This window comes from Thiobacillus thiophilus (genome assembly GCF_055378705.1).
Window position 1 is genome coordinate 3203670 of sequence record NZ_AP042404.1, and the last position, 56475, is coordinate 3260144.

The 56475-nt window shown below is 61.4% G+C and carries 51 protein-coding genes, 3 tRNA genes and 1 pseudogene (1 of these 55 cut by a window edge); 29 read left to right on the forward strand and 26 right to left on the reverse strand.

The window, feature by feature from the left end; genetic code table 11:
• The 3 genes and pseudogenes from ACZ41T_RS16150 to ypfJ all read right to left on the reverse strand — a co-directional run.
• Window positions 1-745 carry the 5' portion of a putative RNA methyltransferase gene (locus tag ACZ41T_RS16150; protein ID WP_464922365.1) on the reverse strand. It extends 104 nt beyond the left edge of the window, so 745 of the gene's 849 nt are visible here — the first part of the coding sequence; it begins with the start codon at window positions 743-745; its stop codon lies off the left edge, out of view.
• 12 nt (window positions 746-757) lie between these two features.
• Window positions 758-1138: a hypothetical protein gene (locus tag ACZ41T_RS16155; RefSeq protein WP_464922366.1), complete on the reverse strand. Its 381-nt coding sequence runs from the start codon at window positions 1136-1138 to the stop codon at window positions 758-760.
• A 208-nt stretch (window positions 1139-1346) separates the two neighbouring features.
• Window positions 1347-2194, reverse strand: a pseudogene (ypfJ, locus tag ACZ41T_RS16160) (KPN_02809 family neutral zinc metallopeptidase).
• A gap of 278 nt (window positions 2195-2472) precedes the next feature.
• On the opposite strand from ypfJ, the gene ACZ41T_RS16165 reads away from it, so the two are divergent.
• Entirely contained in the window at window positions 2473-2829 is a 357-nt protein-coding gene (locus tag ACZ41T_RS16165; protein WP_464924027.1) for a hypothetical protein, read from the forward strand.
• A 51-nt stretch (window positions 2830-2880) separates the two neighbouring features.
• Here the strand turns inward: ACZ41T_RS16165 and ACZ41T_RS16170 are convergent.
• Window positions 2881-2957 (reverse strand) — tRNA-Arg (locus ACZ41T_RS16170).
• 215 nt (window positions 2958-3172) lie between these two features.
• On the opposite strand from ACZ41T_RS16170, the gene ACZ41T_RS16175 reads away from it, so the two are divergent.
• The 8 genes from ACZ41T_RS16175 (at window position 3173) to ACZ41T_RS16210 (ending at window position 10401) form a co-directional block, all read left to right on the forward strand.
• On the forward strand, window positions 3173-4432 hold the full coding sequence (locus tag ACZ41T_RS16175; RefSeq protein ID WP_464922367.1) for a tyrosine-type recombinase/integrase: 1260 nt from the start codon (window positions 3173-3175) through the stop codon (window positions 4430-4432).
• A complete protein-coding gene (locus ACZ41T_RS16180; RefSeq protein WP_464922368.1) occupies window positions 4425-4841 on the forward strand; it encodes a hypothetical protein in 417 nt (138 codons plus the stop codon). Before ACZ41T_RS16175 ends, ACZ41T_RS16180 begins: the two co-directional genes overlap by 8 nt.
• 182 nt (window positions 4842-5023) lie before the next feature.
• Complete coding sequence (locus ACZ41T_RS16185) at window positions 5024-5245, forward strand: helix-turn-helix transcriptional regulator (protein ID WP_464922369.1); 222 nt, start codon at window positions 5024-5026, stop codon at window positions 5243-5245.
• Complete coding sequence (locus ACZ41T_RS16190) at window positions 5245-5514, forward strand: hypothetical protein (protein WP_464922370.1); 270 nt, start codon at window positions 5245-5247, stop codon at window positions 5512-5514. Before ACZ41T_RS16185 ends, ACZ41T_RS16190 begins: the two co-directional genes overlap by 1 nt.
• Window positions 5507-7921: a DUF3987 domain-containing protein gene (locus ACZ41T_RS16195; protein ID WP_464922371.1), complete on the forward strand. Its 2415-nt coding sequence runs from the start codon at window positions 5507-5509 to the stop codon at window positions 7919-7921. The genes ACZ41T_RS16190 and ACZ41T_RS16195 overlap by 8 nt, the downstream gene beginning before the upstream one ends.
• Window positions 7922-8059: 138 nt before the next feature.
• The gene (locus ACZ41T_RS16200; RefSeq protein WP_464922372.1) at window positions 8060-8329 is read left to right on the forward strand and encodes a hypothetical protein; all 270 of its coding nucleotides are present in this window, start codon (window positions 8060-8062) and stop codon (window positions 8327-8329) included.
• Between the two features lie 226 nt (window positions 8330-8555).
• Window positions 8556-9632 (forward strand): putative four-helix membrane protein, encoded by a 1077-nt coding sequence (locus ACZ41T_RS16205; protein ID WP_464922373.1) that lies wholly within the window; start codon window positions 8556-8558, stop codon window positions 9630-9632.
• Complete coding sequence (locus ACZ41T_RS16210; RefSeq protein WP_464922374.1) at window positions 9619-10401, forward strand: DUF4124 domain-containing protein; 783 nt, start codon at window positions 9619-9621, stop codon at window positions 10399-10401. Before ACZ41T_RS16205 ends, ACZ41T_RS16210 begins: the two co-directional genes overlap by 14 nt.
• 681 nt (window positions 10402-11082) lie before the next feature.
• Here the strand turns inward: ACZ41T_RS16210 and ACZ41T_RS16215 are convergent.
• The 5 genes from ACZ41T_RS16215 to ACZ41T_RS16235 form a co-directional block, all read right to left on the reverse strand.
• Window positions 11083-11176: transfer RNA gene (locus tag ACZ41T_RS16215), tRNA-Ser, on the reverse strand.
• A 43-nt stretch (window positions 11177-11219) separates the two neighbouring features.
• Window positions 11220-12449, reverse strand: a complete 1230-nt coding sequence (locus ACZ41T_RS16220; protein WP_464922375.1) for an aspartate kinase — start codon at window positions 12447-12449, stop codon at window positions 11220-11222.
• 64 nt (window positions 12450-12513) lie between these two features.
• A complete protein-coding gene (gene rlmD / locus ACZ41T_RS16225; RefSeq protein ID WP_464922376.1) occupies window positions 12514-13812 on the reverse strand; it encodes a 23S rRNA (uracil(1939)-C(5))-methyltransferase RlmD in 1299 nt (432 codons plus the stop codon).
• A gap of 57 nt (window positions 13813-13869) precedes the next feature.
• Window positions 13870-14646 (reverse strand): 3'-5' exonuclease, encoded by a 777-nt coding sequence (locus tag ACZ41T_RS16230; RefSeq protein WP_464922377.1) that lies wholly within the window; start codon window positions 14644-14646, stop codon window positions 13870-13872.
• A 37-nt stretch (window positions 14647-14683) separates the two neighbouring features.
• Window positions 14684-15976 (reverse strand): EAL and HDOD domain-containing protein, encoded by a 1293-nt coding sequence (locus ACZ41T_RS16235; protein ID WP_464922378.1) that lies wholly within the window; start codon window positions 15974-15976, stop codon window positions 14684-14686.
• Window positions 15977-16080: 104 nt separating this feature from the next.
• On the opposite strand from ACZ41T_RS16235, the gene ACZ41T_RS16240 reads away from it, so the two are divergent.
• Together ACZ41T_RS16240 and ACZ41T_RS16245 are read left to right on the forward strand one after the other, a co-directional pair.
• Entirely contained in the window at window positions 16081-17520 is a 1440-nt protein-coding gene (locus tag ACZ41T_RS16240; RefSeq protein WP_464922379.1) for a DUF4139 domain-containing protein, read from the forward strand.
• A 195-nt stretch (window positions 17521-17715) separates the two neighbouring features.
• Entirely contained in the window at window positions 17716-18201 is a 486-nt protein-coding gene (locus ACZ41T_RS16245; protein WP_464922380.1) for an FKBP-type peptidyl-prolyl cis-trans isomerase, read from the forward strand.
• A 73-nt stretch (window positions 18202-18274) separates the two neighbouring features.
• Here ACZ41T_RS16245 and ACZ41T_RS16250 read toward each other — a convergent pair whose 3' ends face one another.
• From ACZ41T_RS16250 to ACZ41T_RS16270, 5 genes are all read right to left on the reverse strand, one after another.
• Window positions 18275-18784: an SCP2 sterol-binding domain-containing protein gene (locus ACZ41T_RS16250; RefSeq protein WP_464922381.1), complete on the reverse strand. Its 510-nt coding sequence runs from the start codon at window positions 18782-18784 to the stop codon at window positions 18275-18277.
• Window positions 18785-19087: 303 nt separating this feature from the next.
• Window positions 19088-19759: a hypothetical protein gene (locus ACZ41T_RS16255; RefSeq protein ID WP_464922382.1), complete on the reverse strand. Its 672-nt coding sequence runs from the start codon at window positions 19757-19759 to the stop codon at window positions 19088-19090.
• Entirely contained in the window at window positions 19756-20703 is a 948-nt protein-coding gene (locus tag ACZ41T_RS16260; protein ID WP_464922383.1) for an MlaD family protein, read from the reverse strand. The genes ACZ41T_RS16255 and ACZ41T_RS16260 overlap by 4 nt, the downstream gene beginning before the upstream one ends.
• A complete protein-coding gene (locus ACZ41T_RS16265) occupies window positions 20700-21131 on the reverse strand; it encodes a hypothetical protein (RefSeq protein ID WP_464922384.1) in 432 nt (143 codons plus the stop codon). The genes ACZ41T_RS16260 and ACZ41T_RS16265 overlap by 4 nt, the downstream gene beginning before the upstream one ends.
• Window positions 21132-21148: 17 nt before the next feature.
• Window positions 21149-21943, reverse strand: a complete 795-nt coding sequence (locus ACZ41T_RS16270) for an MlaE family ABC transporter permease (RefSeq protein WP_464922385.1) — start codon at window positions 21941-21943, stop codon at window positions 21149-21151.
• Between the two features lie 99 nt (window positions 21944-22042).
• On the opposite strand from ACZ41T_RS16270, the gene ACZ41T_RS16275 reads away from it, so the two are divergent.
• From ACZ41T_RS16275 to ACZ41T_RS16290, 4 genes are read left to right on the forward strand one after another with little or no spacing between them, the layout of a single operon-like run.
• Window positions 22043-22576 (forward strand): SH3 domain-containing protein, encoded by a 534-nt coding sequence (locus ACZ41T_RS16275; protein WP_464922386.1) that lies wholly within the window; start codon window positions 22043-22045, stop codon window positions 22574-22576.
• Window positions 22576-23517 (forward strand): M48 family metalloprotease, encoded by a 942-nt coding sequence (locus ACZ41T_RS16280; protein ID WP_464922387.1) that lies wholly within the window; start codon window positions 22576-22578, stop codon window positions 23515-23517. Before ACZ41T_RS16275 ends, ACZ41T_RS16280 begins: the two co-directional genes overlap by 1 nt.
• A 17-nt stretch (window positions 23518-23534) precedes the next feature.
• Window positions 23535-25730, forward strand: a complete 2196-nt coding sequence (locus ACZ41T_RS16285; RefSeq protein WP_464922388.1) for a CHASE2 domain-containing protein — start codon at window positions 23535-23537, stop codon at window positions 25728-25730.
• Between the two features lie 17 nt (window positions 25731-25747).
• The gene (locus ACZ41T_RS16290; protein ID WP_464922389.1) at window positions 25748-26512 is read left to right on the forward strand and encodes an MBL fold metallo-hydrolase; all 765 of its coding nucleotides are present in this window, start codon (window positions 25748-25750) and stop codon (window positions 26510-26512) included.
• A gap of 10 nt (window positions 26513-26522) precedes the next feature.
• Here ACZ41T_RS16290 and ACZ41T_RS16295 read toward each other — a convergent pair whose 3' ends face one another.
• From ACZ41T_RS16295 to ACZ41T_RS16325, 7 genes are all read right to left on the reverse strand, one after another.
• Window positions 26523-27557 carry a hypothetical protein gene (locus ACZ41T_RS16295; protein WP_464922390.1) on the reverse strand — a complete coding sequence of 345 codons (1035 nt, stop codon included), beginning with the start codon at window positions 27555-27557 and terminating at the stop codon, window positions 26523-26525.
• A 114-nt stretch (window positions 27558-27671) separates the two neighbouring features.
• Window positions 27672-28379, reverse strand: coding sequence for a DUF302 domain-containing protein (locus ACZ41T_RS16300; protein WP_464922391.1), 708 nt, complete (start codon window positions 28377-28379; stop codon window positions 27672-27674).
• A 63-nt stretch (window positions 28380-28442) separates the two neighbouring features.
• Complete coding sequence (locus ACZ41T_RS16305; RefSeq protein WP_464922392.1) at window positions 28443-30962, reverse strand: ATP-binding protein; 2520 nt, start codon at window positions 30960-30962, stop codon at window positions 28443-28445.
• Between the two features lie 5 nt (window positions 30963-30967).
• Complete coding sequence (locus ACZ41T_RS16310; protein WP_464922393.1) at window positions 30968-32035, reverse strand: ABC transporter ATP-binding protein; 1068 nt, start codon at window positions 32033-32035, stop codon at window positions 30968-30970.
• A 6-nt stretch (window positions 32036-32041) separates the two neighbouring features.
• Entirely contained in the window at window positions 32042-33631 is a 1590-nt protein-coding gene (locus tag ACZ41T_RS16315) for an ABC transporter permease (RefSeq protein ID WP_464924000.1), read from the reverse strand.
• Window positions 33632-33875: 244 nt separating this feature from the next.
• Window positions 33876-34883: an extracellular solute-binding protein gene (locus ACZ41T_RS16320; RefSeq protein ID WP_464922394.1), complete on the reverse strand. Its 1008-nt coding sequence runs from the start codon at window positions 34881-34883 to the stop codon at window positions 33876-33878.
• A gap of 160 nt (window positions 34884-35043) precedes the next feature.
• Window positions 35044-35538, reverse strand: coding sequence for a C40 family peptidase (locus ACZ41T_RS16325; protein ID WP_464922395.1), 495 nt, complete (start codon window positions 35536-35538; stop codon window positions 35044-35046).
• Between the two features lie 78 nt (window positions 35539-35616).
• Between ACZ41T_RS16325 and ACZ41T_RS16330 the strand changes: the two genes are divergently transcribed.
• Window positions 35617-36306: a DUF6781 family protein gene (locus ACZ41T_RS16330; protein WP_464922396.1), complete on the forward strand. Its 690-nt coding sequence runs from the start codon at window positions 35617-35619 to the stop codon at window positions 36304-36306.
• 250 nt (window positions 36307-36556) lie between these two features.
• The gene (locus ACZ41T_RS16335) at window positions 36557-38236 is read left to right on the forward strand and encodes an ABC1 kinase family protein (protein WP_464922397.1); all 1680 of its coding nucleotides are present in this window, start codon (window positions 36557-36559) and stop codon (window positions 38234-38236) included.
• Here the strand turns inward: ACZ41T_RS16335 and ACZ41T_RS16340 are convergent.
• Together ACZ41T_RS16340 and ACZ41T_RS16345 are read right to left on the reverse strand one after the other, a co-directional pair.
• On the reverse strand, window positions 38138-40504 hold the full coding sequence (locus ACZ41T_RS16340; protein WP_464922398.1) for a putative bifunctional diguanylate cyclase/phosphodiesterase: 2367 nt from the start codon (window positions 40502-40504) through the stop codon (window positions 38138-38140). The genes ACZ41T_RS16335 and ACZ41T_RS16340 overlap by 99 nt on opposite strands.
• Window positions 40501-41298: an alpha/beta hydrolase gene (locus ACZ41T_RS16345; RefSeq protein WP_464922399.1), complete on the reverse strand. Its 798-nt coding sequence runs from the start codon at window positions 41296-41298 to the stop codon at window positions 40501-40503. Before ACZ41T_RS16345 ends, ACZ41T_RS16340 begins: the two co-directional genes overlap by 4 nt.
• Before the next feature lie 190 nt (window positions 41299-41488).
• Between ACZ41T_RS16345 and ACZ41T_RS16350 the strand changes: the two genes are divergently transcribed.
• From ACZ41T_RS16350 to ACZ41T_RS16360, 3 genes are all read left to right on the forward strand, one after another.
• On the forward strand, window positions 41489-43495 hold the full coding sequence (locus tag ACZ41T_RS16350; RefSeq protein ID WP_464922400.1) for an ATP-dependent DNA helicase: 2007 nt from the start codon (window positions 41489-41491) through the stop codon (window positions 43493-43495).
• 434 nt (window positions 43496-43929) lie between these two features.
• Window positions 43930-44412, forward strand: a complete 483-nt coding sequence (locus ACZ41T_RS16355) for a GNAT family N-acetyltransferase (protein ID WP_464922401.1) — start codon at window positions 43930-43932, stop codon at window positions 44410-44412.
• Between the two features lie 420 nt (window positions 44413-44832).
• A complete protein-coding gene (locus ACZ41T_RS16360; RefSeq protein WP_464921300.1) occupies window positions 44833-46206 on the forward strand; it encodes an IS1182 family transposase in 1374 nt (457 codons plus the stop codon).
• Window positions 46207-46465: 259 nt separating this feature from the next.
• Here the strand turns inward: ACZ41T_RS16360 and ACZ41T_RS16365 are convergent, their stop codons facing one another.
• Genes ACZ41T_RS16365 through trxB form a run of 3 tightly spaced genes read right to left on the reverse strand, consistent with a single transcriptional unit; the run spans window position 46466 to window position 48582 of the window.
• Window positions 46466-46921, reverse strand: coding sequence for a peroxiredoxin (locus tag ACZ41T_RS16365; protein ID WP_464922402.1), 456 nt, complete (start codon window positions 46919-46921; stop codon window positions 46466-46468).
• Between the two features lie 12 nt (window positions 46922-46933).
• Window positions 46934-47596: a Smr/MutS family protein gene (locus tag ACZ41T_RS16370; RefSeq protein ID WP_464922403.1), complete on the reverse strand. Its 663-nt coding sequence runs from the start codon at window positions 47594-47596 to the stop codon at window positions 46934-46936.
• 29 nt (window positions 47597-47625) lie between these two features.
• A complete protein-coding gene (gene trxB, locus ACZ41T_RS16375) occupies window positions 47626-48582 on the reverse strand; it encodes a thioredoxin-disulfide reductase (protein ID WP_464922404.1) in 957 nt (318 codons plus the stop codon).
• Between the two features lie 110 nt (window positions 48583-48692).
• On the opposite strand from trxB, the gene ACZ41T_RS16380 reads away from it, so the two are divergent.
• The 9 genes from ACZ41T_RS16380 (at window position 48693) to rplT (ending at window position 56286) form a co-directional block, all read left to right on the forward strand.
• Entirely contained in the window at window positions 48693-50966 is a 2274-nt protein-coding gene (locus ACZ41T_RS16380; RefSeq protein ID WP_464922405.1) for a DNA translocase FtsK, read from the forward strand.
• Window positions 50963-51655 (forward strand): 2-C-methyl-D-erythritol 4-phosphate cytidylyltransferase, encoded by a 693-nt coding sequence (ispD, locus tag ACZ41T_RS16385; RefSeq protein ID WP_464922406.1) that lies wholly within the window; start codon window positions 50963-50965, stop codon window positions 51653-51655. Before ACZ41T_RS16380 ends, ispD begins: the two co-directional genes overlap by 4 nt.
• Window positions 51648-52130: a 2-C-methyl-D-erythritol 2,4-cyclodiphosphate synthase gene (gene ispF / locus ACZ41T_RS16390; protein ID WP_464922407.1), complete on the forward strand. Its 483-nt coding sequence runs from the start codon at window positions 51648-51650 to the stop codon at window positions 52128-52130. The genes ispD and ispF overlap by 8 nt, the downstream gene beginning before the upstream one ends.
• Window positions 52123-52677: an RNA 2',3'-cyclic phosphodiesterase gene (gene thpR / locus ACZ41T_RS16395; protein WP_464922408.1), complete on the forward strand. Its 555-nt coding sequence runs from the start codon at window positions 52123-52125 to the stop codon at window positions 52675-52677. The genes ispF and thpR overlap by 8 nt, the downstream gene beginning before the upstream one ends.
• A 77-nt stretch (window positions 52678-52754) precedes the next feature.
• Window positions 52755-52831 (forward strand) — tRNA-Val (locus ACZ41T_RS16400).
• Window positions 52832-53030: 199 nt separating this feature from the next.
• Window positions 53031-54938: a threonine--tRNA ligase gene (gene thrS, locus ACZ41T_RS16405; RefSeq protein ID WP_464922409.1), complete on the forward strand. Its 1908-nt coding sequence runs from the start codon at window positions 53031-53033 to the stop codon at window positions 54936-54938.
• Between the two features lie 189 nt (window positions 54939-55127).
• A complete protein-coding gene (gene infC / locus ACZ41T_RS16410) occupies window positions 55128-55583 on the forward strand; it encodes a translation initiation factor IF-3 (protein WP_464922410.1) in 456 nt (151 codons plus the stop codon).
• 133 nt (window positions 55584-55716) lie between these two features.
• Window positions 55717-55914, forward strand: a complete 198-nt coding sequence (gene rpmI / locus ACZ41T_RS16415; protein ID WP_464922411.1) for a 50S ribosomal protein L35 — start codon at window positions 55717-55719, stop codon at window positions 55912-55914.
• 12 nt (window positions 55915-55926) lie between these two features.
• Complete coding sequence (gene rplT, locus ACZ41T_RS16420) at window positions 55927-56286, forward strand: 50S ribosomal protein L20 (RefSeq protein WP_464922412.1); 360 nt, start codon at window positions 55927-55929, stop codon at window positions 56284-56286.
• The last annotated feature ends 189 nt before the right edge of the window (window positions 56287-56475 follow it).

A 56475-nucleotide genomic window follows, 5' to 3' on the forward strand; every position in this document is an offset into this window, starting at 1 on the left:
GATGCGGCGTCATCGCCAGCAGGTCGGCAACCTGCCCGGCATTGGTCAGATCGATCGAGAAGCACACCGTTTCCGTCGGCAAGCGGCGGAATCCTGTCGGAGTTTGCAGGTCGGTTGTGCGTTCCGGCTTCAGGCTGGGGTAGATGATTTTGCGCAGTTCGCGCAGATGATCGGGTCCGGCATCGACCTGAATGAGTCGACCGCCCGACTTCAGCACCCGCACAAACTCCGCATACACAGGGAAGCCGAACATGCACAGCACCCGGTCCAGCGTCCCCGGCAGCACCGGCAGCTTGGCGTTGCTGCCCACCACCCAGCTGGGGCGCTTGTCCTCTTTCGCGGCCGACAGCACCGCCCATTTGGAAATATCCAGCCCCAGCAGCGCCAGCGTTTGTTCATCTCCTGCCGCTGTCGCCAACTCGCGCAGGTAGTAGCCCTCGCCGCAGCCGGCATCGAGACAACTGAAGGTTGCGTCAGCCGGCAGTTCGGTCAGCACCGCCCAGCTTACAGCAGCGGCAATCGGCTGGTAGAAGCCGGCCGCGAGAAACCGCCGCCGCGCCGCGACCATCTCCTTGCTGTCGCCCGGATCGCGCGAGCGCTTGTTTTGCACCGGCAACAGATTCGTATAGCCCTGGCTGGCGATGTCGAAACTGTGGCCGGACGCGCAGGCCCAGGCGGAACCCGTGCAATGCAAGGGCGTACCGTCCAGCGGGCAGGCCAGTGCCTGGAATGGGGTGATGCTCATTGGCTAATGGGTTTACGTCCGGGGCTGCAACGCGTTCTGCATCGCTTGCCCGGTCACTGGGTAGGTCAACACGGCATGGACGGCAAACAGTTCCAGCAGTTTGCCGATATGGGGTTCTTCACGGGGATGCATGAACGCGATCGTCCTCGCCTGCGGCGCAAAGCGTTGCAGGGATCTGGTCGTGACGTCCAGGTTCGAGATGTTTGCGCCGGCGTAATTGTTGCCCCAGCCGTAAATGAATTTCCCCACAAAAAAATCCGGCGGCTGTTTCTGCAACACCCGGAGCAGATTACGGGCAGAGTCGAAATGCTGCGTCGCAATGCCGAGCTTCCGATACAAGGCGCTGAAATCGGGCTGGAAGGGGGACTCGATCAGGGAAAAAAGTGTTTGCATGCTGTTGCCGTTTACCTGTCGCTCATTGACTACGAAAACGGATCTTGCATTGATGCATTGGATTGCAAGACCCCGTTACTGTGCTTGCTCAGGCGAGTATGCGCAGCGCCTTGATCCTGGCCTTGATTTCCGCCAGCTTGGTGAGCGTGATTTGGCACTTGTCTGCCGACTGACGTATTTTCCAGTCGAAGTTTTTGACTTGACGTCCCTATTTTACGGCCTTGAAGGTGTCGCACTGCCCCGGATCGCCGCTTTGCAGGCCGCGGTTGAACCAGTGCATCCGCTGCGCCGACGAGCCGTGGGTGAAGGAATCCGGCACCACGACCCCACGCACCTGCTTCTGCAGGCGGTCGTCGCCCACGCCTGTCGCCGCTGCCAGGGCTTCCTCGACGTCGCCCGGCTCCAGCACCTGCCGCGCCTTGTGGGCGTGGTGCGCCCACACCCCGGCAAAACAGTCGGCCTGCAGCGCCATCCGCACCTGCAACGCGTTGTCCTCTCTTACCTGCCTGCTGGCGCGCAGCGTGCACCTGTTCCGAGATGCCCAGCAGCGTCTGCACATGGTGCCCAACCTCGTGCGCCACCACGTAGGCCTGCGCAAAGTCGCCCGGCGCGCCGTGCCGCTGCGCCAGATCGTTGAAGAAGCGCATGTCCAGGTACAGCTTCTGGTCGGTCGGGCAGTAGAACGGCCCCATCGCCGCCTCGGCGAAGCCGCACGCCGACTCCACCGCGCCAGAGAACAGCACCAGCTTCGGCGGCGAGTAGCGCTGGCCCGAACCCTGGAACAGTGCCCCCCACACGTCTTCCGTGTCCGCCAGCACCACCGACATGAACTCCTTCAGGCGTTCCTCCTCCGGGCTGAACGCGACCGTCTGTTCCTCCTGCGTCGGCACCGGATTACCCGCTTGGTTCAGCACCACCGCCGGATCCACGCCGAAATACAATGCCACCAGTGCCAGGATGATCGCCCCGATGCCGCCGCCGGCCAGACCTTTTCGCCCCACCCACATGCCGCGCCGGTCCTCGATAGTCGCTGCGTCGTCCGTGTTCCCACCGCATGGGGGGTCTCCTTCATTTTGAGGCTGATAACAAACATTCTAGCCCGTGGACACGGCGCCCGAGATCGCCGGCCATGCGCAGCTATGCCAGTCCAGAACTGCTGTTCTCCGAAATCAGCTCCAAGTGCTGGGGTGTGCTGGAAGCCATGAGCGGCGCCGGCGAAATGGGACTGCTTGAACTTGCCGCAGGCTGGTACGTGACTTCAAGTCCGTGCACCGCGATGTGCAGGCCCTGCTGGAGACCGGTCTGCTGGCGAAAACCGGGAGTGGAAAAATTGTGTGCCCATTCAACAAGGTGTGCGTCGATTTCACACTGGCGCAGGCGGCTTGGAATTTGGCTGTATTTTTTGGCGGCGGCGGCGCGGTCGGCGGTTTCGTTCTGCGGCCACGATCATTAATCCGTGGTGTGAGAATCATCTCTCTGGCCACGACACTATCGAGTGCGCGTATTATCTCGCGCCAGATTTGGGCTGGCAGCTCGATTACGCGCATCTGGCCGCCGAGAAAGATGCGCTCCGCCAATCAAAGCCCCGCAACCCTAAAGCAATCAAACTCGGCTGTGAAGAGTTCATGCTGGCTGGGCACGGTACCAAGAGCGGCTATGCGGCTTTGGCCGTAACGATGCTGGTAATGTAGAAAGAAAAAATGGGCAACTTGATTACCCAAGTGCCCACTCTTGATCATATATGGTGCGCCGGAAGAGATTCGAACTCCTGACCCCTTGGTTCGTAGCCAAGTACTCTATCCAGCTGAGCTACCGGCGCTTTGAAGGTTGCGCATTATACGCAGTTTTTACACTTTTTTGCATCGATGGCGGATGCAATGGTTCACCACTTGTTTATTTGGCGGAGACGGAGTCCGCTTCCGCCTAACCTCAAGTTGTCGCACTGTATCTCACAGGCCTTATCTTGTCTAGCATTCCGGCAAATTCATTGCATCATCGCGTCGCACCTTCTATCATCAAAACTCATCTTTATTGATGGGTACGATGATGGGACGAAAAGCCAAAGAATTATCCGCCCTGGAAGTAAATAGGCTGTCCAAGGCCGGTATGTACTTCGTCGGTGGCGTCGACGGCCTGGCCCTTCAGGTGTCCGGCGCAGGTGCGCGCTCGTGGATTCTGCGCAAGATGATCGCGGGCAAACGGCGGGACATGGGCCTGGGGGGCTTCCCGGATGTCACCCTGGCCGGGGCAAGAGAGAAGGCGCGCCAGATTCGCGAATTGGTGGACCAGGGTATTGACCCCATCGAGGACCGCCGCGCCAAGCGCGCCGCCCTGGCGGCAGAACGTGCCAAGGCGATGACATTCTCCCAATGCGTCACCGCTTATCTGGATGCCCATGGCGACAGCTGGAAAAACGCCAAGCATCGTCAGCAGTGGGCCAATACGCTTGATACCTACGCTAACCCCATCATCGGTAACTTGAACGTGGCCGCTGTAGACACCGGCTTGGTGCTGAAAGTGCTGGAGCCGATCTGGAAAACAAAGACCGAAACCGCCAGCCGCTTGCGCGGGCGTATTGAAAACATTTTGTCCTGGGCCGCGGTACGTGGCTACCGGCAAGTCGAGAATCCTGCCCGCTGGAAAGGACACTTGGACAAGCTTCTGGCCTCCCGCTCGAAAATCCAGCAGGTGGCGCACCATGCCGCCTTGCCTTACGCGGAACTGGGGAGCTTCATGGCCGATCTGGCGAAGATGGATGGCATGGGGGCGAGGGCACTTGAATTCGCCATCCTGTGCGCATCCCGCTCGGGTGAAGTGCGCGGCGCCACCTGGAACGAGATTGATCTGAGTGCGGGTGTTTGGAGCATTCCCGCCGAACGCATGAAGGCCAAGCGGGAACATCGTGTTCCCCTGTCCAGCAAGGCTGTTTCACTCCTGAACACGCTGCCGCGCCTAGACGGTACCGAACTGGTATTTCCCGGCACGAGCGGGCAGCTATCCAACATGAGCCTGACCGCTGTTCTGCGCCGCATGAGCCGTGGCGACCTCACCGCGCATGGCTTTCGCTCAACTTTCCGGGACTGGGCAGCTGAGCAAACCGCATATCCATCCGAAGTGGTGGAAATGGCCCTGGCCCACACCATCGGCAACAAGGTGGAAGCAGCATACCGGCGCGGTGACCTGTTCGATAAACGTCGTCGTTTGATGGACGACTGGGCTAAGTATTGCGGGACGGCACGCGGGGTTGTGGGTGAAGTGGTCGCGTTGCGTAAGCAGGGGGCAAGTAATGGATGATCTGGCCAAGCTTGCTAGAAGGATGGGTGGTTGGGAAAAGCTGGCTCGGGTGCTTTATAAAGGACTGCTCCCGCACCAGACGGGGCTGGCGATGCGTCGCACTGCCGCGCGCAAGCAAATAGAAATGGGAAAAATTTTTGAAGGTGTGAAGCGTGGTCGGCCGACCAAACACGATTTTTCCTGGGTGTGCCAGGTGCTTGATGCCTTGGAGCAGTCCAAAATGGAAAAACCGCACGAAAGCACAACTTACCATTGGCAAAAGGTGGCCAGGAAACTGAATCCAGGGCTTTCGCCAAAAAAAGAAGACGCCACAATCAAGACGCTCATGAACATCGTGTCAGAGCACAAAGCTCGAATTCGGCAGGTTGAAAAGTTTTTTCCTGAAGGCAATATCCCGCCTACGGACTGACTTTATCGGGGCCGAATGTTGCGCCTTCAAAACGTGTCAACCCCAACACGAAATAATTATTTACCCATGCGTGCGCCACTGGGCGCGCACTTTGATTCCTGCTAATTCCGGCGAGAAATTGACGGGAAAAACTCAGCTGTACCGTTCGCACTGTCTCAACTCATTGCGAAAGGTATCTAGCCATGTCGTTTCCCACTCAATGCAACACAACTCACCGCGTGCTTCGCGTGAGGCAGGCCTGCCAGGTCGCGCAGATATCAGCAGCCACGTTCTGGCGCCGCGTAAAAAACGATCCACTGTTTCCTAAGCCTTTCCCGCTTGGTATGAATGCCCGCGCTGTTGGCATTGATGCGGATGAGTTCGATACCTGGCTTGCGCAATGCAAGGCAAGGAGGGGCGTCTGATGCTTGTGAATTTGCAGCTTTGTCACATGCTCAATGAGTTCGCATCTAAGTTCATCGTGGCCGGCGTTCCTGGCATCGTGGCAAAACTCGTGATCGAAAACGGAATGCATGATTTCTACTTCGTGGCCGACACGGACACACCAGTCGGTGTCCTTTTCGTTCTCCTCGTATCAACTCGTGTTGATCTTGCCAATGAACCCGTACTCGAATACGCCGAGCAGCTTCTGGGGTTCTGTGATGTCGAATTCCCCAGGGGCGCCCATGTCTGAAGTGAATATTGACCGTGACCAAGCTCAGCGCTTTCTGAGCCTGCTTGATCCAACCGCTAGCGCCTTTACATTCCAAACCTTTGACGACAACAAAACGCGCAAGAAGGCACGTGATGAAGCATTGAAAGCCGAGCAGGTGGAGTTGCGCGCCACCTTGTCCGGTGACGAACTGAGCAACGCGCTTGCCGCTGCCGTGAAGCGGCATCGCGATCCCTATGCCCGAATTATCGAAGGCTCGCTTGATCAGATTTATCCCAAACTTAAAGCATTGAACGAGCAGAGCGCAGGGGTCTACGTCACCATCAACGCCACGGGGTTGAACGGGCGGCGCAACACGGCATCCGTGGAGCGAGTGAGGGCAGTCTTCGCCGATCTCGATGGCGCACCCCTTGAGCCTGCTGCAAATTGTGCCTTGCAGCCGCACGCCATCATTGAATCTAGCCCTGGGCGCTATCAGGTTTTCTGGTTGGTGGACGGGTTGGCGCGGGCTGAATTTACAGCCGTGCAGAAGTCCATCATCGCAAAGTTCAATGCCGACCCCAGCGTCCACGATCTCCCCCGAGTTATGCGCGTGCCGGGTTTCCTGCACTGCAAGGAAACGCCGGCGCTTTCAAGCATGATCAAAATTAACAACATCATTCCACCGTATTCTGCTGCGGAAGTTCGCGCAGCATTCCCTGCGGTCAGTGCTTCAGCCGGTGCAAATAAAGCTCCGGGGGTTACCGGCTTGGGGTCGAATATGGCCAACTCCAATGGCCCCATCCCTGAAGGCCAGCGCAATAGCACCCTGCTGGCCATGGCTAGCCGCTTGCGTGGCAAGGGACTGGACCAGGCGGATATCGAATCCCTGCTGCTGTCCTGGAATCAGTCCCATTGCACCCCGCCGCTCGACGATGCCGAGGTGTTGTCTGTCGCCCGACGCTATCAACAGCAACAAACCGGCAACGAACTGGCTTGGGAGCCGCCGCAACCTCTGCCTGAAGCGCTCCCCCCGGTTGAACCCTTCGACCCCGATGTGCTGTTGCCGGGCACGCTGGCCCCCTGGGTCAAGGACGTGGCCGAGCGCATGGATTGCCCGATCGATTTTCTGGGGGCGGCCATCATGGTGGCCTGCGGCTCGCTGATCGGCGCACGTTTGGGGGTGCGCCCCAAGCGGGTTGACGACTGGCACGAAGTCCCCAATTTGTGGGGTGTCATCATTGGCCGTTCAGGCGTCAAAAAAACCCCGGCTATCAATGAAATGCTCAAGCCGCTGCGCGATCTTGAAGCTGCTGCCGGTGCGCAACACGCGCATGACATGGGTCTGTATGGGCTTGGTCTGGCGCAGCATGAGCTTGAGTTGGCTGGCAAGAAAGCCAAGGCAAAAAGCGGCAAACACGTCCTGACGCTGGAGGACACCACCTCACCCCAGGCGCCGCCGGAAAGGCGCTATATCGTCAACGACACTACCGTCGAAGCCTTGGGCATCATCCTGCAAGATAACCCTACCGGAACCCTTGCCCTGCAAGATGAACTCGCCGGCCTCTTGAGTAAGCTAGACCAGGAAGAACGGCGCAGCGAACGCGCCTTCTACCTGGAAGCCTACAACGGCAAGAATCGTGTCACCGTCGATCGGATCACGCGTGGGCGCGTCACCATTCCATGTGCTTGCCTCTCGATCCTGGGCACCACCCAGCCCGATACCCTGAAAAACTATTTGCGCAGCACAGTGCGCGGCGGCGTCGGCAATGACGGCCTCATGCAACGCTTCCAACTCGCCGTTTACCCGGATCGCCAAACTGGCCCCGCCCGCTATGTTGATCGCGCACCCGATATGGCTGCGCAAGAGCAAGTCCGCAAAATCTTCCAACGCCTCGATACGCTCGACCCGCAGACTTTGGGTGCGGATTTTAGCGAGACGATTCCTACCCTGGGGTTCAGCGACGAAGCCGCGCCAGTGGTTCGGCACTTCCTTCTCGATCTGGCAACCATCATGCGCCAGCTCGACGCCCACTCAGCCTTGATCAGCCATTACAGTAAATATGGGAAAACCATCCCCACCTTGGCACTGATCATTCATCTGGCCGAGGGGGGCACCGGCCCGATCACCCTTGCCGCATTTGAAAAAGCGCTGGCCTGGATGCACTACCTGCGCAGCCACGCCAAGCGCATCTACAGCTCCGTTAGCCAGGGGCACCATGAAGCCGCTCGCATCCTCGCGGCCAAACTCCAGAAAAATCAGCTTGAGGATGGATTTACCTTCCGCGATGTCACCCGCAAAGGCTGGGCGCAACTGACTGAAAAGGAAGAAGTGAAGGAAGCCTTGGAACTCCTGACTGACTTGGGGTGGCTGCACGCCACCGAGGGACGCTTAGTGGGGCGACCCACGGTGCGGTATTTGATTAACCCACTCGTGCCCAGGAATTAGGGGGCGGCCATCTTTTGTCGGTTTTGTCAGCGGTGCGTAGTGTGTTCCAGGCGGCAGGATGCGTGATTCTGTATCCGAAAACTGCTTGTCATGCACTGACATAACCGACGAAACCCCACTAACCACCAGCGAGTTGCCATGAGTGCCTATATCCACAACCTCACCCAATCGCTTGCCCCTGCCCCTGCGCGGGATGACACCCCCAACCTTCAGGCTAGATTTCAGGCTTGGTTTGCCACCGTCCCGGAAATTGCACGGCAGCGCCCCTGGGGTATGATCGAATTTGAACGTGCCCTGGGTACACAGGGGCGCTATATCAGCCCGGTGCTGCTGGCGTTGGGTTGGCGCAGAAAACGTAAATGGGAAACAGCGGGTCAGTATTGCCGGTATTGGGTGCCGCCGGCTTGACCTGATCAAGTACAGGATAAACAAGGGAAATAGCCTGTACATATGGGCTGTTCGTGACGGCGACGGCGACGCGCTGAACAACGTACCTGAAGCCCCAACTATTGCTTTGCTGGGCGTTGGTATTCTCGCGCTTATCTCAGTATGCAAATAATTCAACATGGCGCTGGAAATTAATAATTTAAACAGATAACCAAACCTCTCCTTTTAACAAATTGGTACTTAAAAGATGAAGTTCAAACTACGCATAGTTTTGGTTGTGCTGTGTTTCATATCGAATTCTGTGCTGGGCAATCCCTTCGCGATCGAGCCGGAATACCTAAGACTGGACAGCCATGGTGGCGGTGTTGGCGATGATCCAATCATGGATATCATTTTCCTTATATGCGCCATCGCCGCTTATGCTTATTTATTTTCCTCATATAAACAGTGGAAGCAAAGAAAAATTACAAACGACGCGCCTAAGGCGATGAATGGAGCCTCTGAATGGGGGCCTGCCATCGTTGGCTACTTGGTGGTTGCTGTGTTTATTAGTTTCCCAATATTGCTCATTACAAAATGGATAGCCAGTTCAGCATTTGTACGTGATATTTGGTATTGGGTATATATCCCTTCGTTTTTGTTGTTAGTGTACTTTCGTAGAAGCGGTACTGTGAATGAATCGCGCAGTTCACCTCTCTCTTCTATAAACGTAAAAGATAGCCCAACGGCTAACGTCATTAATTCGAATCCAAAGTCTTATCCAGTAACAATATGGCATGGATTGGCAGGGCTCGTGGTGTTGGTCGTTTTAGCTTTAACGTTAAGCCCAAACAATACGCCACACGAAGCAGAATCAATCCCGCAGCCGCAGCCGCAGCCGCAGTTCCCTGAAGTCAGCACTCCAAGTAATGTATCGACATCGAATTTCAGTGAGTTAGCTGAGACACCCGTCGTTTCCGCTGTTTCTCCTCAAGATGCCACTAGCATTGCTTCGGGGTGGATGTTAGTCGAGAGGTTTTCGAACGCTGACGTTTATGCTGACTCATCAAGTATAAGTCGCACGGGTGATCGAGTTGATATGCGGTCTTTGGTCGACTACATGACTACAGTTGTGGATGAGCAGAGTGATCCATATAAGTCTTTTGTGGTTTTGAGTTCCTACGATTGCCGCACAAGTCAAATCAAGGTCCGGGGCTTTCGTGCTTACGCGCAAAACATGGGACGAGGCGGACAGGTAATGGCATATTCTGACCCTTCCTCTGGCTGGTCAGTAGTGACAAGCCAGGATGTGAATAGATGGAGATACGCCTGTGGCAAACGGTAGGCATGTTGCAGCAAAGCCCCATATTGCAATCGCCTTTATTGCGGCGATGTTAAGCATGGCGCTATCACCCCATGCCGCGTTGGCAGGAGTGTACAAATGCAAAGATGCAAAAGGGAAAATCACATACAGCGATAGCCCCTGCCAAACGCAGGCGGCTCAACTACCGGTGCATGGAAGTATCCAATATGAAAATAGTGCAGCCGGTAGGCAAGCTGCTGCGGCAAGCAGGTCAGAAGCAGAGATAAGGAAGATCCAGGAAGTAAGTAGCGGAGCGAGTGGCGAATGTAACAAGGCGGTCGACCGACTTAAAGATATGGCTGGTGGGCGATCAAATAGTGTCGCGTTCGCTAGGCAGAAAATGGCTGTGGACGCTTTATGCGGGACAAACGGGTTGGGTAATAGTGGGCGCAACAATGTCGAATGCGACAGGGCGGCCAACAAACTTGCGAATATGGCGAGCGGTGGATCGAACAGTGTCACATTTGCGCAGCAGAAAATGGTCGTGGACGCTGTTTGCGGGACGAATGGGATGGGTAATCGTGGGCATGGCGAGGATGCCGCAGGGTTAACCAATAACACGGGACCAAACCAAGGTGTTGATTCGTCCACTCGGGATTTTGACGTAAGAATGAACGCAAAACGGGATTATCAGAAACAGCAGATTCCTGGCTTTATTACGCACCAACCTACAGACGCACACGAACGGGGAGTCTACAAACAGGAAATGAGCCGTCAAAAAAATATAGACCCGAACACTTGGAATCGTTAACAAATAACATGAACGAAGCTCGGCCTGGTGGGTTGCACCGGATTATTTAGGTTGGAGCTGCAGTTGCATTGTAGGTTGACCGGTGCATCTCAATTGAAATCCCAGTTTTTTTTCAAAAAATCTGCGGGACAATACGGAGCTACCCCTCCTAACGCGGCTGTCATTCCCCCCTGGGGGGGTATGGAGCAAAAAGAATTCCTTGCGTCTTTCTCCCCCTGACCGCGCGGCCAGGTGCGCCTTGCTTCCGGCGTCGGCGCGGGCTCCCTGCACCTGGCCGCGGCGCCCGCCCACGCTGCACCTTTGCCGATTCAGCCACGCCAGCAGCTGCGCTCCTGACTTAGCGGGCCCCCGCACGGTTCGCGCACCCTCAGTGCCGCTGCAGCTTCACGCCGTCGCGCTTCATGGCTCCGTCAAAAGGCACGGCTCCACCATCAGGCGGTCGCCGTTCGCTGGCGGCTGCTCCGGTGGGGGTTTAGGGCTTGGTGTGGGTGGCGGGTGTGCATTGCTCGTCTGCCGCTTGCCTGCGCGCTTACTGTCCGCCCATTGGGGCTCTCAGAAAACGGCGCTGAGTGCTGCCCAAGGTCGCGCGTTCGCCAGTTCAATCCAAGGGTTTTGGAATTGATGGGTTTAATGATGGGTAATTTTTGATTCATCCACGCAGACCGCGTGAATGCTAGTGAATGGCGGAGACGGAGGGATTCGAACCCTCGATGCAGGTTTAAGCCCGCATGCTCCCTTAGCAGGGGAGTACCTTCAACCTCTCGGCCACGTCTCCGAACCGCCGCGAATTGTAGCGGAATGCGCGACGGAAAGCCACCTCAAACCATGGCTTTCTCGAGTTCGAAGGCTTGATGCAGTGCGCGTACGGCGAGTTCCAGATATTTGTCCTCGACCACCACCGAGATTTTGATTTCCGATGTGGAGATCATCTGCAGGTTGATGTTTTCCTTCGACAGGGTTTCGAACATTTTGCGCGCGATGCCGACGTGTGAGCGCATGCCGACGCCGACGATGGAGACCTTGGCAATCTTGTCGTCGCCGGTAACTTCGCGTGCGCCGATGCCGGTCGTCGTCGCCTTGACGATACCCATGGCCTTCTCAAAGTCATTGCGGTGCACGGTGAAGGTGAAGTCGGTGGTTTTTTCGTGGCCGACGTTCTGCACGATCATGTCGACATCGATGTTGGCGTCGGCGACCGGGCCGAGAATCTGGTAGGCGATACCGGGGTGGTCGGGCACGCCGACCACGGTGATTTTGGCTTCGTCGCGGTTGAAGGCGATGCCGGAGATGACGGCCTGTTCCATGGCGTTGTTTTCCTCGAAGGTGATGAGCGTGCCGTCGCCTTCGTCCTGAAAGCTGGATAGCACGCGGAGTTTGACTTTGTATTTGCCGGCGAATTCGACCGAGCGGATCTGCAGCACCTTGGAGCCGAGGCTCGCCATTTCGAGCATTTCCTCGAAGGTGACGGTCTTCAGGCGGCGCGCTTCGGGCACGATGCGCGGGTCGGTAGTGTAGACGCCATCGACGTCGGTGTAGATCTGGCACTCGTCCGCTTTCAATGCGGCTGCCAGCGCCACGCTGGTGGTGTCGGAACCGCCGCGTCCCAGGGTGGTGATGTTGCCCTGTTCGTCGACGCCCTGGAAGCCGGCGACCACCAGCACGTGGCCGGAATCCAGGTCGGCGCGCATTCTGTCTTCGTCGATCGACAGAATACGCGCCTTGGTGAAGGCGTTGTCGGTGAGGATGCGCACCTGCGGGCCGGTGTAGCTCTTCGCCTTCAGGCCCAGGTCTTTCAATGCCATCGCCAGCAGCGCGATGGTGACCTGCTCGCCGGTCGACACCATCATGTCCAGTTCGCGCGGGTCGGGCGTGGCCTGAATCTGTTTGGCCAGGCCGATCAGGCGGTTGGTCTCGCCCGACATGGCCGAGAGCACCACCACCACCTGATGGCCGAGCATTTTGAATTTGGCGACGCGTTCGGCTACCGCGCGGATGCGTTCGACGTTGGCGACCGAGGTGCCGCCGTATTTTTGTACGATGAGTGCCATGTCAGGGGCTGGGAGTTAGGAGTTAGGGGCTAGGAAACTGGGTAAGGGACGGAATTTTAATGGATTAGCGCGTAAACAGGGCGATCGACTCGACATGCGCCGTATGCGGGAACATGTTGGCGACGCCTGCCGCTTCGAGCCGGTAGCCCTTGGCGTGTACCAGTATCCCGGCGTCGCGCGCCAGCGTGGCGGGGTCGCACGAGACGTAGACGATGCGTCGCGGCGATTTGGACTCCGGCAGGGCATTGATTACGTCGATGGCGCCGGAACGCGGCGGGTCGATCAGCAGTTTGTCGAAGCGGCCGAGGGCTGCGAATTTTTCCGGCGTCATCTTGAACAGGTTGTCGACCGCGAAGCGGGCGTTGGCCAGGCCGTTGTGCAGCGCGTTGTCGCATGCGCGGGCGACCAGTTCTGCGCTGCCCTCGATGCCCAGCACCTCGGCGCCGCTGCGGGCGATGGGCAGGGTGAAGTTGCCCAGCCCGCAGAACAGGTCGGCGATGCGTTCGCCCGCCCGCGGCTGCAGCAGACGCAGGGCGCGGCTGACCAGCGCGCGGTTCATGGCGACGTTGACCTGGGTGAAGTCGGTCGGCTTGAACGGCATCACCAGACCGAATTCGGGCAGGCTGTAGCTAAGCTCGGGGGCAATGTGGGGCCAGAAGGGGCGCACGGTGTCGGGGCCTTTTTCCTGTTCCCAGATCTGCACGCGATGATGGTCGGCAAACGCCCGCACCCTGGCGGCGTCGTCGTCGGTCCAGGGGGAGAGCAGGCGGAACACCAGCACGGTGACATGCTCGCCGACGGCAACCTCGATCTGCGGAATACGGTCGGCGTTCGACAGTTCGTTGATCAGTTCGCGCAACGGCTGGAGCAGCACTGAGACGTCGGACGTGAGCACTTCGCAGCTTGTCATGTCGACGATGAAGCTGGAGCGTTTTTCGCGAAAGCCGACCAGCCCGCCGCCTTTTTTGTCGACCCAGCGCGCCGACAGCCGTGCGCGGGTGCGATAGCGCCAGGCCGGGCCGTGCAGGGCAGACAGCATCACCTCGGGTTTGACCTTGCCGATGCGGGCAAGATTGTCTTCCAGCACGCGCTGCTTGGCGGCCACCTGGGCGCTGATTTCCAGATGCTGCATCGAGCAGCCGCCGCAGCGCCCGAAGTAGCGGCAGCGCGGCTCGGCGCGCTGCGAGCTGGCCTTGAGGATGGCGATGGCGTTGGCCGAGTTGTGTTTGGCGTGTTCGCGGTATACGGCGATTTCGGCGCGCTCGCCCGCCAGCGCGCCGTCGACGAAGGTGACCTTGCCGTCGATGCGTGCGATCCCGTGGCCCTCGTGGTCGAGGGAAAGAATGTCGACGATGGTGTTCATGGATTCAATGCATTAACCACAGAGGCACGGAGACAGTGTCTCTGTGGTGAAAAAGGTTTACCCCCAGGCCGCCAGGAATTCCTGCCAGTGTGGGGCGGAATGGGTTTGCACGGTGCTGCGCGCAAGCTCGATTTCGGCGGCGTAAGCCGATTCGGAGAGCGTGCCGCGCATTTTCTGGAAGCGCAGGTATACCAGCCAGGTGTTCATCACGTCGGTTTCGCAGTAGTTGCGGATGGCGTCTATTTCCCCCTGCTGGAAGGCGTCCATCACTTTCGATCCGTCCATTCCCAGCTTGCCGGGAAAGCCGCACAGCTTGGCCATCTGGTCGAGCGGGGCGTTGGCGCGCGGCTGGAACATTGCCAGCACGTCCATCAGGTCCAGATGCCGGGTGTGGTAGCGCGACAGGTAGTTATTCCACTTGAAATCCTTGTCGTCGTCGCCCCAGTCCCAGTAGCGCGCCGCCGCAATGCCGTGAACCAGGCTGCGGTAGTGCAGCACCGGCAGGTCGAAGCCGCCGCCGTTCCATGACACCAGTTGCGGGGTGTAGCGCTCGATGCCGTCATAGAAGCGCTGGATCAGCTCGGCCTCGCTGCTGTCGGGCTCGCCCAGCGACCATACTTTGAGCTGGTCTCCGCTTCTTAGAACGCAGGAGATGGCGACGATGCGGTGCAGATGATGCGGCATGAAGTCGCTGCCGGTCTTCTGGCGACGGTGCAACAATGCCATTTCGGCGAGCTCGACCTGCGGCAGCGCCGTTTCATCTATGCCATTGACCGCGGCGAACCCGGCGAGGTCGGGAACTGTTTCAATATCGAAAACCAGGGTGGGATGCATAAGGGGGGTGCGCGGGCAAAACCGCTATTTTACGCTGTCAGTGCAGGGCTTCGTCGAGCGCCGAGGCGGCAATCAGGGCATCCAGATAGGCCACGGAAATCTGGTGCAGCGGGATCTTCAGCTTTTGCGCGTGCGAGGCCAGTGTGTCGACGTCGTTGTTTTCGCAGGCGTGCGCCAGCCGCAGCATGGCGCCTTCGGGCGAGGGATGGGCGCTCAATGCACGTGCATGCGTTGCCGACAGCCCCAGCTTGCGAATGAGCGTTTCCACCGGTAGCGACAGCGCGCGCGGGGCAATCGATAGCAAGCCGATTTCGAAGGCGTCGGCCGCGCTTTCGGCGGGGGCGCCCAGGCGGGTGATCTTGCCCATAAACAGCGCCCGGGTGAGTGCGGTCACGGCATAGTGGCGCATGGCTTCGCTCGGTTGCTTGCCGGCCAGCGCCAGTAGCGCCGCGACCCGGCGGGCGCGTTGCGGTCCCAGCATAATCAGTGCATGGGCTACCGACTCTGCCGGCCGGCTCAAACCGCCGACCTGGGAATTGGCGATGGCAAGCATGCGCGGCGTCATGTCCGGATTCAGGCGGAAGAACTGCACCAGGGTTTCGACCGACTCGCGTAGGGCGATGGCCAGCAGATCGAGCTGGACGGCGTGTTCATGACTGACTTCGACGGGCTGGGTGTCGCCGGAGAAGAAGCTGCCCTTGAACCAGGCGCTCTCTGGCCAGCGCGTTTGGGTGTGCGCGTGCCGCACACTTTCCACGACCAGGCGCGCGGCAACCGGGGGGGGCGTGTCGTCGGCATGGCAGCTCAGGTAGTGCCAGGCGGAAGCGCTGTCCTGCACGATCGTGTCGTTGCGGTTGAGCGTGGGACAGAATGCCATCCCGGCATCCTGCAAGGCTAGCGCGCGTGCCAGATGCTGCTCGTTGTCGATGGCCACGCACCAGATCAGCCGGGGTTGATTGAGTTGCTGCGGGACCTCGCTGAACAGCACGCCCGGGCTGATCCGCACCAGCAAGGGCAGTTTGTCGGTCAGGCCACCCTGCATCAAGGAATAGAGGCCGGTCAGCAGCATGTCCTCTTCCATTTGCCGAAGTTCGGCCGGCGCATCGGCGGGCGCGGCGCGGCCGCGCAGGACCAGTTGATGGGCAACCAGGTTGGAGGCGGCGTCGAACAGTGGATCAAACGACAAAAAGCGCGCGCGCAGCGCTTCTTCGCGAATCGGGTCGCTGTTGTCGATGCCGAGCATTTGCGTCACTACGACGGGCGGTTCGGACTCGCGGGTGTTGATGCCACCGCCGACTATGCGTGACGGACGGGGGTCGTCTGAGGTCATGTCGTTCACTACAGAGTTTGTCCGGGCATTTTAGCGCTGTGAACCATTTTTCGCGCGGTTCGGTCATCATGGGAGTTTGCCGCAAGGCGTTCAGGAGACTCGACATGAAGAAGAAACTGCTGAATACGATGGTCGCCGGGCTGATGGCCACATCCCATGCCGGCTGGGCCGCGCCGGGCGATGAAATCGTCAGTACGGCCACGGACCAGCATAGCGTGGCGGTCACCATTTACAACGACAATCTGGCGCTGGTGAAGGATACACGGCGGGTCAAGCTGGCGAGCGACATCAACCGGCTGGCGTGGCGCGAGGTGTCGGCACAGATGCGGCCGGAGACCGCGCAACTGCGCAATCTGTCGAGCCCCGCCGGATTTCGGCTGCTGGAACAGAATTTCGATTTCGACCTGCTGACGCCGCAAAAACTACTCGAGAAATACGCGGGGCGCGAGGTCAGCGTCATCCGCACCCATCCCACCACCGGCGCGGAAAGCCGCGAAACCGCCACCGTGCTGGCGACCAATGGCGGCGTGGTGCTGAAGTTTTCCGACCGCATCGAGACCGGAGTGCCGGGGCGGCTGGCGTTTCCGGGCGTGCCCGACACCCTGCGCGACAAGCCCACCCTGGTGGTTTCGCTGGTCAACCCGTCGGCGGGCACGCAGAATCTGGAACTGTCCTATCTGACCGGCGGGCTGTCGTGGCGCGCCGATTATGTGGCGGAGTTGAATGCCAGTGACGACCGGCTGGATTTGAACGGATGGGTGACACTGACCAACCGGAGCGGCGCGGCCTATCCCGACGCCAAGCTGCAACTGGTGGCGGGGGATATCAACCAGGTGCCCGATGCACAGCCGGTGCCGCGCGCAGCGATGGCGATGGCGGCCAAGGAGACCGACGCCGCCGGGATGCAGCAGGAGTCGTTGTTTGAATACCATTTATATACGCTGCAACGCCCCACCACGCTGGCGGAAAACCAGACCAAGCAGGTGGCGCTGATGTCGGCCACACGGGTGCCGGTGAAGAAGGAATTCCTGCTCGAAGGCGCGAATTACTATTACTCCGGGCAGTACGGCGAGCTGGGGCAGAAAATGAAAGTCGGCGTGTTCGTCGGGTTCGACAACAAGGGCGAAGGTCTTGGCATTCCCTTGCCCCGCGGCGTGATCCGCATGTACAAGCAGGATAGCCAGGGCAACGCGCAGTTCGTCGGCGAGGATCGCATCGACCATACGCCGAAGAACGAAAGCGTGCGTTTGAAGCTGGGTGACGCATTCGACCTGACCGCCGACAAGAAACAGACCACCTTCCGGAAACTGGCCGGCATCAGTCGCTACAACTACGTGTTCGAGTCGGCATATGAAATCGTGCTGAAAAACGCCAAGCCGGAAGCGGTGATGGTCACCGTGCGCGAGCCGATGCCGGGCGACTGGACGATGGTGAGCGAATCGCAGCCGCATACCAAGGCGGCGTCGGGCACCGCCGAGTGGCAGGTGAAGGTGCCCGCCGAGGGCAGGGCGACGCTGAGCTACCGCGTGCGCGTCATGTACTGAGTCAGCCGCTGCGCGCATGCCGGACGGCACATGATCTTCAAGCGCTGCTCCAGTGCCTTCCAGGCGGGCGGACGTTGCGCGGTTTCATGGCGGGCGATATGCGGAGGCGAGCATCGAAGGTATTATGAGAATGCTGTGGAGGGGCCAATCGGGCGCCACCGCGGCGTTTTCTTCGACGCTTCAGGATTAGCCAGCATGATTACCGTGACGCAGAACAAGCTCGTATACATTACCTATTCCATACTCGACGCGCGCGGCATGGTCGTCGAGCAGTACGATATTCCGGTTGGTTACGTGCAGGGCGCCAACAGCGGCATTTTGCCGGCAATCGAGTCGGCTGTCGCCGGCCGCAAGGTGGGCGACCGGATTGAGATCACGCTGTCCCCCGAAGAAGGCTACGGCCTGCGCGACGAGAGCCTGGTGTTTACGGACGACATCGAGAATGTGCCACCGCAATTCAGGCGCGTCGGCGCTGAGGTCATGTTCGAGAACGATACGGGCGAGACCAAGGTTTTTTACGTCACCGCGATCGAGGACGACACGCTCACGCTGGACGGCAACCCATCGCTGGCCGGGCAGAGCGTCACCTGTCTGGTGAATGTGATGGATATTCGTGATGCCACACCGGAGGAAATCCGCAACGGCCGGCCACTCGATGTGAAAACCGGCACGGTTCACTAAAATCCTGAGGTTCGCCACGTAAAAAGGCCGGGATAACTCCCGGTCTTTTTACGTGGCGCGTAGGCTGCTGTGCTTACTTGGCAGGGCAGGCCTGGTCGCCAGGAATCTTGCCCGGCAAGCGCAGGAAGGCACCGAATGGTCCCATCACGCCCATGGCTTCCATCTTCGGGCCGGTGAACTTGAGGCGGCCGAACATCATGGCCTTCAACGGGCCATACTCGCCCGCGCCCATTTCGTTCCAGCGCTCGGTGGTGGCGTGCATGGTGTAGTCGACTGCATAATCCATTTTGGTGTTTTGCACGGCACCGCCGTAGGCGCAGATGGCCTTGTTATCCTTGGGGACGATCTTCATTTCGGTTTGGGTTGTCTCGCCACAGTCGGTGCGATACAGGTGAATGATCTTGTAGCCGCGATCCTTGTCATTCTTGATCCATTGGTCAGCCAGACCGTCGGTGAGGGTGGCATCCTTGTTCCAGGCGTCGCAAGCCTGCGCGGTCCATTCGGTGGACATCATGGCGGGGGCTGCGTGAGCGGTGGTTGCGAGTACTGCCAGGGCAGCCAGCGCGATGGACGTGTATTTCATGGGTACCTCCTCCTTATCGAATTATTTAAGTAACTTGGCTGGACTGCCGTATTACTAATGAATGTTTGTTCGAAGAAATAATTTCTCCGAGGCTGCACGGTAAACATGCGGCGCAGGCTTGTCAATCGGTCAGGTTTTTATTTGTCGCCTCTCGCAGCCATGCGCTCTCCGGGGTCGCCGTTGGTACAACTGACCTATCGAATGTGGCGGTGCCGAAAGATCGATTGCTTTCAGGTGTGGGCCAGGCCGCCTGGGGGTAATGCGAACATCGTCCGCGACAGGGGGAGTGCTGAGGCAGCATGTCTATCGGTGGGGTGAAGTGAAGCTTTGTTCGATCAGCCGGATACGTCGACTGAGCCGATCCAGTTCAGTGGGATCGCCCCGGGCGGCAGCCTGTTGCTGCTGCAGTTTCAGGTAGGTCAGCAAGGGCTGCCGCCAGCCGCGCTCCGAGGCGGTTTCCGCGGCCAGCGTCAGCGTGGCGGCATCGGCTTCCTGGCGCATCACCAGCAGGCTGGCGTCGAGCAGGCGCGCCAGCGGGTCGTCGATCCGGCTCAGCGCTTCAGGCCGTTTTACGGCCGGCGCGCGCACCAGATCGCGGTGCTGGCCGGGCAGCAGGGCGACATCGAGGGCTTCCCAGCGCAGGGTGAGGAAACGGTAGTAGGCCTGATCCGCTGCGTTCGGCGCGCTGCCGGCGAGTTCGGTATATTCGGCGCAGGCGTCGTCGATCAGCATGGCGCGGCGGGTGGCGCAGCGCACCAGCCACAGGCGTGCGGTCTCGGTGACGCGGCCGGCGCCGCCGGTGGCGCCGACGGCTTGCTGGAAATAGCGCTCGGCGAGGATATTTTCGCCCAGCAGGGCATGCTTCTGATAACGCTCGATCAGGTCGGCCGCATCGGTTTTCCAGTCGGGCGGCGGCGGGCCGCCGCTGCAGGCGGTGAGCATGACCAGGCCAGCGAGCACGAGCAGGATCTTCATGGCAGTTTCACCTCGGGGTCGCGCGCAAACGGCCACATCCGGTTGATCTCGTTGACCAGCGCGTTGGCCTTGCGCACGGCATCGTCGATCTCGTTGCGCAGCGCGGCGATGTCCTGCGTCCCTTCCTTGACGTCGGCGGAGATTTCCACGGCATTGGTCATCAGGGCATCGGCTTTCTTCAGGCTGGATTGTGCGTCATTCAGCATCAATCGTATCTGGACCAGCGATTCACGCGTCTGGTCGGCCACGCCGTCCGGCGCGAACAGCCACTGATCGGTTTTGCCGGCCATGCCGTCCACCTTCAGCACCAAGCCGTCGAGCTTGCCGATGAGGTCGCGGGTCTTGTCGAGAGAATCGGTTACTGCACGGGCCTTTTCCGGGCTGCCGAGCAGGCTTTCCAGCATGCCGTATTCACCCGTCATGCGTCCGCTCACAGTCTTGACGTTGGCCAGGGTGGCATTGAGTTCACCATCCTTGCGAGTGAGGTGTTCGATATTGTCGAGAATCGCCTTGACCCGTTCGACCAGTGCCGGGATCTCCTTGCTGATGTCGGAGGTCAGCAGCAGCATGGTGGCGTTGTCGGGAAGTGCGGGGGCGTCGAGATCGGGCGAGCCGACGCGGATCCTGGCGCCGCCGACGATGGGCTTGTCGAGGGTGAAGGTGCTGTTCTCCTTCAGCCACTTGGCATTGCGTTCCATGAATTCGGCGTGGATGACGATGCCGCCCACCTCATTCAGCCCCAGCGTGGTGACGCGGCCGATTTCGATGCCGGAAAACACGATCGGTACCCCGGGGGCGACGTCGTCTGCGCTTGCTGCGGCCAGTTGCAGATGGAAGGTATCCTCAAAAAAACCGCGCGCATGCAGCAGATAAACCAGGAATGCGCCGGCCAGCAGCAGCGACGCGGCAGCAAACAATCCCACCTTGAAATGCAGTTTATTCATTCTGAGTGCAGTGCCTGGTCGTAGAGAACCTGGTTCCAGTTGAAGTCGTAAATTTCCCAGGTGCCCGTCATGTCTGCTTGTGCCGCCAGTTTCCCGATGAAGGCGGGATAGGGCACATCGTAAAGCATGGCGCCGGGGCGGTCGATTACCAGGCGCGGTCGCTTGAGGATGAGCGCGCGCGCAAGTTGGGTGACGAAACGCTGCGCCGGCGTCATGTCGGGGTCGCGCAGCAGCGCTATATCGGCGTGCCCCAGCTGATCCAGCATGGCCTGCGCCTGCCTGGCCGATTCGGCAGCGTTGTAATGGCGCTGGTAGAGCGGAATCAGCGCAATGTTTTCGAGCGCCGACAGGTTCGCCCGCAGCGGCAGATCGAGGGCGACGCGTGCCACGTCGTCGGGCAGGGCGGCGACGGCAGCCATCAGTGCCATGCGGTCGGCAAACGGGGTCAGATGTATTTGAGCGCTAATGACACCACCTCGATCGTCACAATGGCGAAGAACACCCGCATCATGCCGCGCAACACGGAGACCGGAACCATGAAGAGTTTTTTCGGCGTTTCGAGCCCGGCGGTGACCGGGATCAGGGTGACCGCCAGCCCGAACAGCGCGCACTTGACGAGCAGCCCCGCCATGATCGTGAAATCGAATATTTTTGCGATGGTCTGGGTATACGGTTCAAAACCTGCAGTGCTCGTGCCATATATGGAAAGATAGCCCATCAGCAGGGCGAGCAGACCGGCCAGGCCTGCGAGCATGACGACCGAGATTACGCCGCCGATCAGGCGTGGCAGAAACTCGAACTGCATCGGCGGAACCTTGCAGTGCGCCAACGCATCCAATTCATTGTTGACCTGCATCAGCGCTACTTCGGTGTTGATCGCACTGCCGGAGCGCAAGGCGATAAAAAGCGCAGTCAGAAAGGGCAGCAGTTCGAGCACCAGCACGCGAATGGTCATTTCGCTGGCGAATGCAGTGAGGCCGAAATCGCGTGCGGTGGACAGGATGATGGTGATGATGAGCCATGAAATGACCAGTGCGTAGCCCAGAAAAACATGCAGAATCTGCACTGCGGTAAAGTAAACCTGCTTCACCACCACGTCGAAGGTGGCGCGGTTCCAGGTGGTGCGATCCAGCAGCAGCAAGCCGGCCCTGGCCAGAAAGGCAAACATGCCGTAACCGACGGTAAACCAGCCGCTGACTTTGGCGCCGAGCGATTCGATGGATGTCGCAAGAAAACTCATCGCGGCATCTTAACTCTGTATAAGACGCTTGTGACGTCGACGGTGCTTGCGCCGCCGGATGACAGACCATACAGTTTTGAACCTGGACGGAGAAGAAACATGATGAAAACATCCTTGATGCCGGTAGCCGCGCTGGTGCTGTGCGTCGCGTCGGCGACAGCCTGGGCCACACCCGGCACGGTCTTGCGCAATGACAAGCTCTACAGCCAGCCCAGTGCAAGCGCCCGCGTGACGGCCAGCGTGCCCAAGGGCGCCAGCGTCGAGATCCTCGCCAAGCAGGGCGGCTGGCTGCGCGTGAAGGCCGGCAAGTCCACCGGCTGGATCCGGCTGCTTTCGGTGCGCGCGGGGGCGGGTGGACTGGGCGGGGTCGGGGTGGGCGACGTGGTGGGGGCCGCCACCACCCGGTCCGACCCCACTCGCGTCGTCGCGGTGGCCGGTCTGCGCGGCCTGAATGAGGAAGATTTGAAACGGGCCCAATTCGATGCCGACGAGCTGGCGCGGCTGGACGCCTTGAAGGTGACCGCGGCGCAGGCCAGAAGCTTCGCCGGCCAGGCCGGCCTGGTCGCAGTCAAGGTGCCGGCCCTGCCCAAACCCAAACCCGAGCAATCTTCTTCGCCATGGGAGAACAACTGATGAAAATCAAACTGATGCTATTGGCCGTTACGCTGGTTTCTTTCAGCGGGGGGGCGGTCGCGTTCGATCTGGGCAAGTTTCTCGAAGATCGGGTTAAACAGGAGATGGACAAGGACAAGCCGACACAGCCGGAACCGTCCCAGACCACGAAAGAAGCGCCTGCTGCATCCCAAAACACCGCCGCGCCGCAGCCCCCGGCCAAGCAGAAAATCGACGCGGCGCAACTGGGCTTTGCTCTGTTCGGCGATTACTCGCTGGAGGAGGAAAACCGCATCGGCAGCCAGATTTCGGGCAACCTGCTGGGTGCGGTGCCACTGGTGCGCGACGACAAGCTGCAGAATTATGTCAACCTGGTTGGCCACTGGGTGGCGCTGCAAAGTGGACGCCAGGACGTCACCTGGCGTTTCGGCGTGCTCGACACCGAGGATATCAATGCCTTTGCAGCGCCGGGAGGCTATATTTTTGTGACCAGGGGCCTGTATCGCCTGCTCCATAACGAGGCCGACCTGGCCGGGGTGCTGGGGCATGAAATCGCCCATGTCACCCAGAAGCATCATCTCAAGGTGTTGAAGCAGTCCAGCCTGATCGGTGCGCTGGGACAGGCTGCCAGCCGCAAGGTGCGGGGCAGCGACCCGGTGGTGCAGAACCTGATCGGCAATGGCGCGGAAGTCATGGCGCGCGGACTCGACAAGGATGCCGAATACGAAGCCGATCGCGTCGGCATGGTGTACGCGGCGCGCGCCGGCTACACCCCCTGGGGACTGCCGGACGTATTGCAGGGCATGGCAGGCTTGCCTGCCAAGGACAGCCGTACCGGCCTGCTCTACAAGACCCACCCGCATCCGGCCGATCGCCTCGCAGCGCTGGGTGAAGCGGTGGATGGGCGTCTCGACGGTGTGCAGGGCAAGGAAGTGGCGGATCGCTTCTACCGCATCCGGTGAGGCGCATTCCTTCCGGCATGGCGCAGGCGGGACTGTCTGCGCTGTTTGTTCTGCTGATCGCAGCGCATGTTGCGGGACTGATTCACATTGCGTCCATGCAGCGCGCCGAGGCCTGGCTGTATGACGCCTGGCTGATGCGCACCGCCCCGGTCGGGACGGATGATCGCGTGGCCATCCTCGACATCGACGAGGCCAGCCTGAAAAGCCTCGGCCGCTGGCCATGGAGCCGCGATACCATGACCGCGCTGGTCGAGCAGCTGTTCGACCATTATGGGGTGGCGGCGGTCGGGTTCGACGTGGTGTTTGCCGAGCCGGACACGAGTTCCGGCCTCGCTACCCTCAAGCAGCTGGCGTATCGCGATCTGGCGGGCAGCCGCGACTTCAGGGCGGCCCTCGAACAGCTTGCGCCGCGCCTCGATTACGACGCCCGCTTTGCGCAGGCGCTGGCCGAGCGGCCCATTTCGCTAGGCTATTATTTCATCCCGCAAGGTTATGGCGACGCCAGGACCGGCATGTTGCCGCAACCATCGCTGCCAGCCGACGCTTTCAGCCCGCTGCAGCCTGGTACGCCACCGCCCACCGGCTATGGCGCGAATCTGGCCGCCTTCCAGCAGGCGGCGCAAGGCGCCGGTTTCTTCAACATGCGAGCCGACGAGGATGGCACGGCGCGCCAGATAAATATGGTCAGTCCGTTTGGCGAGGGGTACTACCTGGCGCTGTCGGCGTCCACGCTGCGGGTGGCGTTCGGCGGCGATCCGGTCCTTGCCGGCATCGACCGGCAGTCGGTGCTGGGGCGGCAGTATCGGTCGCCGTGGCTGGAGGTGGGCGGCCTCCGCATCCCGCTCAGCGCCGACGGCACCGTGCATGTGCCGTATCGCGCCGGCGCGCCGTTCCCTTACCTTTCGGCAGCCGCCGTGCTGGCGGGCAAGGCGCCGCTGGAACAGCTGGAAAACCGCATCGTGCTGCTGGGCTCGACCGCGCCGGGGCTGTCCGATCTGCGGGTGACGCCGTTTTCCAACGCCTTTCCGGGAGTGGAAATCCATGCCCACCTGATCGCCGGCATGCTCGATGGCACCACCCGCACCACGCCGCCGTGGGCGGCCGACGCGCGGCTGGCCGCCGTGCTGCTGCTGGGCGCCTTGCTGACGGCGGTGCTGCTGCGCTTCGGGCCGACCATCGGGCTGGCCGCCAGTATTGCGCTGCTGGCGTTGCTGCTGGCAGCCTACGGCGCGGCATGGTCGCGCTTCTGGGTAGTGCCAATGGCGGCGCCGATGCTGACGGTGTTTGGGCTGTATGCGCTCAACACCGCCTACGGATTTTTTGCTGCTACGCGCAGCAAGCGCCAGATCACCAAGCTGTTCGGCCAGTACGTACCGCCCGAACTGGCTGCCGAAATGAGCCAGAATCCGGCGCATTACACGATGGAGGGGCAGTCGCGCGAAATGAGCGTACTGTTTTCAGACATTCGCGGCTTTACCAATTTTTCCGAGAAGCTGCCGCCGACCGAGCTTTCCGAAGTGCTGAACGCTTATCTATCGACGATGACGCGCATCATCCAGCAGCATCGTGGCACCATCGACAAATACATCGGCGACGCCATCATGGCGTTCTGGAACGCGCCGGTGGATCTCGCCGACCACGCCACCCGCGCGGTGCAGACGGCGCTCGACATGCAGGCGGCGCTGCCGCAGCTGAACCGGGAATTCGCCACGCGCGGCTGGCCCGAAGTCAAGATCGGCATCGGCGTCAACACCGGCCGCATGAGCGTCGGCAACATGGGTTCGGAATTCCGCATGTCGTACACCGTGATGGGCGACGCGGTGAACCTCGGCTCGCGCCTCGAAGGCATCACCAAGCAATACGGCGTCGGCATTCTCGTCACGCAGCCCACGGTCGACGCCGATCCGGTGCATGCCTTCATGAAGGTCGACGAGGTGCGGGTCAAGGGCAAGGAAACCCCGGTAGCGATCTATCAACCCATGGGCCGTAAGGAAGAATTGTCAGAACAGGCCCGGATGGTTGCACGTATTTTTGGGGCAGCCTTTGAGCGCTACCAGTCTCGTGATTGGGATGCTGCTACGAAAATGCTAACCGAACTGAAAGAAGCCGTGCCCTGCGCTTTGTGCGATATTTATCTTGAACGCATCGCGCATTTTCGCGAATTGCCCCCGCCCACCGACTGGGACGGCGTGTTCGTCTACACCACCAAATAGCCACGATAAACACAGCAATGAAACTTACCGTATTGGGCTGCAGCGGCGGCATCGGCAGCGGCCGCCACACCACCTGCCTCAAGGTCGACGACGACGTGCTGATCGACGCCGGCAGCGGAATCACCATGCTCGACTTCGAGCAACTGGTGAAAATCGACCACATCTTCCTCACCCATGCCCATCTCGATCATGTGCTGGGGTTACCGTTGCTGCTCGATAGCGTGGGCGACCTGCGCACCGCCCCGCTGACGGTGCATGCGCTGCCCGAGGTGCTGCAAGCCTTGTCCAGTCACCTGTTCAACTGGCAGCTGTGGCCGGATTTTCGCGAGATCCCGAGTGCGGAGGCGCCTTGGCTGCGGTTTGCGCCTTTAGGGCTGGGGGAGGCGTTCACCCTGAACGGCCGCACGTTCACCCCGCTGCCGGTGACCCACGCGGTGCCGGCGTGCGGCCTTCATCTGGCCATAGAAGCGGGCAGCCTGGTGTTCAGCGGCGACACCACCCACAACGACGCCTTCATCGCCGCGCTCAACGCCATTCCCGACCTGCGTCACCTCATCATCGAGACCTCGTTCGAAAATGCGCTGGCCGACATCGCGCAGGTATCCAAACACCACTGGCCCGATTCGCTGGCGGCGGAACTGCAGATGCTCAGGGTGCGGCCCGAGGTCTGGATCACACATCTCAAACCCGGCAACGAGTCGGCGATCATGAACGAGCTGCGCGAGGCAGCGCCGGAGTGGGGCGTGGAGGCCTTGATGCAGGGCCAGGTGATCGAGATATAGACCGCTCGTCTCAGGGCGCGAAGCTTGCCAGTTCCGTTTCAAACGTCCCCGCACTCAAACCGTCGAACGCCTCCCGGCTGAACAGGGTGACGGCGCCGGCCATTTCGCTCCAGCCATAGCCGCGGCAGCGGGCGTCGAGCCGGATGCTGTCCTGCGGCACGCGGGCGACAAGGTGCAGGCAGTCCTTGCCGTAGACGAGATTGTAGGGCGTGTTCTGCTGGTGCAGCCGATCGAGTTCGAACCAGGCTTCGGCGGGGTCGGTGAAGCGCTGGCAGGGCAGCGGGTAGGGCCGGGCGCCGCCGTTGTGGGCAAAACTGCCATCCAGTATCGGCGGGGGGCTCGCCGGTACGAAGCTCTGGAAGTGCAGGTGGTTGACCGATGCGCCGGCGCCCAGGCTGTTGTAGCCCAGGCAGAGGCCGGGCACGCCGGATTCTGCGCAAAGGTCCCAGGCCCAGCCGTGCAGTTGCGGGGTGAGGCATTGCGGCAGCTCGCGCACCGGTTCCGGCGCCAGCAGGCCGTGCAGGCGGGCGAAGGGGAACTTGTTGTAGAGCAGGCGCGCCGGCTTGCCGGCGAGTTCGCCTTCCCACAGGATTTCCTTGGCGAGAAAGGACTTGTTGAAATGGAAGCCGGTCGGATCGAAGGGGCGCAGCAGGCTTTCGAATTTCATCCCGCTGGTGCGTGGCGGGCGCAGGGCGCGGATGGGGTTGAACATCACGTCCCAGGGGCCGGCGCGGCGGCTTTCCAGCCTTTTCACGTGTTCGGGACCGATGGCATGCAGCTTGAGAAAAACCAGCACGTCGTCGTCCGGCTCGTCCAGTGTGTGGCCGTGCCTGAGCGTGTCGGTGATAGCGGCGGCAAGTTTGGCATGATGCGCGGCCAATGCGGGCGACAGGCGTTCCCATAGGCCCGCATCGCAGGCAGCATTGGCCAGCACGAGGATGTGGACGCCGAGGCCGCTGTGATGCTCCAGCATTTTGACGAGTCCGTCGGTAAAGTCTTGTTCCAGCGCGGTCGGCGAAATGAACGGGGTGAGAGGCAGGAGCATGCGGGTCGGACACGACGGATGTGAATCCCGTATGGTGCCATCCCGCCGCGGCGGCGGGCATTCAGGTTTTTTGGGTGGCGCGGCGCTGTGCTTATAGCTCGCCGGCGGCCGTGCTTATAGCTCGCCGGCGGCGGCGCTGCGCATCACGTTGTCCATTTTTTCACGGATTTCCAGCACGCCGCGGCGCAGCGCCGGCGTCATGCCGATCTGCTCGCCGGCGAGGTCGAGCCAGGTCATGTCCCAGTCCATCATCAGTACCCAGATGTGCTTGTCGGCGTCTTCCATGACCGCAATGCGGCAGGGCAGGAGCACCACCGTTTCCGGAATGATTTTCAGCAACTCGCGGCCGATGGCGATGTCGCAAAAACTGAATACCTCGACCCGCGGTGCCCGGGTATCGCCGAGCACGGTCTGGAATTCCTTCCATAGCAGGTTGCTGCCGACGAATTTCAGGTTGAGCCGGTTGGCGCGCAGCATCATCGATTCGACGACCTCGTCGAAGCTGACGCCGGATTTCGCCTGGTATTTGATGGCGAAATGGTTTACCACCTCGCGCGCATCCATGCGCGCCATGCTGGCCATCGCCGGCATGGCCGTTTCACGCCAGCGCTGCCTTTCCTCCGGCGTCAGCACGCGGCTCATCTGGTAGTCGCGATAGGGCGGCGGCGTCCCCTGCTGGATCAACATGGGGCCATAGGGGGTGGGTGTCACATCGAGCCAGTTCTCGACGGGGACTTGCGCGGAGGGCGCTGCGGGCGCATCGGCAGCGAATGCCGGCAGGCAGCAAAACCAGGCAAGAACAAATGAAAGAGTGCGCATCATGACGTGCCTTCCAGACGGGAATGTCTTCATCCTACGCGCCGTAATGCGGGCGTCAATGCGGTATCAGACGTAGGCGCCGAAGATGTTCTCCAGCGCTGCCAGTTCAGTTGCCGCGCCGGCAAAGTCCCCCCGTCTCACGTGCGCCTCGATACGGGCAGCGCCTTCCCGGATGACGGTGGCCGTCACGCTGGCTGCGGCGCCCTTCAGGGCATGGGCCTCCTTGCTGCAGGCTTCGGCATCGCCTTGTTCGATCGCACGTTTCAGCGTGGCCAGGCTGGCTTCGGTGGTGCTGAGAAAAACCGCTTCTAGCTCGGCAACCAGCCCCGGATTGGCGGGATAACGTGCATGCAGCGCCGGCAGATCGAGCAGCGGGGCGCGGGTGGCCACCGTTCCGGCCTGTGGTAGCCATTGTGCCAGCAGGGCTGCCAGCGCAGCCTCGGAATAGGGCTTGCTCAGGTAATCGTTGGCCCCGGCGGCGAGGCAGGCTTCGCGAAAACCGGTATCGGCATTGGCGGTCAGGGCAATGATAGGGATGTGGTGGGTACCCGACGGCAAGCGGCGGATCTGCCGCGTGGCCGCCAGCCCATCCATTTCCGGCATTTGCCAGTCCATCAGCACCAGGTCGAAGGTGTCCGTTGCAAGAAGATCCAGCGCCTGCAGGCCGTTGACAGCCACGCTGTACTGCAGGCCCATCTCACGTAGTTGATGGGCCAGCACCTTCTGGTTCACCGGATGGTCTTCCACCACCAGGATGTGGCCGCGCAACTGAATGTTTGTCTGGGCCGGCAGTTCGGCCAGCGGCAAGGTGGTGGCCGGCAGATCCAGTGCCAGGGTGAAACAGCTGCCCTGACCGGGGGTGCTCTCGACCGTGAGCCGCCCGCCCATCAACTCGGCCAGTTGGCTGCTGATCGAAAGCCCCAGTCCGGTGCCGCCGTAACGGCGCGTGGTCGAGGCGTCGGCCTGTGAAAAAGCCTGAAACAGGCGTGCCTGGGTCGAGTCGTCGATGCCGATGCCGCTGTCCTGTACGCTGAACAGGCAATGAACCTTGCCGTTCGGCGCCTCGAATGCTGCGCGCAACTCAACCGTACCCTGGCCCGTAAACTTGATGGCGTTGTCGACCAGGTTGAGCAGAATCTGGCGGATCCGGGTGGGGTCGCCCAGCAGCGCAGCGGGCGGGCTGGACGGCAGTGCAAGCGTCAGCTGCAGGTTTTTTTCCATCGCACGCGCCTGGAACAGCGCGACCGCGCCTTGCACCAGCGCAACCGGCGAGAAGGCGACCTGTTCGATGGCCAGCTTGCCTGCCTCGATTTTGGAGAAGTCGAGAATGTCGTTGATGATGATGAGCAGGCTTTCCGCCGAGCTTTTCAGGGTGGCGGCGTACTCGCGCTGGCGGCCGTTGAGCGGCGTTTTCAGCAGCATCCCGCTCATCCCCAGAATGCCGTGCATGGGGGTGCGGATTTCATGGCTGACGTTGGCGATGAACTGCGATTTGGCGCGCGCTATTTGCAGGGCGGCCTCGCGTGCGGCCTCCTTGGCGGCTTCGGCTGCCCGGCGCGCGGAGACGTCGCGCATGATCGCCTGGATCACAGGCCTGCCTTCCAGTTGCATCGCGTGCAGGGTGATTTCGGCCGAGAATACCGAGCCGTCCCGGCGCAGTCCCTGCCACTCCATCAGCGCATGTCCGCGGCTGCGTGCCTGGGTTATGGCCTGCATGGCATGATCATAGGCATCCATGCCATGGGCTTGGACTGGTATGCCGAGTTGCGAAATGGAATGCTTGAGAAACTCGGCGACCGAGCCCATGCCGAACAGCGACAGCGTGGCCGGATTGCAATCGGTAAAGCCCTGATCGTCGAGGATGACAACGGCGTCTGAATTGGTCTCGAACAGGGTCTGGTATTTCTGTTTTTCTGTTTCCAGCTGGCGTGTCTGCGTCAGCATGCGGCGGCTCACCAGAACCGCAACCAGCGTCGCCAGCAGTGTGGCGAGGATGCCAAGCACCAGCATCAGGTTGCGGGTGGCCTGATAGGCGGTAAACGTTTTTCCGAGCGCCGCCTCGTTGGCCTCGCGCTGCAACATGGTCATGTTGTCGAGTGCCGTGACCAGACGGTTCTGCAGCGGGATGGCCTCTTCCTGCAGCAGTGTCAATGCGCCGTAATTGTTCTCGTCGAGTGCTGCTTCGATCACCTTGAACATGACAGGCTGATTGATGGAGGTGAGGGCGTCGAGTTCATTGATCAGTATTTTTTCGTCCATCGTACTGAGCATGGCGCCCAGCCGACGACGGTCCTTGGCGTAGCGTTCACCGTATTCCTGGAACTGCAGGAAGAGCGCGTCTTTTTCCCAGGGGTCGATCGAGACCACGATGTTGTGCATCAGCATCTGCCGGTCGCGAATGGCGTCGCGCATCTGCGAGGCCAGCCGATTCTTGACGTTGTTGATCGACACCACATTCGCTAGCTCGGTGTTGAGGCGCGACATCTCGGTGACGCCCAGGCCGATCACAGCCAGCATCAGCAGCAGGGAGACGGTAAAGCCAAGTACCACATTGAACAGCAGGCCGCGCAGGGGAGGGGGGAGCATGGGCGTTATTCGTGGCGAAACACCACGACGTGATCGGCCGCCAGCTTGATGCCGATCTTCTCGCCGATGGCGTGGTTGTGGTGCGAGGGCACCAGAGACAGCGCGTGCTGGCCGCTTGGGAGCTTCAGGGTGTAGAGAAAATCGGCGCCGCGAAAGGCCTTGTTCTCGACTTCGGCCAGCAGCAGGCTGTCGTCGTCGTGGACGATGTCGTCGGGCCGTAGCAGCACATCGACATGGCAGTTGCGCACGCACTTATCGCAGCCCTTGGCGTCGCAGTCGACCGGAATATGCCCATCCAGCACGCCGAGTTCGATTTCCACCTGATGGTCGTTGATGACCTCGCCGCTGACCAGCGTGCCCTGGCCGACGAAGTCGGCGACGAAGCGGTTGGCCGGCTCGTGGTACAGGTTGTAGGGCGTGTCCCACTGCTGGATGCGGCCTTGGTGCATCACCCCGACCCAGTCGGCCAGCGAGAAGGCCTCGTGCTGGTCATGGGTGACGATGAGCGCGGTGGTGGCTTCGCGCTTCAAGATGTCGCGCACCTCGATCGACAGGCGTTCGCGCAGTTCGACGTCGAGGTTGGAGAACGGCTCGTCCATCAGGATCAGGCGCGGGCGTGGCGCCAGTGCACGGGCGAGTGCCACGCGCTGCTGCTGGCCGCCGGAGAGCTGGTGCGGATACTGTCCGGCATGGTCGACGAGGCCGACCAGCTCAAGCAGTTCGTCGATGCGCGTCTGTTTTTCGGCGGCCGGTTTGCCGCGCAGGCCGAAGCCGACGTTCTTCGCCACCGTCAGGTGCGGAAACAGGGCGTAGTCCTGGAACACCATGCCGACGCGACGCTTTTCGGCGGGCAGCATCCAGCCCGGACGGCTGACGACTTCGCCGCCGATGCGGATCTCGCCGCTCTGGATCGGCTCGAAGCCGGAAATGCAACGTAGCACCGTGGTCTTACCGCAGCCGGAGGGGCCGAGCAGGCAGCCGATCGTGCCTTCGGGCAGGGTGAAAGTGAGGTCGGCAATGATCTGCCGATCGGCATACGACTGCGAGACGGAATCGAGGATCAGTTCAGCCATTGGGGCTTAGCTATGGGAATGCGCGCCGCGCCAGGTCAGGAGAATGATGGGGATGATACCGGCAATGACAATGGCGAGTGAGGGCAGCGCGGCACGCTCCCATTCGCCTTCCGAGGTCATCTCGAACACCCGCACCGCCAGCGTGTCCCAGCCGAACGGGCGGGTCATCAGGGTGATCGGCATTTCCTTCATGATGTCGACGAAGGCGAACGCCGCTGCGGTCAGCAGGCTGGCGCGCAGCAGCGGCAGGTGCACCCGCCCCAGCAGCCCGACGGCACTGGTGCCGAGGTTCTTCGCGGCCTCGTCGACGTTGCGGGTGATGCGGTGCAGCCCGCTGTCGATGGGGCCGAAGCCTACCGCGAGAAAGCGCACCAGATAGGCCAGCAGCATCACCAGCAGCGTGCCCTTGAGGATCTCGGTGCCTTCGAAGCCGAACCTGGCGCGCCCGGCGTCGATCAGCCAGTTGTCCAGCGCCGCCACCGGGATGAACAGGCCTACCGCCAGCACCGCGCCGGGAAAGGCATAGCCGATGGTGGCCAGTCGCTGCGTCCACATCATCGCGGTGCCGGGGCGCTGGCGCCCCGCGTAGGCGAGCAGCAGGGCCACCGCCACCACCATCAGCGCACCGATGCCGGCCAGCAGAACCGAATGCCAGGCAAACGTCCAGTAGCGGGCGTCGAGGTCGGTGGCGATGACCTCGTGCGTCCACAGCGCTAATTGCGTGACCGGTATCAGGAAGGCGATCGCCAGCACCGTTCCGGCGTACACCAGGGCCAGTCCGGCCAGCAGCGGCGACAGCTGGATGCGGCGCTGCGCGGCGCTACGGCCCACCGTGCCGTAGCGCATCCGGGTGCGCGAGCGCTGCTCGAACACTACCGCGACCAGCACGAACAGGATCAGGATCGATGCCAGCTGCGCTGCCGCCGCCAGCGAAAACAGGCTGTACCACGCCTTGTAGATGGCGGTGGTGAAGGTGTCGTAGTTGAAGATCGCCATGGTACCGAAATCGGCCAGGGTCTCCATCAGCGCCAGCATCAGGCCGGCGGCGATCCACGGCCGCGCCATCGGCAGCGCCACCCGGAAAAAGCCCTGCCTGCGCGACAGCCCGAGCGACTGCGCCGCTTCCAGCGCGATCGCACCCTGCGTCGCGAAGGCATTTTTCGCGATCAGATAGACATAGGGGTAGAGTGCCAGCGACATCACCAGGATGACGCCGCCGCGCGAGCGGATTTCCGGCAGGCCGGTGATGCCCCAGCCCTCGCGCAGCCAGGTTTGCAGCGGGCCGGTGAAATCCAGCAGGCCGATTGCGACAAAGGCGGTGACGTAGGCGGGTAGCGCGAGCGGCAGCAGCAGCGCCCAGCCAAACAGGCGGCGGCCGGGAAATTCGCACATCGCCGTAAGCCAGGCCAACGAGACGCCCAGCAGGCTGACGCCGATTCCCACCCCGAACACCAGCCACAGCGTGTTGGCCATCAGCTCGGGCAGGGTGAATTCGATCAGGTGGGCAAGGACGCTGCCCTCGACCCGGGCAAACGACGAGAAGGTGACCACGACCGGCACCAGCACCAGCGCGGCGACTGCGAGCGCGAGCAGCATCCAGCCGCTGGGGCGGGGCCAGGCAAAAACGCCCACAGCCGGGAGAACGGAATTAACGTGAAAGCGCATGGCCCATCCCGTCAGCGAGGAACGAAGCGGCGTGGCGATCCAGAAGCTTTTGATTTCGCCCGCATTCTGGATTGCTTCCCACCACAGCCTTCGGCCTCGTGGCTAAAGGCAACAGCGCTCGCAATGACGGGAATTGGTTTAATCGGTGTTTCCTCGGCTTTCAGAAGACGTCGGGTCACTTGTAGCCGGCGCGGTCCATCAATCTTACGGCCTTGGTCTGCAGGCTGCCAGCCTCTTTCACGTTTATCAGGCTCTGCCTGAAGCTGCCCCAGGCCGCCACGGTTTTGTCCGGCGCGACCTTGGGGTTGACCGGGTATTCCATGTTGACGTCGGCGAACAGATTCTGCGCCTTGTCGGACGACAGCCATTCGATCAGCTTCTGCGCGCCGGTCGGGTTCCCGGCATGGCGCGTGACACCCGCCCCCGAGATGTTGACGTGCACGCCAGCCGCCTTGTTTTTCAGATTCTGGTTGGGCCAGAAAATCGCCAGCGGCAGGTTCGGCTTCTTCTGCATCAGGCGGCCGAAGTAATAGGTGTTGACCAGCGTCACGTCGCACTGGCCGGCGGCCACGGCATCCATCGCCTTGGTGTCGTCGGGGAAGGGCGAGGTGGCCAGATTGCCGACCCAGCCACGGACGATGTCTTCGGCTTTCTCTTCGCCGTATTCGTGGATCATCATCGCCACCAGGCTCTGGTTGTAGACCTTCTTCGAGGTGCGGAGGCAGAGGCGGCCCTTCCATTTCGGACTGGCCAGATCCTCGTAGGTCGACAGGTCCGCGGGTTTGACTTTGCCGGTGTTGTAGACCAGCGTTCTGGCGCGTACCGACAGGCCGAACCATTCGTTGCCGGGGTCGCGCAGGTGGGCCGGCACGTTGGCTTCCAGCGTTTTCGACTGGATCTGACGCAGCAGGCCTTCTTCCGATGCCTGCCACAGGTTGCCTGCGTCCACCGTCAGCAGCATGTCGGCCGGGGTGTTCCTGCCTTCCGCTTTCAGGCGCGCCATCAGCGGGCCTTCCTTGTCGGTGATGAATTTGATCTGCACCCCGGTGTCGCGGGTATAGGCATCGAACAGCGGCTTGATAAGCTGTTCGTTGCGCGCGGAATACACCACCACCTCTTCCGCCAGCGCGGGCAGGGCAACGAAGAGAAGAGTCAGGGCGGGGAGCAGTTTGGTCGGTTTCATGTTCGGGTTCTCAAGGCATTAAGTGTTGGCAATCGTACTGCAAATGATAACCGTTATCAATGCCAGAAGAAAACACCCTCCTGTCCTTTCAGTTCCGCTCGAACTGAATCATGGTTTGCAGTTCGCCCTCGAATACCGCTTCCACCCGAATGGCGCCTGGCTACTCGGCGATGTCAAGTCCGGACATTCTCTCGGGGGATTGGAGATTATCCGGGGGCGTGACGCGCCGGGCGCCGTCGAAGCGTTCACGCCAGTAGCGGTCGTTGAGATTGGAGATCATGACCGCGCCCGAGCGGTTGCTCGCGGCATGCACAAAACGGTCATCGCCCAGATAAATGCCGACATGGGAAAATGCGCGGTTGAGCGTATTGAAGAAGACCAGATCGCCCGGCAAGAGTCCGGCTTTGGCCAATGGCTGCGCGGCTTCGCTGATCGCATGGCTGTCGCGCGGCAGTACGATGCCGGTTGTCTGCCTGAACACGTGGCCGACGAAACCGCTGCAATCGAGTCCGGTTTCGGGCGAAATTCCGCCAAGACGATACGGGCTGCCTATCAGGCTGACGGCGTACATCGGGATGTCTTCGGGCGGGGTGTGGGCGCAGGCGGGCGACGCCATCAGAAACGCCAACAGGGACAGCAGCACGACAGGCTTCATGGGCCAACAATAATCTACTCTATAGTTAAGCAGGAAAAACGGCCAAATCCGGCGAGTCTTGACCCTGAGGATTGCATCATGCATGACGCCCCATCTCTTCCTGACAGTGAAACCAGTATCCTCGAAAAAGCGCAGTTCAAGCAATTGCATGACGAGGCCGCGGCTGCGGCGTCCGCGCCCGACCTGTATGAGCGGGTACGCGAACTAACCGCGCGTGCGCTGCACGAACGCCGCCTGGCGCTGCAAAACATCGGTGAAATCGTCGGCGCCATCACCTCAGGCGTCGGCAGCGGGCTGGCCGCGCGCGGCGGCGAGATGAAGGACGGCCTCAAGCAGGCCATGACCGGCATCGATGCGGCCGTCGGCAGTGCTGCGCAGGCGGCTTCCTTCGCCTTGCAGGAAGCTGCCGCTGAGGGGAAGGCGTTCAAGGACAACGAACTGAAAGCCAGCCTGGAGCAACTGCGCGACCTTGAGACGCAGATCGTCGAGGCGCTGAAGCAGACCGCCAGGCAATCAGGCGGCAAGCTGAAGGAAGAACTCGGCTATCTGATCGACCACCTGAAAATCAGCGGCACCCGTACCGGCGAAGAGGCGCGCGAAGCACTCCGGCAACTGGCGAGTGGAGTGAAGGCAGGCGCCAAATCAGGCCGCGCCGGCTTGAGCGAATCGGCCAGCACGGCCACCGAGCGCCTGTCCTTGGTGGCGAGTGGCATTCTGGACGCGCTGTCCGATTCGCTCAAACGGCAGAGCGAACGCCTGCGTTCCTGATCCTCCTTGCCCTGCCCCTTGCGGGTGCTGCGGAGTCGTTGCTGCTTTAGGGAAGCGCTGATTAATTCAATATGGCCGTCATTGCGAGCGCAGCGAAGCAATCCAGCGTATTTGATTAAGCGGGCATTTCTGGATTGCCGCGTCGCTGCGCGCCTCGCAATGACAAATTAATCAGCGGTTCCTTAGCGGCTTACGAATCCGGTGTACCCCTTGCGGGTACACTCTCGGCATTACGGATTCCAAAAAAACGATGCTCTGGGAAACCATTTCGGTCGTGCGCGACCTGCCGCGATTGCATGAAATCGCCTCGGTGATGATTCGTTATGGCTGGGGCGATCTGGTGCGCGCCCTGGGTATCGGTGGCGTACTGGAACGCGCCGGGCGGGTTCTGCACTGGCACAGCACCAGTGAAATCAGCCAGCTCGACGCGCCAGTGCGTATCCGCCGCGCACTGGAAGAGCTGGGCCCGACTTTCGTCAAGCTGGGACAAGTGCTGGCAACGCGGGTCGACATGTTTCCGCCGCATTGGATTGTCGAATTCGAAAAGTTGCACAGCCAGGTACCGGCGGTGCCCTACGACATTCTTTACCCCGACCTGGTGGCCGCCATCAAGGGCGAGCCCGGGGAGGTGTTTGCCGAATTCAATCCGCTGCCGCTGGCGGCAGCGTCCATTGCGCAGGTGCATCGCGCCATGCTCAAAGACGGCACGCCGGTGGTCGTCAAGATCCGTCGCCCCGGCATCGAGGACGTGATCCGGGCCGATCTGCGAATTTTGGAACACGCCGCCAAATTGCTGGAAAGCGAAATGCCTGAAGCCCGGCGCTACGATCCGGTGCATATCGTCTCGCAGTTCCGTCGCTCGCTGAATCGCGAACTCGACCTGGCCAAGGAGGCGCGCAACATCGACCAGTTCGCGCGCCACTTTGCCGACGACCCGCTGGTGAAAATTCCCAGGGTGTATTGGGAATTTACCAACGACCGCGTCAATGTGCAGGAAGAAATTGTCGGCATGGCGGGGGTGGCGCCGGACAAATTGCGTGCCAGCGGACTCGACCCCAGGCTGTTGGCGGCGCGCGGCGCCGATACGGTGCTGCGCATGGTGCTGGAGCACGGTTATTTTCATGCCGATCCGCATCCCGGCAATATCCTGTTTCTGCCCGACAACCGCATCGGCATTATCGATTTCGGTATGGTGGGGATGCTGACCAACCCACGCCGCAACCAGATTGTCGACATGCTGCATGCCCTGACGCTCAAGGACGAGCAGGCCATGTTGCAGATACTGCTCGACTGGAGCGGCGAATCGGTGGGCGATGAAGACCGCCTGGCTTACGACGTCACGGAGCTGCTGCAAAATTACGACGACCTGCAGCTCAAGGATGTGAGGATCGGCGCGCTGCTGAATGACGTCACCGCCCTGATGCGCGACAACAACCTGGTGTTGCCGGCCGACCTGACCTTGCTGTTCAAGACGCTGATCACGCTGGAAGGTCTGGGACTGCAGCTCAATCCGGAATTCCACATGATCGACCACGTGACGCCGTTCGTGGAACACGTCATCAAGCAACGCTACACGCCGCAGGCGTTGCTGGCGCGCGGGCGCAAGAGCGTGCGCGAGACGCTGGAGGTTTTGGCCGATTTGCCGCGCGACATGCGGCATCTGGTGCGCGACATGCGGCGGGGACGCATGCGGATCGACCTCGACCTGAAGCGGCTGGATCATTTTGGCCACCAGCTGGACGGCGCCAGCAACCGGCTGACCATGGGCATCCTGACCGCCTCGCTGGTGGTGGGCTCCAGCATCATCATGACGGTGGAGGGTGGGCCTCAGCTATTCGGCCTTCCCTTGTTCGGTCTGCTGGGATTCCTGATCGCGTTTTTCAACAGCCTGTGGATCATTTTTTCCATCTGGCGTTCGGGTAAGCACTGAGCCTCCGGCATCAGGCAATGCATGGGGCGCCGGGGTCCTGGCGAGGTTGGCGGCCAACTCCGCCAGCGGAACGGGCCGCCCCAGCAAATAACCCTGCGCATGGGCAATGCCCAGGCTTTCGACCTTGCACAGCACGGCTTCGGTTTCCACACCCTCGGCCACCAGCGAATAACCCGCTTCGCTCATCATGCGCGCAAAATCCGCCACCACCTGGCCGGCGCGGTTGTCCTTTCCCAGCTTGTTCACCAGCGAGATGTCGAACTTGACCACATCGACCGGCAAGTCCACCAGATAGCGCAACGGCGAATATCCGGTGCCGAAGTCGTCCATGGCAATGCGGTAGTTCACCGTGCGCAGCAATTCGAGATAGGTGCTCACCTCGACCATTTGCGTGATGAGCGAGGTTTCGGTGATTTCCAGCATCAAGGGGTGGTTCGCACTGTGACACGACAATTCCAGCAGATGCGAGACGACTTCGGGGCGCGAAATGCTCTGCGCCGACAGATTGACCGAGATGCCTGCCCCGGTCGGCAACAGGCCTGACGACAGATCGGCATCGACCTGATGCAGCACCGCCATGTCGAATTCGGTTTCCAGCCGGCGGCTGCTGACCACCGGCAGAAACGCTGCCGGTAGCATGAGATCGCCGTGGTAGCGAATACGAGCCAGCGCCTCGTAATAATCCACTTGGCGTCCCGGCAGGTCATGAATGGCCTGGTAGTGCATTTCGATCATGCCGGGGGTGGCCAGCGCCTGGAACAGGGCGCTGGTCTCGCGGCTGGCCACCAGTGTCTGCGAGGCACGTTCGGTGTCTTCCCCATACAGCGCAATACGGTTGCGTCCGGGCTGCTTGGCGGTATACATGGCAATGTCGGCCTGCTTGGGCAGCTCGTCGATATGCTCAATCTGGTCGGCCGCGCAGAAGGCGATGCCGATGCTGAGGCCGACCGGCTCAATGATGCCAAGATCGGTAAACCCGGCGGCGTCGATCAGGCTCTGGCAGCGCTGCGCAACCTGCTTGGCCTGCGCCGGCGTGGTGCGTGACAGGAAAGTGGCGAATTCGTCGCCCCCCAGACGATACAGACGGTCGTTGGCGCGCAGTGCCATCACCAGCGCATCGGCGACGATGCTCAATACGCGATCGCCCTTGGCGTGGCCATACGTGTCGTTGATGGTCTTGAAGCGGTCGCAGTCGAACAGCAGGAAAGCCACGCCCTGCGGCGAAGTTTCCAGTTTCTTGCGGAAATCATCCCAGTCTTCTTCGTAGGCGCGCCGGTTATGGCAGCCGGTGAGCGCATCCTGGCGCGCCTGCGAGTGGAATTCGCGGTTCTGGTGTTCCATCGAACCGTGCAGCTCCCGCAATTGCAGCTGGTAGTCGTACAGCGAGCGGCGGATATTCTCCAGTTCGCTGATGCGCATGGCCGGCGAACGCGGCGGATGGAGGTTGAAGCGGCCGTGCTGCATGGCGTCGATGTCCTGCAAAAGCCGTCCCAAGGGACGCATCAACAGACGGTTGTATGCCAGGAAGCCCAGCAGCGTAGTGGCTGCCAGTAGCACAAACAGTCCGAGCAGGGTGCGCGACAGGATGGTCTGAAACCGGAATTGCTCAAGGTCGGGTCGGGCGCTGAAGCTCAGGCGCGAAAACAGTTCCGGCACGGCCAGTACTTCGCCCGGCTTGAGTGCCAGGCTGACGCTGGAGGTGTCGGTGAAGTGGAGTGTTTCCTGCTGCAACAGGGCCGGCATGAAATCCAGTTTGATCAGACCGTGGCCAAGCAGGGTCTGTCGCTGTTCATTGTTGTATACCGGGAACGCGTAATACAACGCAATTGAGCCCGCCTCGTTGGCCAGCCAGCTGGAGGCCTGAAACGGCGGCAATCTGGCCGGGAATCTGTTGTTTACCGGGCTGGGTGCAAGCAACATGCCTGACTGGGCATACAACGCCGCCTGGACAAAACGGCTGTTCAGCATGCCGCTTTCGTACACCCGCTGATCCCGCCAGTACGTGTAATACTCGGGCAGCACCAGTTGTTGCCGGGTTTCATCCCAGTGCGCCAGATTGACGGCCTGTTCTTCCGTCTGACCCAACAGCCGCTGAACGGCGGCAGCCAGCTCGGACTGCGCCGCACTCTGATTATGCTGCGCCAGACTGTGCGTAGCGGCACGCGTTTGATAAGCGGCAAAGTACCCGATCAGGCTCAGCAGCACCAGCAGACCGGCGATGAAAGCGAGCGCGACCTGCTTGATGGAGATGGAAGCAGGCCATTTCATCTGGATAAGGGCGCCTTGATCGTTTCAAGATGTTTGAGCGTGTGATCCAGCAGATCAAACTCGTGCGCGCCATCCATGAAATGGCTGGCGCCTTTCACAATCACCATTGGTGTCCGCACATGCTGCAGTACCTTGATCCAGCCCGGTTCCAGCATGTTGTCCGCACCGCCCATGATGAGTTTCACGCCGACCGGCGATTGCTTCAATGCAGCCAGCAGGCGTGCCTGATCCCAGTACACATACGACAGCAGGCCTTCAGGCGTGGAGGGATATTTTCCGCAGAATGACAAGGCCTGGTTGACCAGCGCACGCTGTTTTCCGCGCACGCGCGCTTCCAGTTGCGCGATCAGGGCAGGGCGTGCAGTCGTGCCGATCTGGGCTTCGATCAACGAAGCGCCGATATAGGCTTTTACGGCCGCATCCGGTTTGAGCGACAGATAGGCGAGTAACTGCAGGCTGCCGAAGCTGTGACCGACCAGCACGATGGAATGGTGGCCCTGTGATTTTAGCCAGATCACCCAGCGCCCGATTTCGGACACGTCGTCATCCAGGCTGTGTTTGTGCACCGCTTCGCACGCCAGACTTTGCGTGCGGTTGGGAATATTCAGGCTGAGCGTGGGCGCCAATACCGTATAGCCCGCGTCCTGCAGGCCGCGGGCCAGGGTGGCCACGGTGGGGAATTCGCGCGTCTGCAAAAAGCCGTGCAGCAGCAGCACGGCAGGTTTGCTGCGTTCGCCGACCAGATATTCGGCGCTGGCAGTAATGCCGGCGCGCATCTCCTGCTGGACAATCATTGTATGAGCAGCAGCTGGGAATACCGATATCAGCAAGCAGAACAAAACAATGCGCATGGCGGGGCCGTGTAGACGGTAGCTGTAGTGCTAACGGCTGTAAACCGGTGAAACTGAAGTGGGAGCCAAGCGGGATGTGATCGGTTCGGTCACGGCCGGATGGTACACTCCGGCTCGAAATCAGGTTCCCGGCATGTTTGATCTGAACACCATTTTTTCCCCTGAAGGTGCGTGCGCCGCGGTGCTGCCCGGCTGGCGCTCGCGCCCGCAGCAGCTCGCCATGGCCGAGGCGGTCGAGCGGGCGATCGCCGATAACCGCGTGCTGCTGGCCGAAGCCGGCACCGGCACCGGCAAGACACTGGCCTACCTGATTCCCGCCCTGCTGTCGGGCGGAAAAGTCGTGATCTCCACCGGCACCAAGGCGCTGCAGGACCAGCTGTTCCACCGCGATCTTCCGGCCGCGCGCCGCGCGCTCAAGTCGCCGGTCAAGGTGGCCCTGCTCAAGGGCCGTGCCAATTACATCTGCCACCATCACCTTGAGCGCAACCTCAGCGACGGGCGTTTTGCCAACCGCGACGATCCGGTGTGGCTGGCCAAAATCGCCCGTTTTGCCGAAACCAGTTCCAGCGGCGACCGCGCCGAAGCCGAAGGCATCCCCGAAGACGCCACCGCCTGGCATTACGCCGTGTCCAGCCGCGACACCTGTTTGGGCAGCGAATGCAGTCACTACAAGGACTGTTTCGTCATGGCCGCGCGCAAGGCTGCGCTCGACGCCGAAGTGGTCGTGGTCAACCACCATCTCTTCTTTGCCGACCTGTGGCTGAAGGACGAAGGCGTCGCCGAACTGCTGCCCGCCTGCAATACCGTAATCCTCGACGAGGCCCACCAGCTGGCTGAAACCGCTGCGCAGTTCTTCGGCGAAACCCTGTCCGTTGCTCAATTGCTGGATCTGGCGGGCGACACCAAGCGACTGGCGGCGGTGAAGGCGGGCGACTTTCCCGCCCTGCGCCGCGCTGCGGAGGATCTTTCCAAGGCCGCACGCGACCTGCGCCTGGCGTTTCCGCAAAACCCGGTCAAATCGACCATTGCGGAGCTGACGCGTTACGATAAATGGCCGGATGCGCTGAAAACCCTGTCGGCGGCGCTGGATGAAATGACGAAGCTGCTCGAAACCCAGGCCGAGCGCGACGCCGACCTGAAAAACTGCTTCGAGCGTGCGCAAGGTGTGCAGGCCACCCTGGCCAGCTGGCAGCGTGCCGACGATCCCGAGAATCCCCGCGTGCGCTGGCTGGAAACCACCCTGAGTTCGCTGCTGCTGCACGCCACGCCGCTGTCCGTCGGCGCGATGTTCGGTGCCAAGCTCACCGAGCGCGCCCAGGCGTGGATCCTCACCTCGGCCACGCTCGCCGTCGGCGGCGACTTCAGCCACCTGAAAACCCGCCTGGGAATCGAGGATGCCGAAACCCTGTGCGTCGACAGCCCCTTCGACTACCCGCGCCAGGGCGTGCTCTACGTGCCGCAGGGCGTGTCCGCACCGAATACGCCCGAATTCACCGAGGCCGTCGTCAAAGCCGCCCTGCCGGTGCTGGAAGTCAGCCGCGGCCGCGCGTTCATCCTGTTCACCAGCCTGCGCGCGCTGGACAAGGCACGCGGCCTGTTGATCGATGCCTTCAAGTTTCGCGGCTGGGACTACCCCTTGCTGGTGCAGGGCGACGCGCCGAAAAACGAACTCCTCGCGCGCTTCCAGAAAGCCGGCAATGCCGTACTGCTCGGCAGCCAGAGCTTCTGGGAAGGCGTCGACATGCCCGGCGACGCGCTGTCGGTGGTCATCATCGACAAACTGCCGTTCCAGCCGCCCGACGACCCGGTGGTCGCCGCGCGCATCGCCCAGGCCGAGAAGAACGGCGGCAAGCCCTTCATGGACTATCAGCTGCCGCACGCGGCAATCAGCCTGAAGCAGGGGGCGGGACGGTTGATTCGCAGCGAGACCGATCGGGGGGTGCTGATGATTTGCGATATGCGGCTGGCGGATAAGCCTTATGGGCGCTTGTTGCTGAATGCGCTGCCGGCGATGACGCGGACGCGGAAGATGGAGGTGGTGGAGCGGTTCTTTGCTGCGGAGGCGACTTCGCCCGTCATTACGAGCGCTGTTGCCTTTAGTCACGAGGCCGAAGGCCGTGGTGGGAAGCAATCCAGTTAAATGTAGGCGTGAAGCACAACCGAGTAGTGAGGTTTGTGGCTGGCTGACTGCCGTTGACCGGGGTTGCCGGCGGCAAGTCACTTTCTTTGTCTTGCCAAAGAAAGTAACCAAAGAAAGGCGCCCCCGCTCATCCCCGAATTCCCGAAAACCGAGCCTGCCGAGTGGGCGGCAAAGAACTCGCCCCGCTTTTGCTGTTTTAATTTGGTTTTTTGTGAGCGGGGCTCAAACACCTTTGCCGCTGATCCACCCGGCAGGCTCAATTTTCGGCTGGGCTGAGAGGGGATAAAAGTCAAAACCAGGCCGGTGATAACTGGGCGGTTTGAATTACCATTGCCACACATCCGGCGCATTACGCCTACGGCGAATACGCCCTACTCAAGCTGAATTGCGTCGCAAGACAAGTACTCAAGCCCTTAGCTCGTTAGGCGTTTTCCATGGCCCATGCATTTTGCGTTGACTATCTTGCCAATCATGCGGAGTTCATCCCTCTGCTTGCGGGATGGCATCATGCCCAATGGCCCTTGGAGTCAGATCCATCGTTCGAACATCGGATCGAGATAATTCAAGATCGGCTGGGCCGTCGAGAAATCCCGACAACTTTAGTTGCATTGCAGGGCAAGAGCGCTTTAGGTTTTGTCAGCCTCGTTGCAAACAATATGGAGTGTCACACCGAGTTATCGCCATGGCTGGCGAGTCTCTACGTGCATCCGGCGTTCCGGCAGCAAGGCATCGGAACCGCACTGACAGAAGCCATTTTGCGGGAAGCCCATGCTTTGGCAATTCGATGTATTTATCTTTTCACGCCGGACCAAGAGTCATTTTATGAGCGCCTCGGTTGGCGTACTATTTCTCGCAAGGATTATCATGGCGAAAACGTAGCGATCATGGCATGTACGTTACACGTCAACCCTTCGTAAAAGCGGGACTGCCGCGAGAAGCGCGGCAGTCCCTTAACTCTAATTAGCCGCAGGCATAATGCGTCGGATGGGTGTCGTCACACAAGCACGCGAACTACCCCGCCACCACCGTCCTGGTTTTGACTTTCCTCCCCTCTCAGCCTCGCCGAAAATTGAGCCTGCCGGGTGGATCAGCGGCAAAGGTGTTTGAGCTCCGCTCACAAAAAACCAATTAAAAACAGCAAAAGCGGGGCGAGTTCTTTGCCGCCCACCCGGCAGGCTCGGTTTTCGGGGCTTCGGGGATGAGCGGGGTCGCCTTTTCTTTGGTTACTTTCTTTTGGCGAGACAAAAGAAAGTGACTAGCAGCCTGTCGGACTTGAACCCCCAATTCGTCTTCCAATCCGCGATAATCCCGCTATCGAATCCGAGCCCCTCCATCGCATGAGCCGCTTCCGCCCGATCGACCGCAAGACTGCCTACCTGCTGCCGCCCTCGGTCGAAGACTGGCTTCCCCAAGACCACCTGGCGCGTTTCATCGTCGAAGCCATCGAACAACTCGACCTCACCGAACTGACCCGCGTCTATGCCGGGCGCGGCAGCGCCGCCTACCACCCTGAAGTCCTGCTCAGCCTGCTGGTTTACGGCTACGCCACCGCCACCTTCTCCAGCCGCCGCATCGAACGCGCCACCTACGATTCCGTCGCCTTCCGCTACCTCGCCGCAGGCAGCCACCCCGATCACGACACGCTCGCCAGCTTCCGCCGCCGCTTTCTTGAAGAACTCGCCGGCGTGTTCCTGCAAGTGCTCGAACTGGCGAGCGAGATGAAGCTCCTGAAGCTGGGGACAGTCAGCCTCGACGGCACCAAGGTTCACGCCAACGCCTCCCGCCACAGTGCGCTCTCGCACGGCCACATCGTCAAGCTCGAAACCCAACTCAAGGCCGAAGTACAAGACCTGCTGGCGACAGCCGAAGCCGCTGACCAGGCCGACATCCCGGATGGCGTGAATCTGCCCGCAGAAATCAAACGCCGTGAAGACCGGCTGGCCGTCATGGCCGCCGCCAAAGCCAAGATCGAAGCGCGTGCCCGAGCCCGCTTCGAAGCGGAACAAGCGGCTTATGAAACGAAGCTCGCCCAGCGAGCCGCACGCGCAGCGGAATCAGGCAAGAAGCCCAGCGGCAAGCCGCCCCAGCCGCCGACGCCGGAACCCCGTCCGGAAGACCAGATCAATCTCACCGACGAGGAATCCCGCATCATGAAGATTGCCGGCGGCGGCTTTGAGCAGTGCTACAACGCTCAGGCGGCGGTCGATGCGCCGACGATGCTGGTAGTGGCGGCATCACTCACGAATGCGGGCAACGACAAACAGCAGGTTCAGCCGATGCTGGACAAGCTCGGTGCGCTACCCGCCAGCCTGGGCACAGTCGATGCCCTGCTGGCTGACACGGGCTATTGCAGCGCGAACAACATCACCGCTTGCGAAGAAGCTGGAGTTGAACCTTACATTGCCGTCGCCCGCGAAGATCACCATCCCGGCTGGCGCGAGCGTTTCACCGAGCCGCCGCAGTTGGAAGCGGACGCCACGCCGATGCAAAAGATGGCGCATAAACTCAAGACCAAACTGGGGCGGATGCTGTATGCGCTGAGGAAGCAGAGCGTGGAACCGGTGTTTGGCATCATCAAATCGGTGATGGGGTTCAGGCAGTTCTTGCTGCGTGGTTTGGAGAAGGCGAAGGGCGAGTGGACGCTGGTATGTCTGGCGTGGAATTTGAAACGCATGGCCGTGTTGCGCCAGAAATCCGTCCCAAGCGCCTGAAAAGAGCAGAAACCCGTTCAAATTTGATACCGATGCGGCGATGAACGACTAAAAATGCCTAAATATTGTGCAAATACCGTCCCGGCGGGGAAATTGCTGCCGTGCGGGGCTCCAAGTCCGACAGGCTGCTAGCCGCCGGGCTACCCCCGGCCAACGGCAGTCAGCCAGCCACAAACCTCACTACTCGGTGGTGCTCCGCGCCTTAATCTCAACTGGACTGCTTCGCTACGCTCGCAACGACGGATCGGGCATCACGCGCTCACAGCCCCTGCACAACCCCCAACACCTCCGCCGCATGCCCCGGCGCCTTCAACCCGCGCCAGCTCTTAACCAGTTTTCCATCCACATCAAATACGAACGTGCTGCGCTCCACCCCGCGCACCTGTTTGCCGTACATATTCTTCAGCTTCATCACGCCGAACAGTTCGCAGGCGGTTTCGTTCTTGTCGGACAGCAACTCGAACGGAAAACCGTGCGCAGCCTTGAAGCCTTCGTGCGACTTCAGGCTGTCGCGCGAGACGCCGACGACAATCGTGTTGGCCTTGGCGAAATCGGCGTACAGATCACGGAATTCCTGGCCTTCGAGGGTGCAGCCGGAGGTGTTGTCCTTGGGGTAGAAGTAGGCGACGACGTTCTTGCCGCGATGGTCGGACAGTTTGAAGGGGGTGTCGCCGGTGGAGGGGAGCTCGAAGTCCTTGATGACGGGGTCATTCATGGTGGGGTTTCTTTAACGTGACGAGGATTTAAGCAGCACGATGACGGCACCGGCACCGCCGTCGACGGTGCGGGCCTGGCAGAAGGCGAGCACATCTTCACGCTGGGTGAGCCAGTGGCGCACCTTGTTCTTCAACACCGGCAGACGGTTTTTCGAGCCATGGCCTTTGCCGTGGATGATGCGCACGCAGCGCCGGTCGTCCTTCATGCAGCGGTTGAGGAAGGCGGCTAGCGCAATGCGCGCTTCGTCGCCGGTGTGCCCGTGCAGGTCGAGTTCGCCCTGGATGACCCAGCCGCCGCGTCGCAGTTTCCGTAGCGCTGCGGTTGGCACGCCGGGACGCGAGAAAACCAGCTCCTCGCCGGTGGAGATGGCGGCTTCCCAGTCCCACGGGTCGGACAGCGCATCGACCAGCACCTGCTGCTCGTCGCGCAGGCGCTGGCGGGCAATCGGCTTGGGGCGCGGACGCGCAACGTCCGCGCGGTTGGAAGGCGGCAGGGGAACGACATCGGCGACGGCGCGGCGAAACAGCATCGTGCCGTCTTCAGGAATCCTGGGCTTATGCGGTGCCTGGTGAAGCGAGGCCGGCGCGGTGGCCTGCGCGCGCAGCACGCGACGCATGCGGGCCAGCGCCTCGAACGAGGCGGGGTCGAGCGCACTGCCGCGGGCGCGCTTCATGCCGGATCACCGCCTGGCCCGGGCGGCACTCAGGCCTTGCCGAGCGCGTCCAGGTAACGCTCGGCGTCGAGCGCGGCCATGCAGCCGGTGCCGGCGCTGGTGACGGCCTGTTTGTAGATGTGATCCTGCACGTCGCCGGCGGCGAACACGCCTTCGATGCTGGTGGCGGTGGCATTGCCGTTGCGGCCCGAGCGGGTGACGATGTAGCCGTTTTCAAGTTCGATCTGGCCTTCGAAGATGCCGGTGTTGGGCTTGTGGCCGATGGCGATGAAGACGCCGGTGAGCTTGAGTTCCTGGGTGCTGTCATTCTTGGTGCTTTTGAGGCGCACGCCGGTGACGCCGGTCTTGTCGCCCAGCACTTCGTCCAGGACGTGGTCGGTGGCGAGGGTGATCTTGCCTTCCTTGACCTTTTCCATCAGGTGCTCGATGAGAATTTTCTCGGACTTGAAGGTGTCGCGGCGATGCACCAGGGTGACGTGGCTGGCGATGTTGGCCAGGTACAGGGCTTCCTCAACGGCGGTGTTGCCGCCGCCGACGACGGCCACTTGCTGGTTCTTGTAGAAGAAACCGTCGCAGGTGGCGCAGCCCGATACGCCCTTGCCCATGAATTCCTGCTCGGACGGCAAGCCCAGGTACATGGCCGAGGCGCCGGTGGCGACGATCAGCGCATCGCAGGTATAAGTGCCGGAGTCGCCCACCAGGGTGAAGGGCTTTTCGGTCAGTTTGACGCTGTTGATCTGGTCAAAAATAATCTCGGTGTTGAAGCGCTCGGCGTGCCGCTGGAAGCGATCCATCAGCTCGGGGCCCTGCACGCCGTCGACGTCGGCGGGCCAGTTGTCGACTTCGGTGGTGGTCATCAGCTGGCCGCCCTGCTGCATGCCGGTGACGACGACGGGGGAGAGGTTGGCGCGCGCGGCGTACACAGCGGCGGAATAACCGGCGGGGCCGGAACCGAGAATGACGAGTTTGTGGTGTTGGGTGCTCATGGCCTGTGCTCGGACGATGGGGAAGCTGGCTATTCTAACCAAACTTGGCGGCAGCGTTTCCATGCGGGCTGCCCGGTATAATCCAGAGCACCTTGGCTTGTTGAGTTCCCATGGCGCGTCCCGCTTCCCGTTCACCGACTCCTTTGCCGCCCCGTATGCAGCGCCTGCTGCGCGAAGCCCGCGCGCTGCTGGTTGGCTTTGCCGCGCTGCTGCTGGCATCAATTCTGCTCACCCACAATGTGGCCGACCCCGGTTTCAGCACCACCGGCGAAGGCGTGGCGATCCATAACCTCGGCGGTAAAAGCGGCGCCTGGCTGTCCGATCTTTTGCTGATGATTTTCGGCGTGTCGGCCTGGTGGTGGGTGCTGCTGGCACTGGCTTATGTCATTCACACCTTTCGTCATCTGGATGAAAATCCGCTGGCGGACAGCCGTCAGCGCTGGTTCCGGCTTGGCGGATTCGGCCTGCTGCTGCTTGCCAGTACCGGGGTCGAATGGCTGCGCGCCTGGCACTGGGCGGTGGTGCTGCCCGACACGCACGGCGGCGTGCTGGGCGCTGGCGTCGGCGCGGCGGCGGGTGCGCTGCTGGGGTTCACCGGCGGTTCGCTGGCCCTGCTGCTGCTGATGGCGGTGGGGTTCAGCCTGTTCACCGGCGTGTCGTGGCTGGGCATGGCCGAGCGCGCCGGCGAGTGGGTGGAGCGGGCCTGGTGGAAGTCGATCCATACCTGGCAGGCCTATAAGGATCGCAAGCTGGGTGAGGTGGCACAGCAAAAACGTGAAGCCGTCGTGTCGGTGGAAAAGCAAAAACGCGTCGACGCGCCGTCGATCCGCATCGAGCCGGTGGTGAAGGAAGTGCCGCAATCGATACGCGCCGTCACCGAAAAACAGTCGCCGCTGTTCTCCGATCTGCCCGACTCACCCTTGCCGCCGCTGCATCTGCTTGATCCCGCCGAGGCGGCGGTGGAAACCGCGAGTGCCGAGGCGCTGGAATTCACCTCCTTGATGATCGAGCGCAAGCTTGCCGAATTCGGCGTCGAGGTGAAGGTCGTCTCGGCCTCGCCCGGCCCGGTGATCACGCGCTACGAGATCGAGCCGGCGGTGGGGGTGAAGGGCAACCAGATCGTCAACCTGGCGAAAGACCTGGCGCGCACGCTGTCGGTGATCAGCATTCGCGTGGTCGAAGCGATTCCCGGCAAGCACACCATGGGGCTGGAAATTCCCAACCCCAAGCGGCAGATGGTGCGCTTGAGCGAGATTCTCGGTTCCAGGGCCTACCACGACAGTTCGAGCCCGCTGACCATCACCCTGGGTAAGGACATCGCCGGCAATCCGGTGGTGTCGGATCTGGGCAAGATGCCGCACCTGCTGGTCGCCGGCACCACCGGCTCGGGCAAATCGGTTGGCGTCAACGCGATGATCCTGTCGCTGGTGTACAAGTCTGATCCGTCTGCCGTGCGCATGATCATGGTCGACCCCAAGATGCTGGAGCTTTCCATTTACGAAGGTATTCCGCATCTCTTGGCGCCGGTGGTCACCGACATGCGGCAGGCCGCCAGCGCGCTCAACTGGTGCGTGGGCGAAATGGAGCGGCGCTACAAGCTGCTGTCGGCGGTCGGCGTGCGCAACCTCGCCGGCTACAACCAGAAGGTGCGCGACGCCAGGAAAGCCGGCACGCCGCTCACCCATCCGTTCAGCCTGACGCCGGACAACCCGGAGCCGCTGGAAACCCTGCCGATGATCGTGGTGATGATCGACGAGCTCGCCGACTTGATGATGGTGGTCGGCAAGAAGGTCGAGGAACTGATCGCGCGGCTGGCGCAGAAGGCGCGCGCGGCCGGCATCCACCTGATCCTGGCGACGCAGCGGCCGTCGGTCGACGTCATCACCGGCCTGATCAAGGCCAACATCCCGACACGCATCGCCTTCCAGGTATCCAGCAAGATCGACTCGCGCACCATCCTTGACCAGATGGGCGCCGAGGCGCTGTTGGGGCAGGGCGACATGCTCTACCTGCCGCCCGGCACCGGGATGCCGCAGCGGGTGCATGGCGCCTTCGTGTCCGACGCCGAAGTGCATCGCGTCGTCGATTACCTGAAATCGTTGGGCGAACCCGAATACATCGAAGGCGTGCTCGAATCGCCGGAAGAAGCGGGCGAGGGTGGCGGCGAATTCGGCGAGGCGGCGGAAGCCGACCCGCTGTACGACCAGGCCGTGGCCTACGTGCTGAAAACGCGGCGCGCCTCGATCTCGTCGGTGCAACGCCAGCTGCGCATCGGCTACAACCGCGCCGCGCGCATGATCGAGGACATGGAACGCGCAGGCTTGGTGTCGTCGATGCAGTCGAACGGCAACCGTGACGTGCTGGCGCCGGGCGGGGAGGCATGAGCCGGTTTCACGCCCTGATCCCCGCCGCCGGCAGCGGCTCGCGCATGGGCGGCGTGCTGCCCAAACAATATCTCGAACTCAAAGGCTTGCCGCTGATTGCCCATGCGCTTGCCGCATTGGCGCGCGAGCCGCGCATCGATCGACTCGTGGTGGTGCTGTCGCCCGACGACGCATGGTGGGACAACTACGACTGGTCGGGCTGGCAGGACCGCATGCAGGTGCTGCGCTGCGGCGGCACCGCGCGCGCCGGGACGGTGTTGAACGGTCTGCAGGCAATGGCCGAATGGTGCGCAGCGGATGACTGGGTGCTGGTGCACGACGCCGCGCGCCCCTGTCTGCCGGCCAAGGCACTCGGACGCCTGCTCGATATTGCCGTGGACGACCCGGTCGGCGGCCTGCTCGCGGTGCCGGTAGCCGATACCCTGAAGCGCGCCGATGGCGGGTGCCGGGTCGAGGTGACCGTGCCGCGCGCCGGCCTGTGGCAGGCGCAGACGCCGCAGATGTTCCGTCACGGCATGCTGCGTGACGCGTTGCGCGCGGCAGACGCCGACATGACCGACGAGGCGTCGGCGATCGAACAGCTGGGGCTGCATCCGCGCCTGGTGGAATGCGACAGCCGCAACCTCAAGGTTACCTATCCGCAGGACCTGCGCCTGGCGAGCCTCATCCTGGAGCATCTGAATGACTGATTTTCGCATCGGCCACGGCCTCGACGTCCACGCCTTCACCGCCAACCGCAAGCTCATCATCGGCGGCGTCGACATTCCCCATCACCTCGGGCTGGCCGGACATTCGGACGCCGACGTGCTGCTGCACGCGATCTGCGATGCGCTACTGGGTGCGGTCGGGCTGGGCGATATCGGCCGCCATTTTCCGGATAGCGACGCCGCGTTCGCCGGCATCGACAGCCGCATCCTGCTGCGCCGGGTAGCCGAACAGCTGAAGTCGCGTGGCTGGCGCGTCGGTAACATCGACGCCACCCTCATCGCGCAGGCGCCGAAAATGGCGCCGCACATTGCGCGGATGACCGCGCACATCGCGGATGACCTCGGCGTCGCCATCGAGCACGTCAACGTCAAGGCCACCACCACTGAAAAACTCGGCTTCACCGGGCGCGGCGAGGGTATCGCGGCGGAAGCGGTGTGCCTGATCGCGCGTGACTGAACCCGGTTTAATCGAGTCCAGCCCGGCCGGACCCGACACGCTGCGGCTGTTCTTCGCCCTATGGCCGGACGACGCCACCCGCGCCGCGCTCAACCGAGCCGGCAAGTGGCTGCACCAGCACTGGGGCGGCCGCCGCATGCGCGCCGACACGCTGCACATCACCCTGGCCTTTCTCGGCAGCACGCCGGCCGGGCAACTGGATGCCCTGGCCGCCTGCGCCGACATGGTCCGCACCGATGCGTTCGAGCTTGTCCTCGACCAGGCCGGCTACTGGCGGCACAACCGGATCGGCTGGCTGGGGGTGAACCAGACGCCGCAGCATCTCGAACTGGTCGGCGCGCTGAACACTGCCCTGCAGGGCGGCGGGTTCGCCGTCGACGCGCGCCCGCATGTGCCGCACGTCACCCTGCTGCGCAATTCGGCTGGCGGGGAGGCGCTGCCATGCGAGCCGGTGCACTGGCCGGTGAGAGATTTCGTGCTGGTGGTCTCGCGCCGCGAGGCCGACGGGATGCATTACGACGTGATCCGGCGCTGGCCGCTGGCGTAAAACAACATAAAAAGTCAAAAAACCCCCGCGCCGACTCGACACGCGCGTGGCGTTTCGGTTATGATGCGCCCCGCATTAGGCGCGTAGCTCAGCTGGTTAGAGCACCACCTTGACATGGTGGGGGTCGATGGTTCGAGTCCATTCGCGCCTACCAATATTTGAAGGGTCGGGATGACCCGTTTTAGTTTTATTAGTGGGGCTCGCCCCGTGGAGCTTGTGGAATGTCACTGCGAACTAGTCGGCTTGTCACTCGATAAACCCGGCGCATTGCTGTTCGCAGAGTTTCTGCAAGCTTCCTGTAGTACCCAAAAGCGCGGCCGGTCCGCGCTTTTTTTGTTTCTGGAGTTTGAATCATGATCAACGTCACGCTTCCCGATGGTTCCGTCCGGCAGTTCGAAGCCCCGGTCACGGTCGCGCAGGTCGCATCCAGTATCGGCGCGGGGCTGGCCAAGGCGGCACTCGCCGGACGGGTCAACGGCAAGCTGGTCGACACCCGCCATCTGATCGACGCCGATTCGCTGCTGTCCATCGTCACCGACCGCGATGCCGACGGCCTCGACGTGATTCGCCATTCCAGCGCGCACCTGCTGGCCCATGCGGTGAAGTCGCTGTTCCCCGACGCGCAGGTGACCATCGGGCCGGTGATCGAGGACGGCTTCTTTTACGATTTTTCGTACAAGCGCCCGTTCACGCCGGAAGACCTGGCGGCCATCGAGAAAAAAATGGCCGAGCTGGCCAAGCGGGACATTCCAGTCGAGCGCAGCGTGATGCCGCGCGACGAGGCGGTGACCTTCTTCAAGAACATGGGCGAGCGCTACAAGGCCGAGATCATCGCGTCGATCCCGAGCAACGAGGATATTTCGCTGTATCGCGAGGATGACTTCATCGACCTCTGCCGCGGCCCCCACGTGCCGTCGACCGGTAAGCTCAAGCACTTCAAGCTGATGAAACTGGCCGGCGCCTACTGGCGCGGCGACAGCAAGAACGAGATGCTGCAGCGCATCTACGGCACGGCCTGGGCAAAAAAGGAAGACCTTGAGGACTATCTGTACCGGCTGGAGGAGGCCGAAAAACGCGACCACCGCCGGCTTGCCAAGCAACTCGACCTCCTGCACATGCAGGACGAAGCGCCGGGCATGGTGTTCTGGCACCCCAAGGGCTGGATCGTGTGGCAGCAGATCGAGCAGTACATGCGGCAGAAATTCGTCGAATACGGCTATCAGGAAGTGCGCACCCCGGCGATGATGGACCGCTGCATGTGGGAGAAGTCCGGCCACTGGGAAAACTACCACGAGAACATGTTCACCACCGCGTCGGAAAACCGCGACTACGCGGTGAAGCCGATGAACTGCCCGGGTCATGTGCAGATTTTCAACAGCGGCTTGCATTCCTATCGCGACCTGCCGTTGCGCCTGGCCGAGTTCGGCTCGTGCCACCGCAACGAGCCGTCAGGTGCGCTGCACGGCATCATGCGGGTACGCGGCTTCACCCAGGACGACGCGCACATTTTCTGCACCGAAGACCAGGTCGAGCAGGAAGTCGCCGACTTCATCGTCATGCTGCAGAAGACCTACGCCGACTTCGGCTTCGACGACGTGCTGGTCAAGCTGTCGACCCGTCCGGACAAACGGGTCGGCTCGGACGAATCCTGGGACAAGGCCGAAGCGGCGCTAGCGGCGGCGCTCGACAAGAGCAAGCTGGCCTACGACCTGCAGCCCGGCGAGGGTGCATTCTACGGCCCCAAGGTCGAGTTCACCCTGAAGGATTCGATTGGTCGGCTGTGGCAGTGCGGCACCATACAGCTCGATTTCAACCTGCCGCTGCGCCTCGACGCCGAATTCGTCGACGAGGACAACAGCCGCAAGACTCCGGTGATGCTGCACCGTGCGATTCTCGGGTCGATGGAGCGTTTCATCGGCATCCTGATCGAGCACCATGCCGGCAACTTCCCGTTGTGGCTGGCGCCGGTGCAGGTGATGGTGATGAATATCAGCGAGCGCCAGGCCGACTATGCACAAAAAGTCACCCAGGCGCTGCGCGAGGCGGGTATCCGTGCGATGTCGGACTTGAGTAATAACAAGATTACTTATAAAATCCGCGAACATAGCTTGCAAAAGCTGCCTTATCAGGTGGTTGTCGGCGACAAGGAAATGGAAACCGGGATGGTTTCCGTCCGTGCCCGCGGCAACCAGGATCTGGGGCAGCTCAGTTTGGATGACTTGATGGCGCGCCTGAAAGCGGAAACGCTGGCGCGCCAGTAATGGCGGTCAAACAAGGCGCAGGGACCTCCTGTAGTTAAGGGCGGCCCCGCGCCTTTTTATTTATGGTTTGATCTTTTTGCCTCGGCGCGTAGCGTCAGGTTTTTATTTGGAGAACAACTCATCGCGACAGAAAAGAAACAGACACGCATCAATGGGGAAATTACCACCCCCGAGATACGTTTGGTCGGTGTGGAAGGCGAGCCGCTTGGCATCGTAAAAATTTACGATGCGCTGCGTCAGGCAGAAGAAGCTGACCTGGATCTGGTGGAAATTGCACCGACGGCCCAGCCGCCCGTGTGCAAGATCATGGACTACGGCAAGTTCAAGTACCAGGAAAGCAAGAAGCAGCACGAAGCCAAGCTGAAGCAGAAGCAGGTCCAGATCAAGGAAATCAAGTTCCGTCCGGGTACCGACGAAGGCGATTACCAGATCAAGCTGCGCAACCTGATCAAGTTTCTGGAAGAAGGCGACAAGACCAAGATTACGCTGCGTTTCCGGGGCCGCGAAATGGCCCACCAGGAAATCGGCATGAACCAGTTGAGGCGGGTCGCGGCCGACCTGGCCGAACTGGCGGTGGTCGAGCAGTTCCCCAAGATGGAAGGCCGCCAGCTGGTAATGATGCTGGCGCCGAAAAAGAAAATTTGAGTTTCGAGACCGGCGTTTCTCGGCCCCTGACGGGTCAAGCCAGCGGGTGAAAACGCCACAATACGTGCAGTCGGGTTGGTGAAGCATTCCACGCCGTGGGATCACCTGGCCGCATGAGATAAAAGGAAGCATCATGCCTAAGATGAAAACCAAGAGCGGCGCCGCCAAGCGGTTCCGCGCACTGGGCGGCGGCGGGTTCAAGCGCTCGCACGCGTTCATGCGTCACATTCTCACCAAGAAGAGCACCAAGCGTAAGCGCCAGTTGCGCGGCACGGAAACAGTCGGTGCCAGCGACCACAAGTCGGTTGCTCGCATGTTGCCCTACGCATAAAGGAGAAAGACCATGCCACGCGTCAAACGGGGTGTAACCGCCCGCGCCAGTCACAAGAAAGTCCTCGACGCCGCCAAAGGCTATCGCGGCCGCCGCAAGAACGTATTCCGCGTCGCCAATGAAGCGGTGATGAAGGCCGGTCAGTACCAGTACCGCGACCGTCGTCAGCGCAAGCGCCAGTTCCGCAGGCTGTGGATTGCCCGTATCAACGCCGCCGCGCGTCAGTACGGTCTGACCTACAGCGTGTTCATGAACGGCTTGAGCCGCGCAGAGATCGGGATCGACCGCAAGGTGCTGTCCGATATCGCGATTTTTGACAAGGATGCGTTTGCCAAGATCGTCGATCAGGTCAAGGCCAAGCTGGCGGCGTAAGCCGTCAAACCGTCACAAAAAAAGGCCGCAAGGCCTTTTTTTGTTGGTATTGTTCAAACGAGTTTATCCGCGAAGAATGCGAAGAAGCGCGAAGAGAAAAACCAGCTGGCGTATCGATCGGGCTTCGGTCGTTTCGCTTTTCTTTGTGAACTTCGCGTCCTTCGCGGATAAATTCCCGATATGTAAAAA

Coding starts and splice junctions, on each gene's coding strand:
- ACZ41T_RS16340 (WP_464922398.1), bottom strand. CDS start 40,504: ATGAAATGGCCTGCTTCCATCTCCATCAAGCAGGTCGCGCTCGCTTTC.
- ACZ41T_RS16185 (WP_464922369.1), top strand. CDS start 5,024: ATGTCGTTTCCCACTCAATGCAACACAACTCACCGCGTGCTTCGCGTG.
- ACZ41T_RS16305 (WP_464922392.1), bottom strand. CDS start 30,962: ATGCTCCCCCCTCCCCTGCGCGGCCTGCTGTTCAATGTGGTACTTGGC.
- ispF (WP_464922407.1), top strand. CDS start 51,648: ATGACTGATTTTCGCATCGGCCACGGCCTCGACGTCCACGCCTTCACC.
- ACZ41T_RS16295 (WP_464922390.1), bottom strand. CDS start 27,557: ATGCTCCTGCCTCTCACCCCGTTCATTTCGCCGACCGCGCTGGAACAA.
- ACZ41T_RS16320 (WP_464922394.1), bottom strand. CDS start 34,883: ATGAAACCGACCAAACTGCTCCCCGCCCTGACTCTTCTCTTCGTTGCC.
- ACZ41T_RS16220 (WP_464922375.1), bottom strand. CDS start 12,449: ATGGCACTCATCGTACAAAAATACGGCGGCACCTCGGTCGCCAACGTC.
- ACZ41T_RS16195 (WP_464922371.1), top strand. CDS start 5,507: ATGTCTGAAGTGAATATTGACCGTGACCAAGCTCAGCGCTTTCTGAGC.
- rlmD (WP_464922376.1), bottom strand. CDS start 13,812: ATGAACACCATCGTCGACATTCTTTCCCTCGACCACGAGGGCCACGGG.
- ACZ41T_RS16355 (WP_464922401.1), top strand. CDS start 43,930: ATGGCCCATGCATTTTGCGTTGACTATCTTGCCAATCATGCGGAGTTC.
- ACZ41T_RS16360 (WP_464921300.1), top strand. CDS start 44,833: ATGAGCCGCTTCCGCCCGATCGACCGCAAGACTGCCTACCTGCTGCCG.
- ACZ41T_RS16190 (WP_464922370.1), top strand. CDS start 5,245: ATGCTTGTGAATTTGCAGCTTTGTCACATGCTCAATGAGTTCGCATCT.
- ACZ41T_RS16310 (WP_464922393.1), bottom strand. CDS start 32,035: ATGGCTGAACTGATCCTCGATTCCGTCTCGCAGTCGTATGCCGATCGG.
- ACZ41T_RS16205 (WP_464922373.1), top strand. CDS start 8,556: ATGAAGTTCAAACTACGCATAGTTTTGGTTGTGCTGTGTTTCATATCG.
- ACZ41T_RS16335 (WP_464922397.1), top strand. CDS start 36,557: ATGCTCTGGGAAACCATTTCGGTCGTGCGCGACCTGCCGCGATTGCAT.
- ACZ41T_RS16330 (WP_464922396.1), top strand. CDS start 35,617: ATGCATGACGCCCCATCTCTTCCTGACAGTGAAACCAGTATCCTCGAA.
- ACZ41T_RS16265 (WP_464922384.1), bottom strand. CDS start 21,131: ATGGCACTGATGGCTGCCGTCGCCGCCCTGCCCGACGACGTGGCACGC.
- rpmI (WP_464922411.1), top strand. CDS start 55,717: ATGCCTAAGATGAAAACCAAGAGCGGCGCCGCCAAGCGGTTCCGCGCA.
- ACZ41T_RS16155 (WP_464922366.1), bottom strand. CDS start 1,138: ATGCAAACACTTTTTTCCCTGATCGAGTCCCCCTTCCAGCCCGATTTC.
- ACZ41T_RS16175 (WP_464922367.1), top strand. CDS start 3,173: ATGGGTACGATGATGGGACGAAAAGCCAAAGAATTATCCGCCCTGGAA.
- ispD (WP_464922406.1), top strand. CDS start 50,963: ATGAGCCGGTTTCACGCCCTGATCCCCGCCGCCGGCAGCGGCTCGCGC.
- ACZ41T_RS16275 (WP_464922386.1), top strand. CDS start 22,043: ATGATGAAAACATCCTTGATGCCGGTAGCCGCGCTGGTGCTGTGCGTC.
- ACZ41T_RS16200 (WP_464922372.1), top strand. CDS start 8,060: ATGAGTGCCTATATCCACAACCTCACCCAATCGCTTGCCCCTGCCCCT.
- ACZ41T_RS16230 (WP_464922377.1), bottom strand. CDS start 14,646: ATGCATCCCACCCTGGTTTTCGATATTGAAACAGTTCCCGACCTCGCC.
- ACZ41T_RS16270 (WP_464922385.1), bottom strand. CDS start 21,943: ATGAGTTTTCTTGCGACATCCATCGAATCGCTCGGCGCCAAAGTCAGC.
- ACZ41T_RS16350 (WP_464922400.1), top strand. CDS start 41,489: ATGTTTGATCTGAACACCATTTTTTCCCCTGAAGGTGCGTGCGCCGCG.
- ACZ41T_RS16325 (WP_464922395.1), bottom strand. CDS start 35,538: ATGAAGCCTGTCGTGCTGCTGTCCCTGTTGGCGTTTCTGATGGCGTCG.
- ACZ41T_RS16285 (WP_464922388.1), top strand. CDS start 23,535: ATGGCGCAGGCGGGACTGTCTGCGCTGTTTGTTCTGCTGATCGCAGCG.
- ACZ41T_RS16370 (WP_464922403.1), bottom strand. CDS start 47,596: ATGAAGCGCGCCCGCGGCAGTGCGCTCGACCCCGCCTCGTTCGAGGCG.
- ACZ41T_RS16250 (WP_464922381.1), bottom strand. CDS start 18,784: ATGAAATACACGTCCATCGCGCTGGCTGCCCTGGCAGTACTCGCAACC.
- ACZ41T_RS16365 (WP_464922402.1), bottom strand. CDS start 46,921: ATGAATGACCCCGTCATCAAGGACTTCGAGCTCCCCTCCACCGGCGAC.
- ACZ41T_RS16245 (WP_464922380.1), top strand. CDS start 17,716: ATGATTACCGTGACGCAGAACAAGCTCGTATACATTACCTATTCCATA.
- ACZ41T_RS16290 (WP_464922389.1), top strand. CDS start 25,748: ATGAAACTTACCGTATTGGGCTGCAGCGGCGGCATCGGCAGCGGCCGC.
- ACZ41T_RS16380 (WP_464922405.1), top strand. CDS start 48,693: ATGGCGCGTCCCGCTTCCCGTTCACCGACTCCTTTGCCGCCCCGTATG.
- ACZ41T_RS16240 (WP_464922379.1), top strand. CDS start 16,081: ATGAAGAAGAAACTGCTGAATACGATGGTCGCCGGGCTGATGGCCACA.
- ACZ41T_RS16280 (WP_464922387.1), top strand. CDS start 22,576: ATGAAAATCAAACTGATGCTATTGGCCGTTACGCTGGTTTCTTTCAGC.
- ACZ41T_RS16255 (WP_464922382.1), bottom strand. CDS start 19,759: ATGAAGATCCTGCTCGTGCTCGCTGGCCTGGTCATGCTCACCGCCTGC.
- ACZ41T_RS16180 (WP_464922368.1), top strand. CDS start 4,425: ATGGATGATCTGGCCAAGCTTGCTAGAAGGATGGGTGGTTGGGAAAAG.
- ACZ41T_RS16300 (WP_464922391.1), bottom strand. CDS start 28,379: ATGATGCGCACTCTTTCATTTGTTCTTGCCTGGTTTTGCTGCCTGCCG.
- ACZ41T_RS16235 (WP_464922378.1), bottom strand. CDS start 15,976: ATGACCTCAGACGACCCCCGTCCGTCACGCATAGTCGGCGGTGGCATC.
- ACZ41T_RS16345 (WP_464922399.1), bottom strand. CDS start 41,298: ATGATTGTCCAGCAGGAGATGCGCGCCGGCATTACTGCCAGCGCCGAA.
- rplT (WP_464922412.1), top strand. CDS start 55,927: ATGCCACGCGTCAAACGGGGTGTAACCGCCCGCGCCAGTCACAAGAAA.
- trxB (WP_464922404.1), bottom strand. CDS start 48,582: ATGAGCACCCAACACCACAAACTCGTCATTCTCGGTTCCGGCCCCGCC.
- ACZ41T_RS16260 (WP_464922383.1), bottom strand. CDS start 20,703: ATGAATAAACTGCATTTCAAGGTGGGATTGTTTGCTGCCGCGTCGCTG.
- thrS (WP_464922409.1), top strand. CDS start 53,031: ATGATCAACGTCACGCTTCCCGATGGTTCCGTCCGGCAGTTCGAAGCC.
- ACZ41T_RS16315 (WP_464924000.1), bottom strand. CDS start 33,631: ATGCTGCTCGCGCTCGCAGTCGCCGCGCTGGTGCTGGTGCCGGTCGTG.